Annotated in this window: 55 protein-coding genes, 3 tRNA genes and 1 pseudogene (2 of these 59 cut by a window edge); 20 read left to right on the top strand and 39 right to left on the bottom strand. The window is 63.2% G+C overall.

All coding sequences use genetic code 11. The features are described from left to right. The 4 genes in view from purC to dapA are tightly spaced (at most 30 nt apart) and all read right to left on the bottom strand, a layout consistent with a single transcriptional unit that may run on beyond the window. Window positions 1-100, bottom strand: partial view of a phosphoribosylaminoimidazolesuccinocarboxamide synthase gene (gene purC, locus CAG00_RS21175; RefSeq protein ID WP_004375217.1) — the 5' portion only. The gene continues 611 nt to the left of window position 1, outside the view; 100 of the gene's 711 nt are visible here — the first part of the coding sequence; its start codon is at window positions 98-100; its stop codon lies beyond the left edge, outside the window. Window positions 101-130: 30 nt separating this feature from the next. Then, a complete protein-coding gene (locus tag CAG00_RS21170) occupies window positions 131-889 on the bottom strand; it encodes an MBL fold metallo-hydrolase (RefSeq protein ID WP_012273748.1) in 759 nt (252 codons plus the stop codon). Beyond that, window positions 890-2,011, bottom strand: coding sequence for an outer membrane protein assembly factor BamC (bamC, locus tag CAG00_RS21165; protein ID WP_004375223.1), 1,122 nt, complete (start codon window positions 2,009-2,011; stop codon window positions 890-892). 15 nt (window positions 2,012-2,026) lie between these two features. Then, a complete protein-coding gene (gene dapA, locus CAG00_RS21160; protein ID WP_025340253.1) occupies window positions 2,027-2,914 on the bottom strand; it encodes a 4-hydroxy-tetrahydrodipicolinate synthase in 888 nt (295 codons plus the stop codon). A 259-nt stretch (window positions 2,915-3,173) separates the two neighbouring features. Here dapA and CAG00_RS21155 point away from each other — a divergent pair, with 259 nt between their 5' ends. Both CAG00_RS21155 and CAG00_RS21150 read left to right on the top strand, forming a co-directional pair. After that, entirely contained in the window at window positions 3,174-3,734 is a 561-nt protein-coding gene (locus CAG00_RS21155; protein ID WP_013973793.1) for a glycine cleavage system protein R, read from the top strand. A gap of 11 nt (window positions 3,735-3,745) precedes the next feature. Next, on the top strand, window positions 3,746-4,219 hold the full coding sequence (locus CAG00_RS21150) for a peroxiredoxin (protein WP_013973794.1): 474 nt from the start codon (window positions 3,746-3,748) through the stop codon (window positions 4,217-4,219). A gap of 114 nt (window positions 4,220-4,333) precedes the next feature. On the opposite strand, the gene CAG00_RS21145 is transcribed toward CAG00_RS21150, so the two are convergent. Both CAG00_RS21145 and CAG00_RS21140 read right to left on the bottom strand, forming a co-directional pair. After that, a complete protein-coding gene (locus CAG00_RS21145; RefSeq protein ID WP_015271461.1) occupies window positions 4,334-5,404 on the bottom strand; it encodes an AI-2E family transporter in 1,071 nt (356 codons plus the stop codon). A gap of 19 nt (window positions 5,405-5,423) precedes the next feature. Further along, entirely contained in the window at window positions 5,424-5,663 is a 240-nt protein-coding gene (locus CAG00_RS21140) for a sulfurtransferase TusA family protein (protein WP_004375233.1), read from the bottom strand. 122 nt (window positions 5,664-5,785) lie between these two features. Here CAG00_RS21140 and CAG00_RS21135 point away from each other — a divergent pair, with 122 nt between their 5' ends. Then, window positions 5,786-7,222 carry a M48 family metalloprotease gene (locus CAG00_RS21135; protein WP_025340255.1) on the top strand — a complete coding sequence of 479 codons (1,437 nt, stop codon included), beginning with the start codon at window positions 5,786-5,788 and terminating at the stop codon, window positions 7,220-7,222. A 109-nt stretch (window positions 7,223-7,331) separates the two neighbouring features. On the opposite strand, the gene nadA is transcribed toward CAG00_RS21135, so the two are convergent. Next, window positions 7,332-8,390, bottom strand: coding sequence for a quinolinate synthase NadA (gene nadA, locus CAG00_RS21130; RefSeq protein ID WP_003254747.1), 1,059 nt, complete (start codon window positions 8,388-8,390; stop codon window positions 7,332-7,334). Between the two features lie 296 nt (window positions 8,391-8,686). Next, window positions 8,687-10,195: a YdgA family protein gene (locus CAG00_RS21125; RefSeq protein ID WP_085665257.1), complete on the bottom strand. Its 1,509-nt coding sequence runs from the start codon at window positions 10,193-10,195 to the stop codon at window positions 8,687-8,689. Window positions 10,196-10,639: 444 nt separating this feature from the next. Between CAG00_RS21125 and CAG00_RS21120 the strand changes: the two genes are divergently transcribed. The 4 genes and pseudogenes from CAG00_RS21120 to CAG00_RS21110 all read left to right on the top strand — a co-directional run bounded on the left by CAG00_RS21120 (window position 10,640) and on the right by CAG00_RS21110 (window position 15,229). Continuing rightward, on the top strand, window positions 10,640-11,992 hold the full coding sequence (locus CAG00_RS21120) for an APC family permease (RefSeq protein WP_075046057.1): 1,353 nt from the start codon (window positions 10,640-10,642) through the stop codon (window positions 11,990-11,992). 66 nt (window positions 11,993-12,058) lie between these two features. Further along, window positions 12,059-13,264, top strand: a pseudogene (locus tag CAG00_RS29340) (HAMP domain-containing protein); the annotation flags it as partial. A 102-nt stretch (window positions 13,265-13,366) separates the two neighbouring features. Continuing rightward, window positions 13,367-14,122 (top strand): methyl-accepting chemotaxis protein, encoded by a 756-nt coding sequence (locus CAG00_RS29335; RefSeq protein ID WP_371858046.1) that lies wholly within the window; start codon window positions 13,367-13,369, stop codon window positions 14,120-14,122. A 147-nt stretch (window positions 14,123-14,269) separates the two neighbouring features. Beyond that, window positions 14,270-15,229: a cation diffusion facilitator family transporter gene (locus CAG00_RS21110; RefSeq protein WP_085665255.1), complete on the top strand. Its 960-nt coding sequence runs from the start codon at window positions 14,270-14,272 to the stop codon at window positions 15,227-15,229. Between the two features lie 233 nt (window positions 15,230-15,462). Here CAG00_RS21110 and CAG00_RS21105 read toward each other — a convergent pair. The 18 genes from CAG00_RS21105 to CAG00_RS21020 form a co-directional block, all read right to left on the bottom strand. Beyond that, window positions 15,463-15,538: transfer RNA gene (locus tag CAG00_RS21105), tRNA-Lys, on the bottom strand. Window positions 15,539-15,598: 60 nt separating this feature from the next. Next, complete coding sequence (gene queC / locus CAG00_RS21100) at window positions 15,599-16,273, bottom strand: 7-cyano-7-deazaguanine synthase QueC (RefSeq protein WP_013973801.1); 675 nt, start codon at window positions 16,271-16,273, stop codon at window positions 15,599-15,601. 17 nt (window positions 16,274-16,290) lie between these two features. Beyond that, window positions 16,291-16,938: a 7-carboxy-7-deazaguanine synthase QueE gene (queE, locus tag CAG00_RS21095; RefSeq protein WP_015271468.1), complete on the bottom strand. Its 648-nt coding sequence runs from the start codon at window positions 16,936-16,938 to the stop codon at window positions 16,291-16,293. Between the two features lie 160 nt (window positions 16,939-17,098). Continuing rightward, complete coding sequence (ybgF, locus tag CAG00_RS21090) at window positions 17,099-17,905, bottom strand: tol-pal system protein YbgF (protein ID WP_004375252.1); 807 nt, start codon at window positions 17,903-17,905, stop codon at window positions 17,099-17,101. A 6-nt stretch (window positions 17,906-17,911) separates the two neighbouring features. Beyond that, window positions 17,912-18,412, bottom strand: a complete 501-nt coding sequence (pal, locus tag CAG00_RS21085) for a peptidoglycan-associated lipoprotein Pal (RefSeq protein WP_003254755.1) — start codon at window positions 18,410-18,412, stop codon at window positions 17,912-17,914. 53 nt (window positions 18,413-18,465) lie between these two features. Next, window positions 18,466-19,737, bottom strand: a complete 1,272-nt coding sequence (gene tolB / locus CAG00_RS21080) for a Tol-Pal system beta propeller repeat protein TolB (protein WP_038408273.1) — start codon at window positions 19,735-19,737, stop codon at window positions 18,466-18,468. A gap of 26 nt (window positions 19,738-19,763) precedes the next feature. Further along, window positions 19,764-20,861, bottom strand: coding sequence for a cell envelope integrity protein TolA (gene tolA / locus CAG00_RS21075; protein ID WP_038408274.1), 1,098 nt, complete (start codon window positions 20,859-20,861; stop codon window positions 19,764-19,766). Continuing rightward, window positions 20,861-21,313, bottom strand: a complete 453-nt coding sequence (gene tolR, locus CAG00_RS21070) for a protein TolR (RefSeq protein WP_003254760.1) — start codon at window positions 21,311-21,313, stop codon at window positions 20,861-20,863. The genes tolA and tolR overlap by 1 nt, the downstream gene beginning before the upstream one ends. A 14-nt stretch (window positions 21,314-21,327) precedes the next feature. Then, on the bottom strand, window positions 21,328-22,023 hold the full coding sequence (gene tolQ / locus CAG00_RS21065; RefSeq protein WP_015271471.1) for a protein TolQ: 696 nt from the start codon (window positions 22,021-22,023) through the stop codon (window positions 21,328-21,330). Between the two features lie 2 nt (window positions 22,024-22,025). Beyond that, a complete protein-coding gene (gene ybgC / locus CAG00_RS21060; protein ID WP_085665254.1) occupies window positions 22,026-22,478 on the bottom strand; it encodes a tol-pal system-associated acyl-CoA thioesterase in 453 nt (150 codons plus the stop codon). A gap of 125 nt (window positions 22,479-22,603) precedes the next feature. Further along, window positions 22,604-23,650 carry a Holliday junction branch migration DNA helicase RuvB gene (gene ruvB / locus CAG00_RS21055; protein WP_085618006.1) on the bottom strand — a complete coding sequence of 349 codons (1,047 nt, stop codon included), beginning with the start codon at window positions 23,648-23,650 and terminating at the stop codon, window positions 22,604-22,606. Continuing rightward, a complete protein-coding gene (ruvA, locus tag CAG00_RS21050; protein ID WP_015271473.1) occupies window positions 23,647-24,264 on the bottom strand; it encodes a Holliday junction branch migration protein RuvA in 618 nt (205 codons plus the stop codon). Before ruvA ends, ruvB begins: the two co-directional genes overlap by 4 nt. 109 nt (window positions 24,265-24,373) lie before the next feature. Further along, the gene (gene ruvC / locus CAG00_RS21045) at window positions 24,374-24,898 is read right to left on the bottom strand and encodes a crossover junction endodeoxyribonuclease RuvC (protein WP_004375291.1); all 525 of its coding nucleotides are present in this window, start codon (window positions 24,896-24,898) and stop codon (window positions 24,374-24,376) included. A gap of 185 nt (window positions 24,899-25,083) precedes the next feature. Then, window positions 25,084-25,830 (bottom strand): YebC/PmpR family DNA-binding transcriptional regulator, encoded by a 747-nt coding sequence (locus CAG00_RS21040; protein ID WP_013973810.1) that lies wholly within the window; start codon window positions 25,828-25,830, stop codon window positions 25,084-25,086. A gap of 114 nt (window positions 25,831-25,944) precedes the next feature. After that, complete coding sequence (gene aspS, locus CAG00_RS21035; RefSeq protein ID WP_025340263.1) at window positions 25,945-27,720, bottom strand: aspartate--tRNA ligase; 1,776 nt, start codon at window positions 27,718-27,720, stop codon at window positions 25,945-25,947. 95 nt (window positions 27,721-27,815) lie between these two features. Beyond that, the gene (locus CAG00_RS21030; protein ID WP_003254776.1) at window positions 27,816-28,037 is read right to left on the bottom strand and encodes an FmdB family zinc ribbon protein; all 222 of its coding nucleotides are present in this window, start codon (window positions 28,035-28,037) and stop codon (window positions 27,816-27,818) included. Between the two features lie 92 nt (window positions 28,038-28,129). Further along, window positions 28,130-28,459 carry a ribbon-helix-helix domain-containing protein gene (locus tag CAG00_RS21025; RefSeq protein WP_024087590.1) on the bottom strand — a complete coding sequence of 110 codons (330 nt, stop codon included), beginning with the start codon at window positions 28,457-28,459 and terminating at the stop codon, window positions 28,130-28,132. A 239-nt stretch (window positions 28,460-28,698) separates the two neighbouring features. Continuing rightward, complete coding sequence (locus CAG00_RS21020; RefSeq protein ID WP_025340264.1) at window positions 28,699-29,172, bottom strand: Dps family protein; 474 nt, start codon at window positions 29,170-29,172, stop codon at window positions 28,699-28,701. Between the two features lie 279 nt (window positions 29,173-29,451). Here CAG00_RS21020 and CAG00_RS29210 point away from each other — a divergent pair, with 279 nt between their 5' ends. Continuing rightward, entirely contained in the window at window positions 29,452-30,045 is a 594-nt protein-coding gene (locus tag CAG00_RS29210) for a cold shock domain-containing protein (protein WP_025340265.1), read from the top strand. Window positions 30,046-30,108: 63 nt separating this feature from the next. On the opposite strand, the gene CAG00_RS21010 is transcribed toward CAG00_RS29210, so the two are convergent. Next, window positions 30,109-30,315 carry a SlyX family protein gene (locus tag CAG00_RS21010; protein WP_025340266.1) on the bottom strand — a complete coding sequence of 69 codons (207 nt, stop codon included), beginning with the start codon at window positions 30,313-30,315 and terminating at the stop codon, window positions 30,109-30,111. A gap of 1 nt (window position 30,316) precedes the next feature. After that, window positions 30,317-30,736, bottom strand: coding sequence for an HIT domain-containing protein (locus CAG00_RS21005; protein WP_025340267.1), 420 nt, complete (start codon window positions 30,734-30,736; stop codon window positions 30,317-30,319). 692 nt (window positions 30,737-31,428) lie between these two features. Here CAG00_RS21005 and CAG00_RS21000 point away from each other — a divergent pair. From CAG00_RS21000 to CAG00_RS20990, 3 genes are all read left to right on the top strand, one after another. Then, a complete protein-coding gene (locus CAG00_RS21000; RefSeq protein ID WP_025340268.1) occupies window positions 31,429-32,694 on the top strand; it encodes an OprD family porin in 1,266 nt (421 codons plus the stop codon). A 160-nt stretch (window positions 32,695-32,854) separates the two neighbouring features. Then, complete coding sequence (locus CAG00_RS20995) at window positions 32,855-34,570, top strand: proline--tRNA ligase (protein ID WP_003257369.1); 1,716 nt, start codon at window positions 32,855-32,857, stop codon at window positions 34,568-34,570. A 20-nt stretch (window positions 34,571-34,590) separates the two neighbouring features. Then, window positions 34,591-35,544 (top strand): hypothetical protein, encoded by a 954-nt coding sequence (locus tag CAG00_RS20990; RefSeq protein ID WP_023661807.1) that lies wholly within the window; start codon window positions 34,591-34,593, stop codon window positions 35,542-35,544. Between the two features lie 160 nt (window positions 35,545-35,704). On the opposite strand, the gene dinB is transcribed toward CAG00_RS20990, so the two are convergent. After that, complete coding sequence (gene dinB, locus CAG00_RS20985; protein WP_170978906.1) at window positions 35,705-36,763, bottom strand: DNA polymerase IV; 1,059 nt, start codon at window positions 36,761-36,763, stop codon at window positions 35,705-35,707. 220 nt (window positions 36,764-36,983) lie between these two features. Here dinB and CAG00_RS20975 point away from each other — a divergent pair. The 4 genes from CAG00_RS20975 (at window position 36,984) to CAG00_RS20960 (ending at window position 41,466) form a co-directional block, all read left to right on the top strand. After that, a tRNA-Met gene (locus CAG00_RS20975) sits at window positions 36,984-37,060 on the top strand. Window positions 37,061-37,194: 134 nt separating this feature from the next. Further along, a tRNA-Met gene (locus CAG00_RS20970) sits at window positions 37,195-37,271 on the top strand. Window positions 37,272-37,531: 260 nt separating this feature from the next. Then, window positions 37,532-40,174 (top strand): bifunctional lysylphosphatidylglycerol flippase/synthetase MprF, encoded by a 2,643-nt coding sequence (gene mprF, locus CAG00_RS20965; protein ID WP_085665253.1) that lies wholly within the window; start codon window positions 37,532-37,534, stop codon window positions 40,172-40,174. Then, window positions 40,174-41,466 (top strand): virulence factor family protein, encoded by a 1,293-nt coding sequence (locus CAG00_RS20960; RefSeq protein WP_085665252.1) that lies wholly within the window; start codon window positions 40,174-40,176, stop codon window positions 41,464-41,466. The genes mprF and CAG00_RS20960 overlap by 1 nt, the downstream gene beginning before the upstream one ends. Window positions 41,467-41,579: 113 nt before the next feature. Here CAG00_RS20960 and CAG00_RS20955 read toward each other — a convergent pair whose 3' ends face one another. The 3 genes from CAG00_RS20955 to CAG00_RS20945 form a co-directional block, all read right to left on the bottom strand. Continuing rightward, window positions 41,580-43,490 (bottom strand): potassium transporter Kup, encoded by a 1,911-nt coding sequence (locus CAG00_RS20955; RefSeq protein WP_085665251.1) that lies wholly within the window; start codon window positions 43,488-43,490, stop codon window positions 41,580-41,582. A gap of 150 nt (window positions 43,491-43,640) precedes the next feature. Then, complete coding sequence (locus CAG00_RS20950; RefSeq protein ID WP_085590701.1) at window positions 43,641-43,967, bottom strand: helix-turn-helix transcriptional regulator; 327 nt, start codon at window positions 43,965-43,967, stop codon at window positions 43,641-43,643. Beyond that, window positions 43,951-44,205 carry a type II toxin-antitoxin system RelE/ParE family toxin gene (locus CAG00_RS20945; protein WP_075046069.1) on the bottom strand — a complete coding sequence of 85 codons (255 nt, stop codon included), beginning with the start codon at window positions 44,203-44,205 and terminating at the stop codon, window positions 43,951-43,953. The genes CAG00_RS20950 and CAG00_RS20945 overlap by 17 nt, the downstream gene beginning before the upstream one ends. 310 nt (window positions 44,206-44,515) lie before the next feature. Between CAG00_RS20945 and rimO the strand changes: the two genes are divergently transcribed. Then, window positions 44,516-45,847 (top strand): 30S ribosomal protein S12 methylthiotransferase RimO, encoded by a 1,332-nt coding sequence (gene rimO, locus CAG00_RS20940; RefSeq protein ID WP_013973825.1) that lies wholly within the window; start codon window positions 44,516-44,518, stop codon window positions 45,845-45,847. Window positions 45,848-45,946: 99 nt separating this feature from the next. Here rimO and CAG00_RS20935 read toward each other — a convergent pair whose 3' ends face one another. From CAG00_RS20935 to CAG00_RS29145, 4 genes are all read right to left on the bottom strand, one after another. Beyond that, the gene (locus tag CAG00_RS20935) at window positions 45,947-46,696 is read right to left on the bottom strand and encodes a hypothetical protein (protein WP_039613960.1); all 750 of its coding nucleotides are present in this window, start codon (window positions 46,694-46,696) and stop codon (window positions 45,947-45,949) included. Window positions 46,697-46,751: 55 nt separating this feature from the next. Beyond that, window positions 46,752-48,416 (bottom strand): DUF5666 domain-containing protein, encoded by a 1,665-nt coding sequence (locus tag CAG00_RS20930; RefSeq protein WP_085665250.1) that lies wholly within the window; start codon window positions 48,414-48,416, stop codon window positions 46,752-46,754. Further along, a complete protein-coding gene (locus CAG00_RS20925) occupies window positions 48,413-49,258 on the bottom strand; it encodes a DUF6502 family protein (RefSeq protein ID WP_025340275.1) in 846 nt (281 codons plus the stop codon). The genes CAG00_RS20930 and CAG00_RS20925 overlap by 4 nt, the downstream gene beginning before the upstream one ends. A 196-nt stretch (window positions 49,259-49,454) precedes the next feature. Beyond that, entirely contained in the window at window positions 49,455-50,114 is a 660-nt protein-coding gene (locus tag CAG00_RS29145) for a hypothetical protein (protein ID WP_256579071.1), read from the bottom strand. A gap of 200 nt (window positions 50,115-50,314) precedes the next feature. Between CAG00_RS29145 and CAG00_RS20910 the strand changes: the two genes are divergently transcribed. From CAG00_RS20910 to tsaA, 4 genes are all read left to right on the top strand, one after another. Next, a complete protein-coding gene (locus tag CAG00_RS20910) occupies window positions 50,315-50,767 on the top strand; it encodes a GNAT family N-acetyltransferase (protein ID WP_025340277.1) in 453 nt (150 codons plus the stop codon). A gap of 77 nt (window positions 50,768-50,844) precedes the next feature. Then, window positions 50,845-51,555: an rRNA pseudouridine synthase gene (locus CAG00_RS20905; protein ID WP_085665248.1), complete on the top strand. Its 711-nt coding sequence runs from the start codon at window positions 50,845-50,847 to the stop codon at window positions 51,553-51,555. 48 nt (window positions 51,556-51,603) lie between these two features. Beyond that, entirely contained in the window at window positions 51,604-52,065 is a 462-nt protein-coding gene (locus CAG00_RS20900) for a DUF1456 family protein (protein WP_013973832.1), read from the top strand. A 6-nt stretch (window positions 52,066-52,071) separates the two neighbouring features. Beyond that, a complete protein-coding gene (gene tsaA, locus CAG00_RS20895) occupies window positions 52,072-52,764 on the top strand; it encodes a tRNA (N6-threonylcarbamoyladenosine(37)-N6)-methyltransferase TrmO (protein WP_085665247.1) in 693 nt (230 codons plus the stop codon). A gap of 234 nt (window positions 52,765-52,998) precedes the next feature. On the opposite strand, the gene CAG00_RS20890 is transcribed toward tsaA, so the two are convergent. The 3 genes from CAG00_RS20890 to CAG00_RS20875 all read right to left on the bottom strand — a co-directional run. After that, window positions 52,999-54,321 (bottom strand): dicarboxylate/amino acid:cation symporter, encoded by a 1,323-nt coding sequence (locus CAG00_RS20890; RefSeq protein WP_025340279.1) that lies wholly within the window; start codon window positions 54,319-54,321, stop codon window positions 52,999-53,001. A 409-nt stretch (window positions 54,322-54,730) separates the two neighbouring features. Then, entirely contained in the window at window positions 54,731-56,077 is a 1,347-nt protein-coding gene (locus CAG00_RS20880) for an ATP-binding protein (protein WP_085665245.1), read from the bottom strand. Beyond that, a protein-coding gene (locus CAG00_RS20875) for a response regulator (protein WP_025340281.1) crosses the window boundary here: on the bottom strand, window positions 56,074-56,090 show its 3' end. Its footprint extends 661 nt past the window's final position; the window shows 17 of its 678 coding nt (coding positions 662-678); its start codon lies off the right edge, out of view; it ends in the stop codon at window positions 56,074-56,076. Before CAG00_RS20875 ends, CAG00_RS20880 begins: the two co-directional genes overlap by 4 nt.

Below are 56,090 nucleotides of genomic sequence, written 5' to 3'. Positions count from 1 at the left end.
CCGAAGTGTCGTTACGGAACAGCAGGATCAAGCGGTCGGCGTCGTCGGTCTTGTAAACCGATTTGGCCTTGCCGCGGTAGAGTTCGTCGCGTTTTTCCATGATTGGGCTCCGCTTGCTTGAGGTGTTGGGCTAGGCGATTTCGCGCCAGTCGAGCCCGTGTTCCTGATTCGCCACCTGGAGCCAGTCCGGGTCGCACCCAAGGGTGTCGACGAAGCACTGGCGAGCCAAGTGTGGCAGGTTGTTCTTGCTGCTGAGGTGGGCCAGCACCAGGTGTTGCAGGTTGCTCCAGCCCAACTCGTGCACCAGGCGCGCGGCCTGGTGATTGTTCAAATGCCCTTGCATGCCACCCACCCGCTGCTTCAGGAAGGCCGGGTAGTGACCGCGTGCCAGCAGGTCGCGGCAGTGGTTGGCCTCGATCAGCAGTGCATCCAGGCCCTGGTAACGCTCCAGCAGCAGCGCGTCGTACGAGCCCAGGTCGGTCAGCATGCCGAAGCGCCGCTGGCCGTCGCTGACCACGTACTGCAGCGGCTCGTAGGCGTCGTGCTCGACCCGCGCCGCGGTCACTTCCAGGCTGCCGATACGCAGGCTTTCGCCACAAGCGAGAAAACCGGCCACCTCCACCGGCTTGCGCATGCCGCGCAAGGTCCCCTGGCTGAGGTAGACCGGTACATTGTAGCGCCGTGACAGCAAGCCGACCCCATGCACGTGGTCGGCATGTTCGTGGGTGACCAGTACCGCACTGAGCTGGGCGGCCGACACGCCGAGCAGCGCCAGGCGCCGCTCGGTCTCGCGCAGGGAAAACCCGCAATCGACCAGGATGAACGTGTCACCACTGGCGATCAGCGTGCCGTTTCCCTGGCTGCCGCTTCCGAGTACCGCGAAGCGCACTTAGCCCAGGTGGTCCTGAATGGCGCTCAGCACGCGGCGGGCGACATCGGCCGGGGCCACGGTGTTGATGTTCTTCTCGACCGTGACCTGCACGCTCTCACCCACCTTGCTCAGGCGAACCTGGTAGCGCTCGGCACGGGCTTCACGCTCTTCCTTGGTCGGCTCGCTGCCGAACATGCGGCCGAAGAAGCCAGGCTGGTTCTGCTTGTCTTCAGGCTTTTCAGACAGGTTGATGTAGTACAGGCCCAGGCTGCGGTTGATGTCCTCGACACGCCACTCGCCACCCTGCTCCAGGGCACGGCCCACGCTGGACCAGGCGCGGTCCAGGTCGGCGCCCAGGTACAGCACCGGGTTGCCGCTGCCGTCTTCGCTCAGGCTGACGCGGCTTGGCGCGTCGAAATCGCGCGCGGCCAGCAGCGATACCGAACCGCCCTTCTCGGCGCTGCGGTTCATGCTGGCAAGCATTTCGTCGACCAGCAGGGCATCGGCACCGGTGTTGCTGGAGGTGGACGGGAAATCGGGCTCGGCAGTGCTGCCGGCCGGGCGCTCGACGCTGACCACATACACCTCGGAGGTGTTGCGCTGCACGCCAGGCTCCATGCGCACACGCACGCGCACTTCGCTGTCAGCGCTGCTGGCAGTGCTGGCCAGGCGCTGGCCGAGCGAAGCCGACAGTTCGTCGAAACGCTGCCAGGTGGTGTTGAATTCACCAGTCTGCGGGCGCTCTTCGGCGATGCGGAAGCCGTTGTCCTCGAAGAACTGGCGAGCCACCGGCCATACTTCGGCCGGCGAATGCTGGGCCAGCACCCAACGGCTGCTGCCGCTGCGCTGCAGGCTGTAGTCGGTAACCTGGGCGGCGCCACCGGTCATCGGTTGCGGGCGCGGCACCTCGAACTCGCCGGTAGCGCTGTCGTCGGCGACGTTGCGCGGGATCGGCAGCAGCGGGTCAAGGCGCTTGACGTTGCTGGCGTCCGGCGGCAGCTGCATCGGCGCAGTCGGGCGCGCCTGCAGGTAATCGCTGCCGCGGTCGCGGAAATAGCCATCCTCGCCCCACAGCCAGCCACACCCACTGGTGCTGGAGATGATCAGGGCAAGGGCGGAAAGACCAGCCAGTCGCTTCATGCGGTGTACTTCCTCTTAAACCAGTACGCCGGACTGGCGCAAGGCAGTACGGACTTTTTCGTGGCAGCCTTCGCTCAGCCAGGTCAGCGGCAGGCGAATGCCTTTGTGCATCAGGCCCATTTCGACGAGTGCCCATTTCACCGGGATCGGGTTGGACTCGCAGAACAGGTCTTTGTGCAGCGGCATGAGTTTTTCGTTGATTGCGCGGGCCTTCTCGGCATTGCCCTCAAGGGCGGCCTCGCACAGGTCGGCCATTTCGCGCGGGGCGACGTTGGCAGTGACGGAAATGTTGCCCTTGCCGCCCATCAGGATCAGCTCGACGGCGGTCGGGTCGTCGCCGGACATGACGATGAAGTCTTTGTCGACGCCATCGAGGATGGCCTTGGCGCGTACCAGGTCGCCGGTGGCTTCCTTGATACCGATGATGTTCTTGACCTTCGACAGGCGGATCACGGTATCGGCCTGCATGTCGCAGGAGGTGCGGCCGGGTACGTTGTAGAGGATCTGCGGGATGTCGACGGCTTCGGCGATGTGCTTGAAGTGCTGGTACAGGCCTTCTTGCGTCGGCTTGTTGTAGTACGGCACTACCAGCAGGCAGGCGTCGGCGCCGGCGCTCTTGGCGTTCTGGGTCAGGTGCACGGCTTCGGCAGTGGAGTTGGCACCGGTACCGGCGATGACCGGGATGCGGCGGGTGCTGCGCTTGACGCGCTCGACCACGTGCTTGATGACCAGGATGTGTTCTTCGACATCCAGCGTGGCGGACTCACCGGTGGTGCCGACAGCGACGATCGCATGGGTGCCGTTTTCCAGGTGGAAGTCTACAAGTTTGTCGAGGCTTTCCCAGTCGAGACGCCCTTGTGCATCCATGGGAGTGACCAATGCCACCATACTGCCCGCAATCATGTAACTGCTCCTGCCGGAAAAAGAGAGCGGTAATGGTACTGGGGGCATCGGCCTTGCACAAGCGAAGCAGGCGGGCGGAGCATTCCCCTCGGCGCCTTATTTCGCTACCCTTGATGCTTTGATCGGTGCAGCGCGGCCCGCCGGGCCGTCGACCTTGCTCCCCGCCAGCGTCCACGACCTCGCATGCGAGCCCCGGGCCCTGCCGACAGGAGGCTTTCGCCCGTCCTGTGCCGACCGCTCATCGCTTTAGGAATGCTGCATGTCCACCCCCACCGTCCGCGAACAATTCCTTGTCATCAGTGCCCTGGGCCCCAACCCCATGGAGCTGGCCAACGTCCTCAGCCGCGCTGCCTTCGAAAACCGCTGCGCGGTGGTCACCTCGCGCCTGAGCCGCCACGGCGAGACCAGCGCCCTGGTACTGCAGGTAGGTGGCAGCTGGGACGCCCTGGCGCGCCTCGAAGCCATGCTGCCGGGCCTGGGCAAGAAGCACGGCCTGACCCTGGACGTGGTGCGCAGCGCCGACCAGGAAGTGCGCCCGCAGGCCCTGCCCTACGTGGCCTACGTCAGCGCCGCCTACCGGCCGGACATCATCAACGAGCTGTGCCAGTTCTTCCTCGACCACCGCGTCGAGCTGGAAGCCATGACCTGCGATACCTACCTGGCACCGCAGACCGGCAGCAGCATGCTCAATGCCCAGTTCACCGTGATTCTGCCGGCCGGCACCCAGATCAGCTGGCTGCGTGACCAGTTCCTGGACTTTGCCGATGCCCTGAACCTCGATGCGCTGATCGAGCCATGGCGTCCACAGAACCCAATGTAAGGAAACCGACCATGGCCGTAGCACTCGACCAACCCGTTGCCGACTTCCAGGCCCAGGCCACCAGCGGGCAAACCGTCAGCCTGGCCGAACTCAAGGGCCGGCAAGTGGTGGTGTACTTCTACCCGAAGGACAGCACCCCGGGCTGCACCACCGAAGGCCAGGGTTTCCGTGACCAGCACGATGCCTTTGCCGCAGCCAACACCGTGGTGTTCGGCGTATCGCGCGATGGCATCAAGTCGCACGAGAACTTCAAGGCCAAGCAAGGCTTCCCGTTCGAGCTGATCAGCGACAAGGACGAAGCCCTGTGCCAGCTGTTCGACGTGATCAAGCTGAAGAAGCTGTATGGCAAGGAATACATGGGCGTTGACCGCAGCACCTTCCTGATCGACAAGGACGGTGTGCTGCGCCAGGAATGGCGCGGGGTGAAGGTGCCCGGGCATGTGGATGCAGTACTGGCTGCTGCCCAGGCCCTGAACAAGGCTTGAGATCGTTGGGGGCGCTTTGCGCCCCTTTCGCGACACGAGGCCGCTCCTACAGGAAATCGCGTATCCCTGTAGGAGCGGCCTTGTGTCGCGATGGGCTGCAAAGCAGCCCCAAAATTACAGCATTGGTGACACGCTAGGCTCCTGCCGCGGCCAGGCATCCAGCACGGCCTTGATCAAGGTCGCCAGCGGGATGGCAAAGAAGATCCCCCAGAACCCCCACAACCCGCCAAACAGCAACACCGCGCAGATGATCGCCACCGGGTGCAGGCTCACCGCCTCGGAGAACAGCAGCGGCACCAGCACGTTGCCGTCCAGCGCCTGGATGATCGCGTACACCGTCATCAGGTAGATGAACTGGTCACCCCAGCCCCACTGGAACAGTGCGATCAACGTCACCGGCACGGTCACCACCACCGCGCCCACGTAAGGCACCACCACCGACAGCCCCACCAACAGCGCCAGCAACGCGGCGTAGTTGAGCCCCAGACTGATGAAGGCGATGTAGGTGGCAATGCCGCAGATCAGGATCTCGATGCCCTTGCCGCGGATGTAGTTGGCGATCTGCCGGTTCATCTCGCTGCCCACCCGGTTCAGCAGGCTGCGTTGGCGTGGCAGGTAGCCGCTTACCCAACGGCCGATCAGTTCGCGGTCCTTGAGAAAGAAAAACACCAGGATCGGCACCAGTACCAGGTAGATCATGGCGTTGACCAGCAGCGGCAGGCTCGATAGCGAGAAGGTCAGCGCCCACTGGCCGAACTTGCCGATTTCCCCGCGCACCGACTCGATGGCATGCAGCACCTGCTCGTCCGACACCAGGTGCGGGTAGCGCTCGGGCAACAGCAACAGCAGCGACTGCCACTTGCCGAGCATGCCCGGCAGTTCGTTGAACAGGGTGATCAACTGGTGCCACAGCAGCGGCACCAGCACCAGCATGAACACCGCCAGCGCGCCCATGAACAGGGCGAACACCAGCATCACCGCCAACCGGGTGGGTACCCGCAAGCGCTCCAGGGCATTGACCAGCCCCTGCATCAGAAACGCCAGCACCATGCCCGCCAGCACCGGCGCAAGCATGCCACCCAGGGTTAGTACCGCAGTAAAAGCCAGGAACAACAGGACCGCCAGCACCACCGCTTCCTCATCGGAGAAGTAGCGCTGCATCCAGTCGCGAAGCACTTTGAACATTGACGATCCTTGGAAAGACTCAGGCCTTGCGCAGCCAGTAAGTGTAGGTACCGGCCTCGGCCGTTTCCCGCAGCAGGGTATGACCGGCCAACTGGGCGAAAGTGCGGAAGTCGCGCTGGGAGCCGGCGTCGGTGGCGATTACCTTGAGCACCGCGCCGCTGGCCAGGCGGTTGAGCTCCATCTTGGCCTTCAGCAGCGGCAAAGGGCAATTCAGCCCGCTGGCGTCCAGTTCGGCGTCACAGGTCAGGGTTTCACTCATTGCGGGGCTCTCCAAAGGCATTGCCAGGCTGTATCTGGATTTGGCCGGCTAGGATAGCGCCACTGGTCGCCAACGTGTGAGCCCGCTACAGTAGGTATCTTTGACCGACGCGAGCTTCATGCATGAATCTACTGCGCCCTACCCTGCTGACGCTGGCCTGCCTGTTGGCCCTTCCCGGCCATGCTGACGACCTGCCATCACTGGGCGACGCCAGTTCCGCGATCGTCTCGCCACAACAGGAGCACCAGCTTGGCCGTGCCTGGCTGAGCCTGCTGCGCGGCCAGGTCAACCAGCTCAACGACCCGCAGCTGAAGGATTACGTCGAAACCAGCGTGTACCGCCTGGCCGAAACCAGCCAGCTGCAGGACCGCCGCCTGGAATTCATCCTCATCGATAGCCGCGAGCTCAACGCCTTTGCCGCCCCCGGCGGCATCGTCGGGGTCAACGGCGGGCTGTTCCTCAACGCCCAGACCGAAGGCGAGTACGCCTCGGTACTGGCCCACGAACTGGCGCACTTGTCGCAGCGCCACTTCGCCCGCGGCGTCGAGGCCCAGCAGCGCATGCAACTGCCGATGATGGCAGCGCTGCTGGCCGGCATCGTGCTGGCGGCCGGTGGCGGCGGTGATGCCGGTATCGGTGTGATCGCCGGCACCCAGGCAGCGGCGATCCAGGAACAGCGGCGCTTCTCGCGGCAGAACGAACAGGAAGCCGACCGCATCGGCATCCAGAACCTGGAAAAGGCCGGCTACGACCCGCGCAACATGCCGACCATGTTCGAGCGCCTGGCCCGGCAGTACCGCTACGACGCCAAGCCGCCGGAATTCCTGCTGACCCACCCGGTAACCGAGTCGCGTATCGCCGACACCCGCAACCGTGCCGAGCAGGCCCCCAAGGGCGGCGTCGAGGACAGCATGCGCTACCAGCTGATCCGTGCCCGGGTGGCGCTGACCTACGAAGGCACCCCGGGGCTGGCGGCCAAACGCTTCCGCGCCCAGCTGGACGAAGACCCCAAGCTGGACGCCGCGCGTTACGGCCTGGCCCTGGCGCAGATCAAGGGCGGCCAGCTGAACGAGGCGCGTGAACTGCTCAAGCCGCTGCTGGCCAAGGCACCCAACGACATTACCTACAACCTGGCGCAGATCGACCTGGACATCACCAACAACCGCCTGGCCGACGCACAGCAGCGCGCCGAACGCATGCAGGGGTTGTATCCGGGCAACTACCCGCTGAAACAGGTGCGTGCCGATCTGCTGGTGAAGCTGAACAAGCCCGCCGAGGCGGAAAAGGTGCTGAACGAACTGGTGAAGAGCCGGCCGGATGACCCGGACGTGTGGTACGACATGGCCGAAGTGCGGGGCCTTTCAGGCAATACCATTGGCTTGCACCGGGCGCGGGCCGAGTACTTCACCCTGGTGGGCGATTTCGACCAGGCCATCCAGCAGCTGGATTACGCCAAGCGCAGGTCGGGTGGGAACTTCCCGCTGGCGGCACAGATTGACCAGCGCCAGCGCGAGATCATGGAGCAGCAGCGCATGGTTCAGGAAATGATGGGGCGTTGAGGGCCCTTTCGCGGGTAAACCCGCTCCCACAGGGACCGCACCGCCCGTGAGCGCTGCGCTGTACCTGTGGGAGCGGGTTTACCCGCGATGAAAGCGACGCGGTCTGGCGTCAGGCGTTCCCGGACAACTTCAGGCGCGCTGCCTGGGTAAAGTCCAGCATCCGGTTCAGCGGCTTGATCGCCTTCGGCACCAGCGCCGGGTCGACAAAGATCTCGTTCGTGCCATTACGCAGGCAATCCAGCACACGCTCCAGGGTGTTCATCGCCATCCACGGGCAGTGCGCGCAGCTGCGGCATGCCGCGCCGTTACCGGCGGTGGGTGCTTCGACGAACTCCTTGTCCGGGCACAGCTGCTGCATCTTGTAGAAGATGCCGCGGTCGGTGGCGACGATGAAGGTCTTGTTCGGCAGGGTCTGGGCAGCCTTGATCAGCTGGCTGGTGGAGCCCACCGCATCGGCCAGCTCGATCACCGCTTCCGGCGACTCGGGGTGGACCAGAATCGCCGCATCCGGGTACAGCGCCTTCATGTCGGCCAACTGGCGCGACTTGAACTCTTCGTGAACGATGCAGGCACCGTCCCACAGCAGCATGTCGGCACCGGTTTGCTTCTGGATGTAACGCCCCAGGTGCTGGTCCGGGCCCCAGATGATGGTTTCGCCGTTGTCCATCAGGCTTTCGACGATTTCCAGTGCGCAGCTCGAGGTCACCACCCAGTCGGCGCGGGCCTTCACGGCAGCGGAAGTGTTGGCGTAGACCACCACGGTACGCTCGGGGTGCTGGTCGCAGAAGGCCGAGAACTCTTCTACCGGGCAGCCCAGGTCGAGCGAGCAGGTGGCCTCCAGGGTCGGCATCAGCACGCGCTTTTCCGGGGTTAGGATTTTCGCCGTCTCGCCCATGAAGCGCACACCGGCAACGATCACGGTTTCGGCCGGGTGGTTCTTGCCGAAGCGGGCCATTTCCAGCGAGTCGGACACGCAGCCGCCGGTTTCTTCGGCCAGCGCCTGGATGACCGGGTCGCAGTAATAGTGGGCGACCAGCACGGCGTTCTGGGCCTTGAGCTCGGCAGCGATGGCCGCACGGTATTCGGCCTCCTGCTCGGCTGTCAGCGGGTTTGGCTGCTTGGCGTCGAGGTGGGCCTGAACCAACAGGCGTTCGGAAATCTGGGTCATGATCGCTGGACCTGCAGGCGCGTGCGCGCGTCAAATCGAGTGTATCACCCGGCCCTGACAGATCGGCTAAGGGTGCCGGACGGCACGAAGGCCGCCACGGCCCTCTGCGGGCGCGGATTATTATCGGAGGCCGAAGGCTACAGACAATCCAGCGATTTCTAAAGTGGTTTTTGTGTTGCCTGTGCTGGCCTCTTCGCGGGCACGCCCGCTCCCACAGGTACAGCGCTGCCCTCGGGGGCAAAGAGTAACCTGTGGGAGCGGGCGCGCCCGCGAAGAGGCCGGAACAGGAGAAACGATCAGCCCTGCGGCGACAGGGCCGCCAGCTGCGCCGCCATGAGCATGGCGAACTCTTCCACGGTCATCTTCTTGCCGTTGAAGTCGACCATGCCGTCGGCATAGTGCAGGCTGCTCACCACATCATTGCCCTGCACGGTGGCCATGCCACTCTGCAGCGCCATCATGCCGACCATTTCCCCGGCCTGGCTCGATTGCATGGCAATTGCCTGGGCGTCGGTCTGGCCATCCAGCAGTGCCTGCAAGGTTGCCAGGTCACCGATCATCGGCTTGGACAACGACAGCTTGCTCTTCACCTCGGTGATCAGTTGCTTGCTCAACTGGTCTGGCGGCAGGTCGAAGCTGGCCGGGGCGGCGAAGCCCATCGACAGGTCAAAGCGGCTTTCGCCATTGGCGGTCCTGAACGACAGGTTTTCCACCGCCACCCGGGGCTTGGCAGCCAGCAGTCTCTGCAGCTCGCCCTGGAACCTGGCCTTCTCCTCATCGTCCATCTGGATTTCCGGCGCCGGCTGGCCAGCGGCAGCTGCGGCCTCGAATTCCGGCAGATGCGCCTGGTACCACGTCGACAACGCCTGTAGCGCCGGCGCGTTGACCGACGTGATGCTCACCGCCATCTGCGCCTTGCCCACCGCACGGCCATCCCAGGTGATATCCCCGACCTTGTACTCCACGCGGCCACCCACGGTATCCGGGCCGTCAAGGGTTTGCAGGGCGTTCTGCTCCAGCCCCTTGACCACCAGCACCTGCTGTTTGGGCCCCAGGGTGACCTTGGTTTCGGCCAGCGCCAAGTCGACGTTGCCTACGTAGATGGCCTGGTGCGCGGTGGCCGCCAGTTGGCCGCCGACCTTCAGGCCATTGAGCTCGAAGGTGGCAGGCGGCTGGTCATCGCGTACCAGTTTCATCACGAACCGATCGGCCTGGCCGTGGAAGCTCGAGGCCTTGCCTTCCTGGTCACCACTGACTTGCAGTTGCATGCCCGAGAAATCGAGGCTGTTGCCATCCGCTTCGTCGAGCTTGACCGGTGCCAGCTGCACCTGGCTGACCACATTGCCGTCGTAGCCCAGGCTGGTCTGTGCGCTCACCGGGGCCTGCTCGCCCGCTGCGGCGAACCACGGCGCGGTGGCGTCGTCCTTCTGCAGCGTGCTGTTGCTGACTGCCAGCACCGGCATCAGCTTCAGTGCCTTTACCCGCGACCAGGGGAACGGGCCGTGCTCGATCTGGTCGGTCACGCCAACGTCGAAATTCACCACTTCGCCTTCGCCCAGGTTGATATCGCGGGCCTTGAGCCGGTACTGGGCGGTACTGCTGAAGAAATGCTGCTCCAGCGACACGCGTTCGATGCTCATGCTGCCACCGGTGCTCACCAGGGCCTTCTTGAGTTCCGCGTTGCTGCGGACCAGGGCGTTGTCCAGCTCCGCAGGCAGCTGCTTGCCGGTGTACCAGGCGCCAGCGGTGGTTGCGACGGCGATGGCGATAGCCAGGCCGGAAAGGATGCCAACTGATTTCTTCATGAATAGAACCGATTGCTGTCCATATGGGCTTCGTAGGCGGCCAAGGGCCACACAGGACGCCAAGAGTACCACTGCAACCCAGCCCTGGCGCTGGCCAGGCTCGAGAAATCCGGTTTTTGGGAAACGCCTGACAGACCTTCCAAGGGAGACGGCATTCGTTAATTTTTGCGAACACCAGAATTGATCATAACCGCAAAAAAACGCGCAAAAACCGAACAAAACCCCACTTTAATCGATAAATATTTCAAAACAGCAACATCTTGTCATGTTTAACTTGACACTAAGCTACCCATCGTTTTTTATTTTCACCACTTTGCGCGCTCCCCCGCGCCCCCGCTGCTCCAACAATAAAGGTGAACAACATGGAGCCCACCCGCTCGCCCTTGCCGCATGCGCAGTACACCGTGCCCGCCGTTTACGCCCAGCCGCAGGAGCCATGCCAGCATGCAGCCTGACCACAGCGCTTCCGGCAACGGCCAACTCCGTAAAACCCTGCGCCTCTGGCACGTGATCATCATCGGCCTGGCCTACCTGACCCCGATGACCGTGTTCGACACCTTCGGTATCGTTTCCGGGATTACTGCCGGCCACGTACCCAGCGCCTACATCCTGGCACTGGCCGGGATCCTGTTCACCGCCGTGAGCTACGGCACCCTGGTAAGGCGCTTCCCGCAATCGGGCTCGGCCTACACCTACACCCAACGTGCGATCAACCCGCACGTCGGCTTCCTGGTCGGCTGGTCGTCGTTGCTGGACTACCTGCTGCTGCCAATGGTCAACGCCTTGCTGGCCAAGCTGTACCTTTCGGCCATGTTCCCGGAAGTACCGGAGTGGATGTGGGTGGCTGGCTTCGTCACCCTGATCAGCCTGATCAACATGCGCAGCGTGAACCTGGTGGCGCACTTCAACCTGCTGTTCGTGGCCGTGCAGGTGGCGATCATCGCCGTGTTCATCTACCTGTGCGTGCGCGGCCTGGACCAGGGTGAAGGGTTGGGTACCGCCTGGAGCCTGCTGCCGTTCGCCGACGACCAGACCCAGCTCAGCGCCCTGGCCGCCGGTGCGACCATCCTGTGCTTCTCGTTCCTCGGCTTCGACGCGGTCACCTGCCTGTCCGAAGAAACCCGCGACCCGGGCAAGACCATCCCTCGCGCGATCTTCCTCACCGCCCTGATTGGCGGCCTGGTGTTCATCACCGTGTCGTACTTCATCCAGGCCTACTTCCCGACCATGTCCCGCTTCCACGACCAGGAAGCGGCACTGCCGGAAATCGCCCTGTACGTCGGCGGCAAGTTGTTCCAATCGATCTTCATCGCCTGCACCGTGATCAACACCATCGCCTCGGGCCTGGCCTCGCAGACCAGCGTGTCGCGCCTGCTGTACGTGATGGGCCGCGACAACGTGATCCCGGCCAGCCTGTTCGCCCGCCTGCACTCACGCTACAAGACGCCGGTGCTGAACATCGCGGTGGTGGGGCTGATTTCGCTATCGGCGATCTTCTTCGACCTGGTCACCGCCACCTCGATCATCAACTTCGGTGCGCTGGTCGCGTTCAGCTTCGTCAACCTGTCGGTGATCAACCACTGCTACCTGCGCGAAGGCAAGCGCCAGGGCCTGGCCAACCAGCTGACATACCTGGTGGCACCCACCATCGGCTTCTGCATCATCGTCTCGCTGTGGCTGGACCTGAACGCACACTCGCTGCTGTTCGGTGGCGTCTGGGCACTGCTCGGCCTGCTGTACCTGGCCTGGCTGACCAAAGCCTTCAGGGACTCCCCGCCCAACTACATCGCTGAATGACCCATGCTGCCGACAACGCCCGCGCCTGATCGCGGGCGTTGCATTTGATCGAAAAGGAAAGCCCTCATGCCGCTGCGTCGCCTCTCCATCCAGTGGAAGATCACCCTGCTCGCCGGCCTGTGCCTGCTGGCCATTGTCGCCCTGCTGGTAACCACATCGCTGGCCCAGGCGCGGCGCAGCGCGGCATTGGTCAACCAGGCCAACACCGAAATGCTCGACAGCAGCGCACGCCTGCGCCTGCAGGCCCATGCCGAAACCCAGGCCCTGCGCATCCAGCGCTATTTCATGGACGCCTACCAGTACGGCAATGGCTTTGCCCGCCTGGTGCAGGTGCTCAAGGCCCGTGGCGGCAACGACCTGCGCGCCGAACTGACGCGCCAGGCCCGCGCCAGCCTGGCCGGCAACCCGGATGTGATCGGCCTGTACCTGGTGTTCCAGCCCAACGCCCTGGACCCGGACAGCCAGTACCTCGGCCAGGATGCAATGGGCAGCAATGAGAGCGGGCGCTTCTCGCTTTACTGGTCACAACCCCGCCCCGGCACCCTGGAGCTTGAAGCCATGCCGGAATCGATGCTTGGTGACGCCAGCATCGGCAGCAACGGTGTGGCGAAGAACCGCTGGCTGACCTGCCCGCAGGACACTGCCAGAACCTGCATGCTCGAGCCATACCTCGACGAAGTGAATGGCCGCCAGGTGCTGATGACCAGCATCGCCCTGCCGCTGCTGGAGCACGGCAAGGTGGTCGGCGTGGTCGGCCTGGACATCGGCCTGGCCAACCTGCAACAGCTGAGCCTGGAAGGCCGCCAGGAGCTGTTCGACGGCCAGGGCCAGGTCAGTATCGCCAGCGCGGCCGGCCTGCTGGCCGGCAACAGCCGCGACGACAGCAAGCTCGGCGAGCCCATGGACAAGGCGGTAGCCGACGGCCTGCTGCGTGTTGCCCACCCGTTCACGCCAATCCCTGATGCCGCCCCTTGGCAGGTATTGCTGGAACTGCCGGAAAGCGTGCTGCAGGCGCCTTCCGTCACCCTCAACCAGCGCCTGGATGCGCACAACCACAGCGCCAACCTCACCAGCCTGCTGGTTGGCCTGGGCGCTGCGGTAGTCGGTTTGCTGCTGGTGTGGCTGACCGCGCGCGGGGTGACCCGGCCAATCCTGGCCGTGGCCGCGCGCCTGGAAGACATCGCCAGCGGCGAAGGCGACCTTACCCGCCGCCTGGACTACGCCCGCCAGGACGAACTGGGCCAGCTTACCGGTTGGTTCAACCGTTTTCTCGACAAACTGCAGCCGGTCATAGCCCAGGTCAAAGGCTCACTGCAGGAAGCCCGCGGCACCGCCGACCAGTCCGCAGCCATCGCCAGCCAGACCAGCAACGGCATGCAGCAACAGCACCGCGAAATCGAACAGGTGGCCACCGCCGCCAATGAAATGAGCGCCACCGCTCTGGATGTCGCCCATAACGCTTCGCAGGCGGCCCAGGCCGCACGCGCTGCCGACCAAGCCAGCCGCGAGGGCCTGCAACTGATCGACAGCACCCGCCAGGGCATCGACCGCCTGGCCGCCGGCATGAACACCGCCATGGGCGAGGCACGCGCACTGGAAGGCCGCAGCGGGCAAATCGGTTCGGTGCTGGAAGTGATCCGCACCATTGCCGAGCAGACCAACCTGCTGGCACTCAACGCCGCCATCGAAGCCGCCCGCGCAGGCGAAGCCGGGCGTGGTTTTGCCGTGGTGGCCGATGAAGTGCGTGGCCTGGCCCAGCGCACCCAGGTGTCAGTGGAGGAAATTCGCCAGGTCATCGAAGGCTTGCAGCAAGGCACCCAGGATGTGGTGGGCGCCATGCACGAAGGCCAGCGCCAGGCCCAGGACAGCGCCGCGCGGATGGAACAGGCGCTGCCGGCGCTACAACGTATTGGCGAGGCAGTGGCGGTGATCAGCGACATGAACCTGCAGATTGCCTCGGCGGCTGAAGAGCAGAGCGCCGTAGCCGAAGAGGTGAACCGCAATGTGGCCGGCATTCGCGATGTGACCGAATCGCTGGCAGGCCAGGCCGATGAGTCGGCTCGGATCAGCCAGGCCCTGAACCGGCTGGCCAACCAGCAGCAGGCGCTGATGGAGCAGTTCCGCGTCTAACCTGTCAGGGCCTCTTCGCGGGTGAACCCGCTCCCACAAGGTCCGGCGCTGCCTTCAAGGTCAGAGCATAACCCTGTGGGAGCGGGTTTACCCGCGAAGGGGCCAGCACATACAACATAGCAGCAGGGCTATTTACCGAGCACAATCATGCAAACCCCAACCAGATTTTCCTTCTTCGACATCACCAGCGAACAGGGCCTGTTACGCACCTCGATCGCCGTCACCCTCTTCATCGCCATCATCGGCATCGCCTTCGGTCTGGCCTCCGGCTCGTTCTCCATCGTGTTCGACGGCGTCTATTCGCTGGTCGATGCCAGCATGAGCGGGCTGTCGCTGGTGGTGGTCAGGCTGATTACCGCGCACACCACCAGCGTGCAGATGTCACGCAAGTTGCGCGAGCGCTTCACCATGGGCTTCTGGCACCTGGAGCCGATGGTGCTGGCGCTCAACGGCATCCTGCTCAGCGGCGTGGCCATCTATGCGCTGATCAACGCCGTCAGCAGCCTGCTGCAAGGCGGGCGCCACCTGGAGTTCGGCATCGCCATGGTCTACGCGGTGCTGACCGTGATCGCCTGCGTGACCATCGCCATTGTCGAGGCCCGCGCCAACCGCAAGCTGGGCTCGGATTTCGTGCGCATGGACGTCAAGGGCTGGGTGATGTCGGCCAGCATCACCGCCGCGCTGCTGATCGCCTTCTGCTTTGGCTATGCGGTGCAGGGCACATCGCTGGAGTGGGTGTCGCCGTATATCGACCCGGCGGTGCTGGCGCTGGTCTGCCTGGTGATCGTGCCGTTGCCGATGTCGGTGGTGCGCCAGGCCCTTTCGGAAATTTTCCTGGTGACCCCTGGCGACCTCAAGCTGCACGTGGATGAAGTCGCCAAGGCCTTCGTCGCACGCCATGGGTTGCAGTCGTACCGCGCCTATGTGGCCAAGGTCGGGCGCTCGCGGGAGATCGAACTGTATTTCATCGTGCCGAAGGCCATGGCCGCGAAAACCATCGATGAATGGGATGCGTGGCGTAACGAGATCGGTGATGCCGTGGGTGGTGAAGGGCCGGACCGTTGGCTGACGGTGGTGTTTACCGGGGATCCGGAGTGGGCTGAGTAAGCCATCTGGAGTCTGCGCAGCCCCTGTAGGAGCGGCCTTGCGTCGCGATCGGGCTGCGCAGCAGCCCCAGCAATTTGTGCATTTTTGCTGAAACCCTGGGGCTGCTGCGCAGCCCGATCGCGACGCAAGGCCGCTCCTACAGTCGATCGCGCAAACCGAGCAATAAAACTCGGCCAACGGAAAACGAAAAAGCCCGCCACCGTTGCCGGTAGCGGGCTTTGACGTACTGCGTATGGTGGGTCGTGTAGGATTCGAACCTACGACCAATTGGTTAAAAGCCAACTGCTCTACCAACTGAGCTAACGACCCGTTGGATGGCGCGTATAATACTGATTTCTAACGGGAAATCAACACCCCATCAAACTTTTTTCAAAAATACCGCGTCGGATCTTCGACTCCGGCGGCCTTGAAGCCGTCGGCACGCAGGCGGCAACTGTCGCATTTGCCGCAAGCACGGCCGTCATCGTCGGCCTGGTAGCAGGAAACGGTCAGGCTGTAGTCCACGCCGCGAGCCATACCGGCCTGCACGATCTGCGCCTTGCTCATGTTCTGCAGCGGCGCCTGGATGCGGAAGCCCTGCCCTTCGACGCCAGCCTTGGTCGCCAGGTTGGCCATGCGCTCGAAGGCTTCGACGAACTCGGGGCGGCAATCGGGGTAGCCGGAGTAATCCACGGCATTCACACCAATGAAGATGTCACGGGCTTCCAGCACCTCTGCCCAGCCCAGGGCCAGGGACAGGAACACGGTGTTGCGCGCTGGCACATAGGTGACCGGGATGCCTTCACCCGGGGTTTCCGGCACGTCGATGCTGCTGTCGGTCAATGCCGAGCCGCCGATGCCATCCAGGTTCAGGCCAATAACCTTGTGCTCGACCACGCCCAGGTCGCGGGCAACGCGGGCGGCGGCGTTCAGTTCGGCGCGGTGGCGCTGGCCGTAGTCGAAACTCATGGTGTAGCAGCTGTAGCCTTCGGCCTTGGCCATGGCAACCACGGTGGCCGAGTCCAGGCCGCCGGACAGCAGGATTACTGCGCGTTTGTCGGTCATGTGTGCTTGCTCCTCAATCAACGTCCGGGTTCGTCGTTCCACAGCAGCTTGTGCAGCTGCAGCTGGAAGCGTACGGGCAGGTTGTCGGCAACGATCCAGTCCGCCAGCTCGCTGGCGTTCACCTGGTGGTGGCTGGGCGAGAACAGCACTTCGCCGGCACGCTCGGCCAGGTTGTACTGGATCAGCTTGGAGACCGCCCAGTCGTAGTCCTCGCGGGAACAGATGACGAACTTGACCTGGTCGTTGCGGGTCAGCTGCTCGATGTTCTCGTAGCGGTTACGGTGCGACTCTTCGGAGCCAGGGGTCTTCAGGTCGACCACGCGGCTGACGCGGGTGTCGGTGCCGGCAATATCCAGCGCGCCGCTGGTTTCCAGCGACACCTCGTAACCGGCGTCACACAGGCGCTGCAACAGCGGCAAGGCGTTGGGCTGGGCCAATGGCTCGCCACCGGTGACGCAGACGTAGCGCGGCTTGAAGCCGGCGACCTGCTCAAGGATCGAATCGAGGGTGCGTACGGTACCGCCACTGAAGGCATAGGCACTGTCACAGTACTGGCAGCGCAGGGGGCAACCGGTGAGGCGCACGAATACCGTGGGCAACCCAGCCGTTCGCGTTTCACCCTGCAAGGAGTAAAAGACTTCGGTGATGCGTAATGTGTCTTGCATGCTCGCCACGGGCGTGACAGCTAAACAGGCTGCCCGCCTCCGTCAGGCACTGTCGCGGACTCGACATAGCGTTATCCGCAGCAGCGTGTTTACGAAAAAAGGGCAGTGATTCTAACGAAAAAACCCGCGACAGGCGCGGGTTTCTTTCAAGCGGTACTACTTAGAGCTTCTGCAGGTCACGCTGGGCCAGTTGCGCGGCCGAGGTGCCGGGGTACTGGGTGATGACCTGCTGCAGGATACCCTTGACCTTGTCGGTGTGGCCCATGCGGCGCTCGACGTCGGCCAGCTTGTACAGCGAATCCGGCACCTTGCTGTGCTTCGGATACTTCTGGCTGACCTGGGCGAAGGCCTGGCTGGCAGCCGGCAGGTCGCCCTTGGCCAGGTTCACTTCACCCAGCCAGTACTGGGCATTGCCGGCGTACTGGCTGTTGGGGTACTTGCGCAGGAAGGCGTTGAACGCCTGGCTGGCCTTGTCGAAGTCTTTCTGCTTGATCAGGTCGAAAGCGGCATCGTAGTAGAGCTTTTCTTTCGCCGGATCACCGGGCTCGCTACTGGCGGCCGGTTGTTGCGCAGCAGCACCTGCTGCTGCATCGGGGGCGGCATTGGATGCACCACCACCGGAGGAATTGTCAGGGGTCGCGGCAGGCGCGGCGCCACTGTTGATGCGACGGTCCAGGTCCTGGTAACGCTCCAGGTTTTCCTGCTTCATGCGCGACACATCGTTCTGCAGCTCTTCGATGATGCCTTGCTGGCGGGAAAGCTGATCCTGCATCTGTTGCAGCTGCATGAACAGCTGGCCCTGTGCAGAGGCAGGGGCCGAAGCCCCTGACCCGGCATAGGCGCCGCTCGTGCCATAACCCGCAGGCGGATAGCTGCCTGCGTTGTCATCAACTACAGGGACCTCAGCCCAGGCCGCGAGCGGCAGGCTGAGTGCGAGGACGGTTACTACACGGCGGCACATACGCATAAGAACTTACTTACGCAGTTCTACGCGACGGTTCTGAGCCCAGGACTGCTCGTCGTTGCCAGTGGCAACCGGACGCTCTTCACCGTAGGAGACCAGTTCCAGCTGAGCAGGGGAAACGCCCTGCAGAACCAGGTAGCGCTGAACGGCCTTGGCACGACGCTCACCCAGAGCCATGTTGTACTCGCGGGTGCCGCGCTCGTCGGTGTTGCCTTCCAGGACAACGCGGTTGCCGTTGGCTTTCAGGTCCTTGGCGTGAACGTCCAGAGCGCGCATGGCTTCTGGCTTCAGGTCCGAGCTGTCGTATTCGAAGTAGAAGGTGGTGATTGCGCGCAGGGCAGCTTCTTCGCTCAGGGAGCCGTCAACAGCGCCAGTGTTGGCACCGTAGCCAGCGTTCGGATCTACAGCAGCGCCTTCGCCTGCGTTGTCACCGCCCTTCGAGGAGCAACCTACAGCTACGGCCATGGCCAGAGCCAGCGCAGCAAATTTACCAAACTTCAGCATTTCCATCGTGAAACTCCTAATGAAACCCCAGTGTGTTAAGCAAAAGTATTACGCCGCAATCAGTTCAGGTAAGGGGACCAGGACGGTTCTCTGACTTCGCCTTGAGCGGTAGGAAGTGGGAGCCTCACGCGGCCATTAAGCGACACGAGCATCAAGACTCCCCGGCCCTGCTGGCGGGTGGCGTAGATTAGCATGGTGCCGTTTGGCGCAACAGTGGGAGACTCATCAAGACTCGTTTCCGAGAGAATCTTTACACTTCCGCGTTGCAAATCCTGGGCCGCAACTTTGAAGTTGGTGAAGCCCTGCTGGCGATGGATCATCACCAAGGTCTTTTCGTCCGCCGACAGTTTCGGGTTGGCGTTGTAGTTACCCACGAAAGTTACACGCTCGGCACCACCGCCACCGACCGACTGCTTGTAGATCTGCGGCTTGCCGCCACGGTCGGAGGTGAAATACAGGGTGTTGCCATCCTTGCCCCAGAACGGCTCGGTGTTGATGCCCGGGCCGGCGGTGACACGGCTGATCTGGCGCGAAGCCACGTTCATCACGTAGATGTCCGGGTTGCCGTCCTTCGACAGCACGAACGCCAGGCGCGTGCCGTCCGGCGACCAGGCTGGCGCACCGTTCAGGCCTTCGAAGTTGGTGACCTGCTCGCGGCGACCGGTATCGATGTGCTGGACGAAGATGCGCGGGCGCTTCTGCTCGAACGAAACATAGGCGATGCGCTTGCCATCCGGAGCAAAGCGTGGCGACAGGATCGGTTCACGCGATTGCAGCAGGGTAACCGCACGTGCGCCGTCGTAGTCCGAACGCTGCAGGGTATAGCGGGTGTTGTTGGTGGAGAAGCGCTCGGCCGTCACGTACAGCATGCGGGTGGAGAACGCACCCTTGATGCCGGTGAGCTTCTCGAACGACTGGTCGGCAATGTAGTGCGCCATGTCACGCAGCTGGTCGACGCTGCCCGCCACGCTACCGGTCAGCACTTGCTGCTCGGTGGCGACGTTGAACAGCGCGTACTGCACCTGCAGGCGACCGCCCGACGGCACGATGCTGCCGACCATCACGTACTGCGCGCCCAGCGCTTTCCAGTCACGGAAGATCACTTCGCTGGCCTGCGACGGCTGGCTGATCATGTTCTGCCGCGGAATCGGCGAGTAGTAGCCGGAGTTGCGCAGGTCGTTGCCGATGATGTCGGCCATGTCTTCCGGCAGCACGCTGCCGCCCTGCAGACCGAACGGCACTACCGCGATGGGCGTGGCCCGGTCGCTGCCGCTGGTGACCAGGATGTTCTTTTCCTCTGCCACGGCCATGCCTGCCACGCAGCACAGCATGACCAGCAGTCCTCTCAGACGTTTAATCACAACGCTAGATCCTCAGGTGTAAATGTCATCTTGAACGAACGATATTGGTTGAAATCGCTCGGCTTCATACCCTGCATCTCGGTCAAACGACCGATGTTCTTCACTGCTGCCACCGCCGAGCTGTCGTACGGGCCGTCACCACTGGACCGGGCCACGCTGACGCTGGTGATGGTACCGTCCGGCAACATGTTGATCTGCAGGACCACCGTCATGCCCTTGCGCGCGGAAGGCGGACGTGCCCAGCCCTCGGCCGCGCGCATGCGGATCAGGTCGTCGAAGTCGCCGGCCACCTGGTCACCCTGCTCGTCGGCCAGCGCCTGCTGCCGTTCGGTGGTGTCGGACAACAGCTCGGCCAGGGCCTGGGCTTTCTTGTCTTCCGCCGCCTTGCGGGCCGCTTCCTGTGCCTTTTTCTTCTGGGCATCTGCAGCGGCCTTTTTCTTGGCCTCTTCAGCTGCCTTCTTCTTCGCTTCCTCGGCTACCGCTTTCTTCTTGGCGTCCTCGGCTGCTTTCTTCTTGGCCTCTTCGGCCGCCTTTTTCTTGGCGTCCTCGGCGGCTTGTTTCTTCGCCTCTTCAGCGGCCTCTTTCTTGGCCTCTTCTTCGGCTTTTTTCTTTTCTTCCTCGGCCTTCTTCTTGGCGATGTCGGCCTGCTGCTTCTCGGCAGCCTTCTTCGCCTCTTCGGCCTTCTTGGCTTCGGCGGCTTTCTTGGCCTCGGCGGCTTCGGCAGCTGCCTCGGCTTTCTTGGCTTCGGCGGCCTCGCGAGCCTCTTCGGCCTTTTGAGCGGCGTCGGCTTTCTTTTGTTCCGCGGCCTTCACGGCCTCCTGCTCGACCTTCTTCTGTTCCAGCTGCTCGACCTCGGTCTGGCGCGAAGCGGTTTTCTTCGCTTCCCCGGCAATCTTCTGATTGGTCTGGGTGGTCGCCTGGCTCTTGGACTTGAGCTGGTACAGGGTAGCCTGGACGATCGGCTTGGATGGCGGCAGCTCAGGCGTCATGGCAAAACTGACGAACAGCAGGGCGAACACCAGCACATGCAGGCCGATGGCCCAGATACTGGGCCAGAAGTAGCTTTCCGAGGCGGATGGCTCTCGCTGTTGCATCAGGGCGCCTCGGTAATCAGGCCAACGTTACCGACACCGGCCTTCTGCAACCCGCCCATGGCACCCATGACCGCGCCATAGTCGACAGCCTTGTCGCCACGAATGAACACCTGGGTCTGCTTGCCCTGGTCACGGCCGGCGGCAATGATCTTGGTCACCGCGTCGGTCATGGCAGGCAAGGTCATGGCCTTGTCCATCTGCTTGTCGGTATCGACTTCGCTGCCGAGGTTCCAGTAGTAGGTCTTGTCGGCCTTGATGGAGATGGTGAGGATCTGGACGTTGTTGTCCTGCGGCAAGGCTTCACTGGAAACCTTGGGCAGGTCTACCTTCACGCCCTGGTTGAGCATGGGCGCCGTCACCATGAAGATGACCAGCAGTACCAGCATCACGTCGATGTAGGGCACCACGTTCATCTCGGCGACGGGCTTGCGTTTGTGGCGAACTCGGGCCATGGGCTTCTACCTGATTACTCTTCGCTGGTGTGCACTTTGCGGTGCAGGATCGCCTGGAACTCGTCGGCGAAGGTGTAGTAACGGCCGATCAGCACTTCGCTGCGGGCCGAGAAGCGGTTGTAGGCGATGACCGCCGGGATTGCCGCGAACAGGCCGATGGCGGTGGCGATCAGCGCTTCGGCGATACCCGGGGCAACCGTGGCCAGGGTGGCCTGCTGGGCGCTGGCCAGGCCGCGGAAGGAGTTCATGATGCCCCATACGGTACCGAACAGGCCGATGTACGGGCTGGTCGAACCGACGGTGGCCAGGAACGGCAGGCTCTGCTCGAGTTTTTCTTCCTCGCGCGAGATGGCTACGCGCATGGCACGGGCAACACCCTCCATGACCGCGTCCGGGTCAACGCCCGGCTGCTGGCGCAGGCGCGAGAATTCCTTGAAGCCGGCACGGAAGACCTGCTCGACACCGGAATCCGGGTCTGGGTTGCTGCCTGCCTGACGGTACAGCTTGGACAGGTCGATGCCCGACCAGAAGCGCTCCTCGAAGGCATCCAGCGCACGACGACCGGCGCGCAGCATGGTGCTGCGCTGGAAGATCATGACCCATGAGGTGACCGAGGCGGCCACCAGGGTCAGCATTACCAGCTGTACCAGCACACTGGCATTGCTGACCAGACTCCACATGGAGGTATGGTCGACGACGTTAGCTTCCACGCTTATTCTCCTGCATTCGATTGAGTACCCGAGCCGTCCGCCGCAAAGGCGTCACGCAACTCCGGGGGTATGGCTCGGGGTTTGAAAGTGTCGGCGCGCACGGCGGCCACCAGGAACTGCCCTTCGCAGAGCAGCGTTTCATCCTTTTCCCGCCAGACCTGCTGCACGAAGCGCAGGCTGGCGCGATTGAGTTCAAGTACTTGCGCGGTAACCCGCAGCTCGTCGTCCAGCCGCGCCGGCGCGTGATAGCGCGCTTCGCTGGAGTGGACCACGAACAGCAGGTTGTCTTCGGCCAGCTGCGCCTGGGAAAAGCCCAGGTGCCGCAGCCGCTCGGTACGCGCGCGCTCCATGAATTTCAGGTAATTGACGTAATACACCACGCCACCGGCATCGGTATCTTCGTAATAGACGCGACAACGGTGTTCGAACGGTTCCAGGCCATTTTGCGCGCGCATACTCTAGTGCTTACTCCTCAGCTTGCCAATCCGCTGTGGCAACTGTTTTTTCTTCATTAATGTCTTATTGCCAGCGCACCCTCGGCATGCCAGCGGTAGGCCCACGAAAAGCCGTTTTCGATCTGTCACTCATCGCCCGTTTCGGAAAAATCCCCACCCTCCCCCAGGCGCCCGGGCACGTTCAAGCCAAAGTGCAGGTAGGCATGCCGGGTGACCACGCGGCCGCGCGGCGTGCGCATGATGTAGCCTTGCTGGATCAGGTACGGCTCGAGCACGTCCTCGATGGTGTGGCGCTCTTCACTGATGGCCGCGGCCAGGTTGTCCACGCCGACCGGGCCACCGTCGAACTTCTCGATCATGGTCAGCAGCAGGCGGCGGTCGGAGTGGTCGAAACCGCGCTCGTCGACGTCCAGCAGGTTGAGCGCCATGTCGGCCACGGCCTTGGTGATCTGGCCCTTGCCGCGCACTTCGGCGTAGTCGCGCACGCGGCGCAGCAGGCGGTTGGCGATACGTGGCGTGCCGCGGGCGCGGCGGGCGATCTCGTAGGCACCCAGGTCTTCGATGGCCAGGCCGAGGATGCCGGCCGAACGGCTGACGATGGTGGCCAGGTCCTTGTCGCTGTAGAACTCCAGGCGCTGGACGATACCGAAACGGTCGCGCAGCGGGTTGGTGAGCATGCCGGCACGGGTGGTGGCACCGACCAGGGTGAACGGCGGCAGGTCGAGCTTGATCGAACGGGCCGCTGGCCCTTCGCCGATCATGATGTCGAGCTGGAAGTCCTCCATCGCCGGGTACAGCACCTCTTCGACGACCGGTGACAACCGGTGGATCTCGTCGATGAACAGCACATCGTGCGGTTCGAGGTTGGTCAGCATGGCCGCGAGGTCGCCCGGGCGCTCGAGGATGGGCCCCGAGGTGCTCTTGACCGACACGCCCATTTCCTGGGCGATGATGTTGGCCAAGGTGGTCTTGCCCAGGCCGGGCGGACCGAAGATCAGCGTATGGTCGAGCGACTCGCTGCGGCCACGGGCGGCCTGGATGAACAGCGCCATCTGCTCGCGCACCACCGGCTGGCCGATGTACTCATCCAGCCGCAGCGGGCGGATCGCACGGTCCTGGACTTCTTCACGGTCGCGGCCACTGGCGGCGATCAGGCGGTCGGCTTCGATCACTTGGTAATCATCCCTTTCAGGCTGCGGCGGATCAGTTCCTCACTGCTCAGGCCGGCCTTGTCCTTGATCGCGGCGATCGCCTTGCTTGCTTCCTGCGGCTTGTAGCCCAGCGAAACCAGGGCGCTGACGGCATCGGCTTCGGCCGTGGATGCGCTGGCGACCGGCAGCGGCCCGTCGGAGACCAGGGTGAACATGGCCGGGGACGTTTCCCAAGCCTTGAAGCGGTCCTTGAGCTCGACCAGCAGGCGTTCGGCAGTCTTCTTGCCAACACCGGGCACGCGCACCAGGGCCGAGGTGTCCTGAGCCTGCACGCAGCGCACCAGCTCGTCCACTTCCAGCCCGGACATCAGCGCCAGGGCCAGCTTCGGCCCTACGCCATTCAGGCGGATGAGTTCGCGGAACAGCTCGCGCTCACGCTTTTCGGCAAAACCGTAGAGCAGGTGAGCATCCTCGCGCACCACCAGGTGGGTGTGCACGGTTACGGGCTCGCCCACCTTGGGCAGACGGTACAGCGTGGTCATGGGAACTTCCAGTTCGTAACCTACGCCATTGACGTCGATAATCAGGTGCGGCGGCTGTTTTTCCGCCAGGGTTCCGCGCAAACGTCCAATCACGTTCCGATCCTTCCTCTCGGGGAGCCGGTCAAAGACCGCTCAACCCTATCAGCAAATGCAGCGGGTGAACGCATCACCCGAACAAAATGTGTATCAGCGCATGAAGCGCCTACAGACGCAAGCGCCCGCCGCGTCGCCGTGCCGTGGCCAGGCCATGCGGCACCAGGCTGGAACGGGTATGGGCGTGGCACAGGGCGATGGCCAGGGCGTCGGAGGCGTCGATCTGCGGCTTTTGCGTCAGTTTCAGCAGGTGCATGACCATCATCATCACCTGCTCCTTGTTGGCCCCACCGGTACCGGCTACCGCCTGCTTGACCTGGGTGGCGCTGTATTCGGCGATTTCCAGGCCGGCTTCGGCGGCGGCGACGATGGCCGCGCCACGGGCCTGGCCGAGCTTGAGCGCCGAGTCGGCGTTACGAGCCATGAACACCCGTTCGATGCCCATGGTTACCGGGCCGTGCTGGGCGATGATTTCACCCACGCCACGAAAAACGATCTGCAACCGCTCGTGCAGCTCGCCGCTGCCGGTGCGGATGCAGCCCGACGCCACGTACTCGCAACCACGGGCGGTCTGGCGTACCACGCCATAGCCGGTGATGCGCGAGCCGGGGTCGATACCAAGAATCAGAGTCATAGTGCCTGTCGAAAAATTGATGCATCTCTGCAAACTGTACCGGCCCTTTCGCGGGTAAACCCGCTCCCACAGGTACTGCACCGACTCTGAATGTGGTGCAGTACCTGTGGGAGCGGGTTTACCCGCGAAAGGGCCGGTACAGGCGCTGACAAACTTGAAGAACTGGCATGGATCGCCAGGACACCTTAGCCGAGGTTTTCCATGATCTCATCGGAAATCTGGGCATTGGAGTAGACGTTCTGCACGTCATCCAGGTCTTCGAGCATGTCGATCAGCTTGAGTACTTTCTCGGCACCGTCCTGGTCGAGTTCGGCGCTGGTGGTCGGCTGCATGACGATTTCCGCGTCAGCGGCCTTGAAGCCCGCCTCTTCCAGGGCATTGCGCACGGCGTAGAAGCTGTTGAACGAGGTGAACACGTCGAACGAGCCGTCGTCGTTGGCCACCACGTCATCGGCATCGGCTTCCATCGCCGCTTCCATCAGCGCGTCTTCTTCCACGCCCGGGGCAAAGCTGATCTGCCCCTTGCGCTCGAACAGGTAGGCCACCGAACCGTCGGTGCCCAGGTTGCCACCACACTTGGTGAAGGCATGACGCACGGCAGCGGCGGTACGGTTGCGGTTGTCGGTCATGGCCTCGACCATGATCGCCACGCCACCCGGGCCGTAACCTTCGTAGCTGAGCTCTTCGACGTTGTCGCTTTCGTTGGTGCCGGCGCCACGGGCCACGGCACGATCGATGATGTCGCGGCTCATGTTGGCGCCCAGGGCCTTGTCCAGCGCCAAACGCAGGCGCGGGTTGGATGCCGGGTCAGCACCACCCTGCTTGGCAGCGACCGTCAGTTCGCGGATCCACTTGGTGAAGATCTTGCCTCTCTTGGCATCCTGGCGCTCTTTGCGGTGCTTGATGTTCGCCCACTTGGAATGACCAGCCATAACGACTCCGAATCCTTTGAATCACAAACAGCCCCGCCCCTGTACGGGGCGGGACGGGAAATTGCCTGCGCCGAAACGCAAAGGCGCATCCATGTGGATGCGCCCGGGGACTGCTTACTCGACCTTGGTCTGTTCGCGCAGTCGGATGTGCAGCTCGCGCAGGGCCTTGGCGTCGACCATGCCAGGGGCCTGGGTCATGACGCACGCGGCGCTCTGGGTTTTCGGGAAGGCGATCACTTCACGGATCGACTGGGCGCCGGTCATCAGCATGACCAGGCGGTCCAGACCGAAGGCCAGACCACCGTGAGGCGGTGCACCGAACTTCAGGGCGTCGAGCAGGAAGCCGAACTTCTCTTCCTGTTCTGCCGCCTCGATGCCCAGCAGGCGGAACACGGCCTGCTGCATCTCTTTACGGTGGATACGGATCGAACCACCACCCAGCTCGGTACCGTTCAGGACCATGTCGTAGGCACGGGACAGGGCCACGGCCGGGTTGGCCTCGAGCTCTTCCGGGGTGCACTTCGGCGCGGTGAACGGGTGGTGCAGCGCGGTGAAGCTGCCGTCTTCGTTCTCTTCGAACATCGGGAAGTCGACCACCCACATCGGTGCCCACTCGCAGGTCAGCAGCTCGAAGTCGTGGCCCAGGCGGATACGCAGCGCGCCCAGGGCTTCGCTGACCACCTTGAACTTGTCGGCACCGAAGAACACGATGTCGCCGTCAACGGCGCCAACGCGGTCGAGGATGGTGTTGAGGTTGGCCTCGGGGATGTTCTTGACGATCGGCGACTGCAGGCCTTCGACGCCCTTGGCGCGCTCGTTGACCTTGATGTAGGCCAGGCCCTTGGCACCGTAGATGCCGACGAACTTGGTGTACTCGTCGATCTTGCTGCGCGGCATGCTGGCGCCGCCTGGCAGGCGCAGGGCGGTAACGCGGCACTTCGGATCGTTGGCCGGGCCGGCGAACACCTTGAAGTCGACGTCCTTGAGCTGGTCGGCGACGTCGACCAGTTCCAGCGGAATACGCAGGTCCGGCTTGTCGGAGCCGTAGCGGCGCATGGCCTCTTCGAAGGTCATGTGGGGGAATTCGCCGAATTCCAGGTCCAGCACTTCCTTGAACAGCTTGCGGATCATGCTTTCGGTCAGGCCCATGATCTCGCTTTCATCGAGGAAGCTGGTTTCGATGTCGATCTGGGTGAATTCCGGCTGGCGGTCGGCACGCAGGTCTTCGTCACGGAAGCACTTGGCGATCTGGTAGTAGCGGTCGAAGCCGGCGACCATCAACAGCTGCTTGAACAACTGCGGCGACTGCGGCAGGGCGAAGAAGCTACCGGCGTGGGTACGGCTAGGCACCAGGTAGTCACGGGCGCCTTCCGGGGTGGCACGGGTCAGGATCGGCGTCTCGACGTCGAGGAAGCCGTTCTCGTCGAGGAAGCGACGGATGCTGCTGGTGATGCGCGAACGCAGGCGCAGCTTGTCGGCCATTTCCGGGCGACGCAGATCGATGAAACGGTAGCGCAGGCGGGTTTCCTCGCCGACGTCGGAGTACTCGTTCAGCGGGAACGGCGGGGTTTCCGCTTCGTTGAGCACGTTCAGCTGGTAGCCGAGGATCTCGATGGCGCCGGAAGCCATGTTGGCATTCACCGCACCTTCAGGGCGCTTGCGGACCTTGCCGGTGATCTGCACGACGTATTCGCTGCGCACGCGGTCGGCAGCGGCGAAGGTTTCGGCGCGATCCGGGTCGAACACGACCTGGGCCATGCCTTCGCGGTCACGGATGTCGAGGAAGATCACCCCGCCGTGGTCGCGGCGACGATGGACCCAGCCGCAAAGGGTGACTTCCTGGCCGTCCAGGCTCTCGTTCAGTTGGCCGCAATAATGGCTGCGCATCATGATGGTGGTTTCGCTTCTCGTGATTCGTGTATTCGGTGGAGGCCTTGGCCGCCCGCAGAGGGCTAATACTGCAAGACCCGGTCACAGCATTCAACTCAGTCGGCCTTGTCGCCGCCTGCCAGATTCTTTTTCGCCCCGGTCTTGAAGTCGGTTTCGTACCAACCGTTACCGCTCAGGCGGAAGCCTGGCACCGACAGCAGCTTCTTCAGCGCCGGCGCCTGGCAGGCCGGGCAATCGGTCAGCGGCGCGGCGCTGATCTTCTGCAGCACTTCCATGCGGTGCTCGCAGGATGCACATTGATAGTCATAAAGGGGCATGGGTGTCTCTCGTCAACCACAACGCTGGCTGCCGGGGCAGCAAAAAGCGGGATTATATATGGTTAGCAAGCACTGCGCAGCCCGCCAGGCGATCAGCGCACACTTGGCGGGTCCAGCAGCCAGGCGACGCAGATCACCCTGATCAGCCCGCTGAAGTTGCGCACCCCACCCTGGCGCAGGTGTACCTCGCGGTCGACGTAGGACAGCACCGCGCTGACCGAGCAGCGGTTGGCCGCGGCGATGCGCTCCAGGATGCCCCAGTAGACGGCCTCCAGCCGCAGGCAGGTGGAAAAGCCGTTGAGCCGCACCGAGCGTGACACCGGCTGGGTCTGCAACATGTCGAAATCCGCCTTGAACGGGTCGATGCACTGTTTACCCGGCCAACGCCCCTGGCCAGCCACACGTTTGCTTGCTTGCATCATGCGCCACACTTCCTCGTCACAGGTACCAGGTGGCCTATGAAGCGCTGATGGGCGAGCTTAAAGCAGCGGCAAAATCTTCCCGCACAAAATTGCGCAGGACCTGTAGGAGCGGCCTTGTGTCGCGATGGGCTGCGAAGCAGCCCCAGGGTTTGAGTGCAATTGCACAAATTGCCGGGGCTGCTGCGCAGCCCATCGCGACACAAGGCCGCTCCTACAAGGGCCGGTACAGCGCTGGGTATCTACTTGCCGTCGAGCAGCACCCGCAGCATCCAGGCGGTTTTCTCGTGCACCTGCATGCGCTGGGTCAGCAGGTCGGCGGTCGGCTCGTCACTGACCTTGTCCACCACCGGGAAGATGCTGCGCGCGGTACGCACCACGGCTTCCTGGCCCTGGACCAGCTGGCGGATCATCTCGTCGGCAGGCGGCACCCCTTCTTCCTCCTTGATCGAGGAGTGCCGCGCATAGAATGCATAAGCCCCCGGCGCCGGAAAGCCCAGAGCGCGAATGCGCTCGGCGATCGAGTCGACCGCCAGCGCCAGTTCGTTGTACTGCTCTTCGAACATCAGGTGCAGGGTGCGGAACGACGGACCGGTGACGTTCCAGTGGAAGTTATGGGTTTTCAGATACAGCACGTAGGTATCCGACAACAGGCGGGACAATCCATCGACGATGGACTTGCGATCTTCTTCACTGATACCGATATCGATTGCCATGAAGTTCCCCTTTCCATAAGGCTTGAGACCCAAGCAGGTGCCGACCACTGTAGCAACACTTGGTACACGCCGCATGTGACATGGCGCAACACATCGCCCGTCGCGGCCTGCGGTTTGAGTAGCCTGCGGCTTTACTGTTAAATAGGCATGGTGCCACCCGTGCGGATTGTCATTGCCGGGTGCATAGGCTGGCCTGCCACGTGTTCGCGCTCTACACCTCATGCGCACCGTGCTGCCAGCTCTTCCTGTGATCGGCCTTATCAACTGTGAGCCAACCCCATGTTCAAGATCGTCCATCTGGTGACGGGCGTGGCAGCCTTGCTGCTATCGCTCATACCCAGCCTGAAAACCGATGCGACACCCTTCCTGCAACAACCCGACGCGGTCTACCTTGCCCTGCTCGGCCTGCTCAACCTGGTGCTGGCCCCGGTCGTGCCACTGTACTACCGCGGCGCGCGGCAGCAGTTGCAGCACCTGGCCTGTGCCCTGCTGGTGGTGGCCGTGGTGCTGCAGACCCTGACACTGCTGGCCCGCCCGGAAATGGGCAACCTGGCCGCACTGGTCTGCGCGGCGCTGGCCGTGGCCGTGCACCTGGCCGTGGGCTTTGCCCGCATCCCGCGCAAGGCACGCGCCAGCCAGCACGCGGCGCAGGATGCCGGCAATCGTGATACCGGTACCGTGAAGTGGTTCAACACGTCCAAAGGCTTCGGCTTCATCTCCCGCGACTCGGGCGATGATATCTTCGTGCACTTTCGCGCCATTCGCGGCGAAGGCCACCGCATCCTGGTGGAAGGCCAGCGCGTGGAGTTTTCCGTGATGCACCGCGACAAGGGCCTGCAGGCCGAGGATGTGGTTGCGGTAACCCGCCGCTGATCCAACTTGTCGAAACCACTCCCTGCAGGAGCGGGCATGCCCGCTCCTGCAGGGGTCCAGGTATCAATAATGAGGCGGTGGCGCCTCGTCCCCTTCGCTGCCGTACTGGCCAACCATCTCTTCGTAACGCTTGATCAGCTCGGCCATCTGCAACTGCAGCCGCTCGATCACCCGCCCCTGCTCGACCACCACGTCATTCAGCGCCTGGATGGTGTCATCCTGGAACGCCTGGCGTGTTTCCAGTTCGACCACTCGCGATTCAAGCGACATGTCAGGCCTCCTGGTAGCCGGCGAGCTGCAGCCCGCGCAGGCGCTGACGAATGGCTTGCACCTGGTCGTCGGTGTAGGCCACCGCCGGGCACTTGCCCCACACCGGTGCCGGCCAGGCGGCGTCGTCGCGCTGGCGCACGATCACGTGCATGTGCAACTGGCTGACCACATTGCCCAGGGTGGCCACGTTCATCTTGTCGGCGCTGTAGCTGGCTTTCAGCGCTTCGGCCAGGCTGGTGGTTTCCTGCCACAACTGCTGCTGCTCCGCAGCATCGAGCTCGAACAGTTCGCTGATACCGGCGCGCTTGGGCACCAGGATGAACCATGGATAGTTGGCATCCTTGCTCAGCAGCAACTGGCACAGCGCAAACTCCCCCAGCACCAGCGAATCCTGCTGCAAACGCGAATCGAGGACGAACACGGCAAATCTCCTTCAGGCAGAACCAACCCGCGTCACGCGGAAAACAGGCCTGCAAGGATACCCTGCACGTTCCCGGTAACACAGCGCTACTTTTCGCACCAAAATGAGGCCACCCGTACGCCTCGCACCACACTTGCCACCCCAAAGGTGACGCTGCATGAACAAGTTGCGGTAACACATTGACTTTCATGACAGCTTTTCAAATTTTAATGATTCTTGACCGTGACACCCCGTCAGGCGGCTCCCGCCCCGTGTTTACGGTACTTTCCGACCCCCGGTAGCAGGTTTTGTGAAAATTTCATGAAGCGTTGCGAATTTTGAGCACGCTTGTTGCATTCCTTTCACGCCAAGTCGGCACGACATCTGCATCGACAGGTGTACGCGACAAATAACAACAGCGGCATTGGTTACCAGGGAGTTTCCCCAACCGGAATCGGTAGTTACAGGTTCGTTACGGTGAAAGAAACAGCGCTGGTGTTGTACGGCCCTTAAACCGGGGCGTGATTTGCGACATGGAAATACTTAAAAGCGACATGGTGAAAAAGTTCCGAAAAGGATGTTTATACCCATATCGCCAACAACAGTCAGCGTGCTATACATTTTCGCCGACATAACAAGAAAGAGCTGCCCCATATAACTAAAACACTTGGACGCAGCGGTACTCTTCCTAAAAACCAAAGGAGCAAATCACGATGCGCGTGATGAAGTGGAGCATGATCGCCCTGGCCGTTGCGGCAGGGACCTCGCAGTTGGCATTGGCCTCTTCCCAGGACGAGTCCAAAGGTTTCATCGAAGACAGCAAGCTGAACGTCAAGACCCGCATGCTGTACTTCAGCCGTGACTTCCGTAACAACGAAGGCGGCCAGAGCCGTCGCGAAGAAACCGGCCTGGGCTTCCTCGGCACCTTCGAGTCCGGCTTCACCCAGGGCACCGTTGGTGTGGGTGTGGATGCCATCGGCATGCTCGGCCTGAAACTGGACAGCGGCAAGGGCCGCGCCGGTACCGGCCTGTTCCCGACCGGCTCCGACGGCCGTTCGCAGGATGACTACTCCAAGGCCGGCGGCGCGGTTAAATTCCGCATCTCCGACACCGTACTGAAAGTGGGTGACCAGTTCACCGCTCTGCCGGTCTTCGCCACTGACGACAGCCGCCTGCTGCCGGAAATCGCCCAGGGCACCCTGATCACCAGCAACGAGATCGAGGGCTTGACCCTGCACGCTGGTCATTTCACCAGCCTGACCGCACAGGAGCAGACCAACCGCGACAGCTTCCGCCTGAAGGAAGCCAACGTGGTAGGTGGTACCTACGCGTTCACCGACAACCTCAGCACCAGCCTGTACTACTCGAAGGTTGAAGACTACTGGCGCAAATACTACGCCAACGTCAACTGGGCTCTGCCGATCTCGGACAAACAAGGCCTGGTGTTCGACTTCAACATCTATGACACCAAGAGCGAAGGCTCGGCCGAGTACCGCGCATTCGATGGCGACAAGCTGGACAACCGCGCATTCAGCCTGTCGGGCGCCTACAACATCGGCGCTCACACCTTCACCCTGGCCTACCAGAAAGTCACCGGCGACGGCGACTATGGCTATGGCATCGACGGTGGCGGCACCATCTTCCTGGCCAACTCCGTGGCCCGTTCCGACTTCAACGCCGAAGACGAGAAATCCTGGCAGGCTCGCTACGACCTGAACTTTGCTGAATACGGCATCCCGGGCCTGACCTTCATGACCCGTTATGTACGCGGTACCGATGCCAACGTCACCGGCACCAGCAACGGCAAGGAATGGGAACGCGACGTAGATATCAAGTACGTGCTGCAGAGCGGCCCGGCGAAAGACCTGAGCTTCCGCGTGCGTCAAGCCACCTACCGTTCTTCCGATGGCACCTACTACGATTCCCCATCGATCGACGAACTGCGCCTGATCGTGGAGTACCCGCTGAGCATCCTGTAAGCCTGGCTTGCAGTGCCCCGCACCTGAAAAAGCCCGGCGATCACGCCGGGCTTTTTCTTGGCTGACAAGCGTCACGCCCTGGGGCATCCTGTACGCCTTCGTTTCGCCCCCGTACAATGCGGGGTCATTTCAATGTCTTAGGCAATCGACACGGCTCACCATGCGCACCAGTCAATATTTGCTCGCCACCCAGAAAGAAACCCCTGCCGACGCAGTGGTCATCAGCCATCAGCTCATGCTGCGTGCCGGCATGATCCGCAAACTGGCCTCCGGCCTGTACACCTGGCTGCCGATGGGCTTGCGGGTGATGCGCAAGGTCGAGGCCGTGGTGCGTGAGGAAATGAACGCCGCCGGCGCCCTGGAAGTGCTGATGCCCAGCATCCAGCCCGCCGAACTGTGGCAGGAATCCGGCCGCTGGGAACAGTACGGCCCCGAGCTGCTGCGCCTGAAGGACCGCCACCAGCGCGACTTCTGCGTCGGCCCGACCCACGAAGAAGTGATCACCGACCTGGCCCGCAACGAGCTGTCCAGCTATAAACAGCTGCCGCTCAACATGTACCAGATCCAGACCAAGTTCCGTGACGAGATCCGCCCGCGCTTCGGCCTGATGCGCGGCCGCGAGTTCATCATGAAGGACGCCTACTCGTTCCATGCCGACCAGGCTTCCCTGCAGGAAACCTACGACCGCATGCACCAGGCGTACAGCAACGTGTTCACCCGCCTGGGCCTGGACTTCCGCCCAGTGCAGGCCGACACCGGCTCCATCGGTGGCAGCTACTCGCACGAATTCCACGTACTGGCCGAGTCCGGCGAAGACGACGTGATCTTCAGCGACAGCTCCGACTACGCCGCCAACATCGAGAAGGCCGAGGCCATCCCGCGTGAAACCGTGCGCCCGGCCCCTACCGAGGAGCTGCGCCTGGTCGATACGCCGAACGCCAAGACCATCGCCCAGCTGGTGGAAAACTTCGGCCTGCCGATCGAGAAGACCGTCAAGACCCTGATCGTGCGCGGCGCCGAAGAAGGCAAGCTGGTAGCACTGATCGTGCGTGGCGACCATGAGCTCAACGAAATCAAGGCGGCCAAGCTGGAACAGGTTGCCGACCCGCTGGTCATGGCCACCGACGCTGAACTGCGCGAGGCCATCGGTGCCGGCGCCGGCTCGCTCGGCCCGCTGAACCTGCCGCTGGAAATCGTCATTGACCGTTCGGTTGCCCTGATGAGCGACTTCGGCATTGGCGCCAACATCGACGACAAGCACTACTTCGGCGTGAACTGGGAGCGCGACCTGCCGGTTCCACAGGTCGCCGACCTGCGTAACGTGGTCGAAGGCGACCCGAGCCCGGACGGCCAGGGTACCCTGGTAATCAAGCGCGGCATCGAAGTGGGCCACATCTTCCAGCTCGGCACCAAGTACAGCGAGGCGCTGAAGTGCCAGGTACTGGGCGAGAACGGCAAGCCGGTAACCCTGTCCATGGGCTGCTACGGCATCGGTGTGTCCCGCGTGGTGGCAGCTGCCATCGAGCAGAGCTACGACGACAAGGGCATCATCTGGAACGACGCCCTGGCCCCGTTCCAAATCGCCCTGGTACCGCTGCGCTACGAAACCGAGGTAGTTCGCGAGGCGACCGACAAGCTGTACGCCGAGCTGACTGCTGCCGGCTACGAAGTGCTGCTGGACGACCGTGACAAGAAGACCAGCCCAGGCATCAAGTTTGCCGACATGGAGCTGATCGGCATCCCGCACCGCATCGTCGTCAGCGATCGCGGCCTGGCCGAAGGCAACCTGGAGTACAAGCACCGCACCGAGCAGGACGCCCAGTCGTTGCCGCTCGATGAAGTGCTGACCTTCCTGCAGGCCCGCGTTCGCCGCTGATAACCAATGCACGAGTGATCATGTTCAAGCGAAGTACCTTTCCCCTGGGGGGCGCCGCACTGTGCGGCGCCCTGCTCGTCAGCGGCTGCGCCAACCAGATGTCCCAGCGCAGCGACCATGAGGAGCGCGTCGAGCGCAAACTGCTCGAGCACACCCTGCAGATCGATGTCGGCGAGCCGAAGGTGATGGAGCTTCCGCAACGACGTGTGCGCGTGCATGAGCAGAAGCGCTTCGAAGTCACCGAATTCGAAGTCACGCGCAGCTATGACCGCTACACGCCTTACCAACCCTGGCGGGAGATCTACGAAATCCCGCTGGGTGCGGTGGCCGTGGTGGCAGGCGTGGGGGCCAACGTGGTCAATGTCTTCGCCCTGGGCAACCTGCCGGAGAGCATCACCCACGACTGGCTCAGCTATGGCGTGGACGGGCTCAATCCGTTCATGAACGTGCCGTCCAACGGCCGTGCCCAGCAGAACCTGGCCGGGATCAGCGAAGTGCAGAAAGGCAAGCGCGAGGAATCTACCAGCGTGCCCTGGAGCGAGCGCCTGGTCGAGGTCAAGGCCGGCAAGATGACCCACGAGCTGACCACCGACAGGAACGGCGTGCTGCGCCTGAACCTGCTCGACAGCCCGTTCTCCGAGCAGAACCTCAACCACATCGGCACCCTGCACCTGCAGGTGCTGGACGAGGACAACGCGGTACGAGGCGATGCCAGCCTGCTGGTCAGCGCCACCCTGCGCAACAAGCTGCTCGAAGCCCATGAACTGATCTTCGATGACCTCGAAGATGACGATGTCGGCCAATGGGTACACCGGGTCAAGCGCTTGTCCGAACTGGGCCTGGAAGAGGAAGCCAGTGAAATGGAACAGAGCCTGATCGAACTGACCCGCAACGATCCGGAGTTGCAGCAGGAGTTTCTGCAGTCGCTGACCAAGGCCACTGGCCGGTTGGTGGCCGACCCGGGCGCGCAGTAACCCGCATCACGCAATACCTTGTAGGAGCGGCCTTGTGTCGCGATGGGCTGCGAAGCAGCCCCATGATTTCAGCCTTGATGCGTGAATTGCCGGGGCTGCTTCGCAGCCCATCGCGACACAAGGCCGCTCCTACAGGGACCGCGTTAAATTGGCGGGCCATTTATTGAGGCGGGAACAGCTCCAGCTGCTCATGCGCCCCGCGCAAGTCGCGCAACCTCACGCCTACCCCCAGCAAGCGCACCGGTTTGCCACCACGGGCAAACGCCTGCCCCAGCAATTGTCGATAACTCTCCAGGTCCCTGCCCGCCCCCGCCTGTTCCATGGTGGTCTGGCTGAAGTCATGGAACTTGACCTTGACGAAGGGCTTTTCCGGTCGGTAACTGCTGTCCATTCGGGCGATACGCTCGTTCAGGCTTTCCAGCAGCTCGGGCAGCCGTGCCAGGCAACTGGCCAGGTCCGGCAGATCGGTGTCGTAGGTGTTTTCCACGCTGACCGACTGCCGGCGGCTGTCATTGTGCACCGCACGTTCATCGATACCCCGCGCCAGCCCCCACAAACGCTCGCCAAAGCTGCCGAACTCGCGCACCAGCGCCAGGCGCGACCAGTCGCGCAATTCCAGGCAGGTTTCGATACCCAACCGCGCCAGCTTGTCTGCCGTTACCTTGCCTACCCCGTGCAGCCTGGCCACCGGCAGGGCGGCGACGAACGCCTCCACTTCGCCCGGAGTAATCACGAACAGGCCATTGGGCTTGCGCCAGTCACTGGCGATCTTGGCCAGGAACTTGTTCGGCGCCACACCGGCTGAGACAGTGATATGCAGGGTGCGGGCGACGCGCCGGCGGATATCCTCGGCAATGCGCGTGGCGCTGCCCGAATACCACTGGCTGTCGCTCACATCCAGGTAGGCCTCGTCCAGCGACAGTGGCTCGATCAATTCGGTGTAGTCGCGGAAGATTGTGTGGATTTCCCGCGAGGCCTCACGGTAGGCCTCGAAGCGCGGCTTGACGATCAGCAGGTCCGGGCACAGCTTCAGGGCGTGCCGCGACGACATGGCCGAACGCACGCCGTAGGCACGCGCTTCATAGTTGCAGGTGGCGATCACCCCACGGTGGTCGGCCGAGCCCCCCACCGCCATGGGCCGACCGGCCAGGCGCGGGTCGTCACGCATTTCGATCGCGGCATAAAAGCAATCGCAGTCGACGTGGATGATCTTGCGCAAGGACATGGATGACCGTCAGCACTGTAAATTCATACAGATAGTATCGCATGTGCCTTCGAGGCATGCAGCCTGTGCCCGGCATTGGTCGATAATCGGCCTGAAAGCCCCGTCGCGCCTGAGCTGCGCGCTATATTCAAACGCTAAGAGTTTGAACAGGAAAGGTTTTTTCAGAAAAAAGCTTGACACCCACGGGTAAATCCGTAGAATTCGATCTCACAGGCGCGGGATGGAGCAGCCTGGTAGCTCGTCGGGCTCATAACCCGAAGGTCGTCGGTTCAAATCCGGCTCCCGCAACCAGATTCGAGAAAAGGCCACTGTTCACACAGTGGCCTTTTTCTTTTGCGTCAAATAATGCGTTGAAAGAAATTTCAAAAAAATCAATGACTAGCGCTTGACACCCATTCTGAAAGCTGTAGAATTCGCCCCACTGACGCGGGATGGAGCAGCCTGGTAGCTCGTCGGGCTCATAACCCGAAGGTCGTCGGTTCAAATCCGGCTCCCGCAACCATATTCGTCAGAACAAACCCCGCCTGTGTAACAGCAGCGCGGGGTTTGTTGCTTTTCCCCTCCTGCTTTTCGTCGCCCCCAATTCCCCCGCCTTCCAGCCAACCCGCAGGCTTGAGAGGTCGTGCCCAGGATGAACTATCTTTAACCCTGCCAGGCCGCTGAAAGCGCTTGAGGCCGGAGTAACATTGGATACGTTTTCCTAAGGGACTCTCACTTGGCCACACCTTTCCCTCACCTCGCGCTGCAAGCCCGGGGCAATCCATGACTTCGCACAACCCCGAACCCCCGGTGCCGCTTGCCTCGGCGCTACCCGGCGCGGTGCAACGCCTGCCCTTGCTCGAACGCTTGAGCCGCTACCGCCAGCCCATCGGCCTGGTAGTGACCCTGGTGTTGTTCACCATGGCCTTGATCGCCTGCCGCCACCTGTTGAGCGAATTGGACATCTATGCCTTGCACGATGCCATGCTCAGCGTCCCGCCCCAGTCGTTACTTGGCGCCTTGCTGGCTACCGTGCTCGGTTTCGTTGTCCTGCTGGGCTACGAGTGGTCTGCCAGCCGCTATGCCGGCGTGAAGCTGCCGGCGAGCAGCCTGGCGCTGGGCGGTTTCAGCGCCTTTGCCATCGGCAACGCCATCGGCCTGTCGATGCTTTCGGGCGGTTCGGTGCGCTACCGCCTGTATGCACGCCAGGGGGTTGGCGCAGGTGAAGTTGCACGGATGACCGTTTTTGCCAGCCTGTCACTGGGCTGCGCGCTGCCGCCCCTGGCCGCCTTGGCGACCTTGAGCGACCTGCCGGCGGCGTCTGCCGCACTGGGTTTGGCGCCTGGCTTGCTGGCGGGTGTCGCAATAGCCGTGCTGCTGGTATGCAGCGTGCTGGTGTTCGGCTTGTACCGCCGTCGCCTGGCTGAGCAACCACTGGCCAACAGCCTGCTGGTACAACTGGGCCGCCGCACACTGCGCCTGCCTGGCGCACGCCTGGCAGCCCTGCAATTGCTGATCACCGCACTGGATGTCGCCGCTGCCGCCACCGTGCTGTACCTGCTGCTGCCCGAAGCACCGCCGTTCGGTGCCTTTGTGCTGGTTTACCTGCTGGCCTTGGCCGCAGGTGTGCTCAGCCACGTACCGGGCGGCGTCGGGGTATTCGAAGCGATCCTGCTGGCAGCTTTTGCCGACCAACTCGGCGCCGCGCCGCTGGCAGCGGCCCTGCTGCTGTATCGGCTGATCTACGTGGTGCTGCCGCTACTGCTGGCCTGCGTGCTGCTGCTGGCCAACGAGGCCCGGCGCCTGCTGTTCGCGCAACAGGCTATCAAGGCCGCTTCCGGGCTGGCCGCGCCGATCCTGTCGATCCTGGTGTTCCTGTCCGGGGTGGTGCTGCTGTTCTCCGGGGCCACGCCCGAGATCGACACCCGCCTGGAGCACATGGGTTTCCTGGTTCCGCACCGCCTGATCGACGCCTCGCACTTCGGCGCCAGCCTGATCGGCGTGCTGTGCCTGCTGCTGGCCCAGGGCCTGCGCCGGCGCCTGTCCGCCGCCTGGCTGCTGACCACCGTGCTGTTGCTGGTCGGCGCCCTGCTGTCGTTGCTCAAGGGCTTCGATTGGGAAGAGGCCTGCCTGCTGACCCTCACTGCCGCCCTGCTCGCCTTGTTCCGCCGTTCCTTCTACCGTCCAAGCCGTTTGCTCGAGTTGCCGTTCTCGCCGGTGTTTCTGGTGGCCAGCGCCTGTGTGGTCGGCGCATCGGTGTGGTTGTTGCTGTTCGCCTACCAGGATGTGCCCTACAGCCATCAGCTGTGGTGGCAGTTCACCCTCGATGCCGATGCCCCGCGTGGCCTGCGCGCCGCCATGGGCAGCGCAGTGCTGCTGGCGGCCGTGGCCCTGACCTGGCTGCTGCGCACCGCACCACCGGTGATCCACCTGCCTGACGAAGAAGAGCTGCTGCGTGCCAACCGCATTCTGCTGGCCTCCGACCAGCCCGATGGCGGCCTGGCCCTGACCGGCGACAAGGCGCTGCTGTTCCACCCTCGCGACAACGCCTTCCTCATGTACGCCCGTCGCGGCCGCAGCCTGGTGGCCCTGTACGACCCGATCGGCCCGGCCCAGGAGCGCGCCGAAATGATCTGGCAATTCCGCGATCTGTGCGACCTGCACCATGCCCGCCCGGTGTTCTATCAGGTGCGCGCCGAGAACCTGCCGTTCTACATGGACATCGGCCTGACCGCGCTGAAGCTGGGCGAAGAAGCCCGGGTCGACTTGCGCCGCTTCGACCTCGAAGCCAAGGGCAAGGAGATGAAGGACCTGCGCTACACCTGGAACCGTGGCGGCCGTGACGGCCTGAGCCTGGAAATCCACGAACCCGGGCATGCCCCGCTGGCAGAGCTGAAGGAAATTTCCGACGCCTGGCTTGGCAGCAAGAACGTGCGCGAGAAAGGCTTCTCGCTGGGGCGCTTCAGCCCTGAATACCTGCAGCATTTTCGCATTGCCCTGATCCGCTTCCAGGGCCGCCCGGTGGCTTTCGCCAACCTGCTGGAAACCCATGGCAACGAACTGGCCAGCCTCGACCTTATGCGTGCGCACCCCGAGGCCCCGAAGCTGACCATGGAATTCATGATGATCGGCCTGATCCTGCACTACAAAAGCCATGACTACGCCCGCTTCAGCCTGGGCATGGTGCCGCTTTCCGGCCTGCAGCCGCGGCGTGGCGCGCCCTTGACCCAGCGCCTGGGCTCGATGGTGTTCCGCCGTGGCGAGCAGCTGTACAACTTCCAGGGGCTTCGACGCTTCAAGGACAAGTTCCAACCGGACTGGGAACCCCGCTACATGGCCGTGCCGGCCGGGCTCGACCCGCTGGTGGCACTGGCCGACACCGCCGCCCTGATCGCAGGCGGCCTGACTGGATTGGTGAAACGTTGATGACCCGACGCTTTTGGCTGTACCTGCTGGTTCCCCTGCTGTTGGCCGCCCTGGGAGGCGCGCTGGCGTTCTGGCTATGGACCCGCCCGGCCCCCGAGGCACGCCTGGAACAACTGAGCATCAATGACACCCGCATCACCCGTGTGACCCCAGGCGTGCACCCCAAGGCCCGAGTGGCCATCGGTGTACCCCAGGACCAGGCGCTGACCGACAGGCAGCTGCTGGACCTGGCCCAGGCTGGCGAAGCGCAACTGGTGCAGGTGATCCTGCCGCCCAACGACTGCAACAAGCAGCAACAGGCCTTGGACCAGGCCATGGGCCAGCTGCCGGAGAAACCGACCCTGGTCGCCGGTATCGGCCCTGGCGCCTCTCAGGCGTGGCGCTGGCTGGCCAGCCAGAACAACGACAAGGCGCGGGCGATTTCCGTGGACTTCAGCCTGGAACAGCCCGGCTGCCAGGCAGCGCTGCCGAAGTCGGCCGCCCACGGCCACTGGAATGTCGCCTGGAACGACAACCCGGATGACGCCAGCGCCGCCTTCGTGCGCGACCAGGCCAATGCCGAAACCAGCATCAGCGACTACGACATTCACCTGCCACAAGTGCTCAAGGCCCAGCTGACCCAGGCCCTGGTCGGCCACGACGGCAACGCCCTGGCCATCCCGGTGGTCGAGGTGCCAGCCGGGCAGACCACCGACACGGTCACCCTGTTCCTTTCCGGTGATGGCGGCTGGCGGGACCTGGACCGCGACGTGGCCGGGGAAATGGCCAAGCTTGGCTACCCGGTGGTCGGCATCGACACGCTGCGCTACTACTGGCAGCACAAGACCCCGGAACAAAGCGCCGCCGACCTGTCCGAGCTGATGCAGCACTACCGGCAGAAATGGGGCACCAAGCGCTTCGTGCTGACCGGTTATTCGTTCGGTGCCGACGTGCTGCCGGCGATCTACAACCGCCTGCCGGCCGAGGATCAGCAGCGAATCGACGCGGTGATGCTGCTGGCCTTTGCCCGCAGCGGCAGCTTCGAGATCGAAGTCGAGGGCTGGCTGGGCAAGGAAGGCCAGGAAGCGCCAACCGGGCCGGAAATGGCCAGGCTGCCGGCCTCCAAGGTGGTGTGCGTGTATGGTGTGGAAGAAACCGACGAGAGCGGTTGCACCGACAAGACTGCGGTGGGTGAACGCCTGAAGCTGCCGGGGGGGCACCACTTCGACGAAAACTACCCGGCACTGGCCAAGCGCTTGATCGGCGAGATCGAGACGCGCCAGGGCAAGTCCAGCGTGGCTGAGCAGAACTGATAAGACCTTGCGGCCCATTCGCGGGTAAACCCGCTCCCACAGGTACAGCGCAAGCTTTGAAAGCTATGCGGTCCATGTGGGAGCGGGTACTGCCTTGAAATCTGTGTTGCACCTCAGATCTCGACCTGGGTCCCCAGCTCGATTACCCGGTTCAGCGGCAGGTTGAAGAAGCGCAAGTTGCCGTTGGCATTCTTCAGCAGGAACGCGAACAGGTTGCCCCGCCAGCGCGACATTCCCTCCAGCCGTGAGGCGATCACGGTCTCGCGGCTGAGGAAGAAGGTGGTGCGCATCGGGCTGAAATCCAGGTCTTCCAGGTGGCACAGCTTCAACGCCGCCGGCACGTCCGGTTCGTCCATGAAGCCGAAGTGCAGCAACACGCGGAAGAACCCGTCGCCATAGGCCTCCACCTCAAAGCGCTCCTGCTCCGGCACCCGTGGCCGATCCTCGCTGACCACCGTCAGCAGCACCACCTGGCTGTGCAGCACCTGGTTATGCAGCATGTTGTGCAACAGCGCATGGGGTACCGCATCGGAGCGTGCCGTGAGAAACACCGCCGTGCCTTCGACCCGGTGCGGCGGCTGAATGCGGATACTGCTGATGAACAGCTGCAGCGGCAGCGCGCCTTCGTCGATACGCTCCATCAGGATCTGCTTGCCGCGCTTCCAGGTGCTCATCAACAGGAACAGCACAGCGCCGGCCAGGACCGGGAATGCCCCGCCCTGGATGATCTTCGGCACGTTGGCGGCAAAGAACAGCCCATCCACAAACAGGAAACCCAGCAGGATCGGCACCGCCACCACCGGTGGCCACTTCCACAGCAGCAACATCACCGCCGAGACCAGGAGGGTGGTCATCAGCATGGTACCGGTCACCGCCACGCCGTAGGCCGCCGCCAGGGCGCCGGACGACCCGAAGCCGATCACCAGCAGCACCACGCCAACCATCAGCGCCCAGTTCACCGCACCGATGTAGATCTGCCCCTGCTCGTCGCTGGAGGTGTGCTGGATCTGCATGCGTGGAATGTAGCCCAGCTGGATGGCCTGGCGGGTCAGGGAGAAGGCCCCCGAGATCACCGCCTGCGAGGCGATCACCGTGGCCATGGTGGCCAACCCGACCAGCGGCAGCAGTGCCCAGCCCGGCGCCAGCAGGTAGAAGGGGTTACGTGCCGCCTCAGGGTTCTGCAGCAGCATCGCGCCCTGGCCAAAGTAGTTGAGCACCAGCGCCGGCAGCACCAGGACGAACCAGGCGCGGGCGATCGGCTTGCGCCCAAAGTGGCCCATGTCGGCGTACAGCGCCTCGGCACCGGTCAGCGCCAGCACCACCGCGCCGAGGATGGCCACGCCCATGCCGGGGTGAACCACGAAGAAGTTCACCGCCCAGGCCGGGTTGAATGCCTTGAGCACTTCGGGGCTCTGCGAGATGCCATGCACTCCCAGCGCGCCCAGCGCCACGAACCAGGTGACCATGATCGGGCCGAACAGCTTGCCGATCTTCTCGGTGCCGTGCTTCTGCACCAGGAACAGCGCCACCAGCACCACCAGCGAAATCGGCACCACCCAGTGATCGATGCCTTCGAAGGCCAGCCCCATGCCCTCCACCGCCGACAGTACCGATACCGCCGGGGTGATCATGCTGTCGCCATAGAACAGCGAAGCGCCGATCAACCCGCACACCACCATCAGCGTACGCAACCTCGGGTAGGCCGCCGTGGCCCGCCGCGCCAGTGCAGTCAGTGCCATGGTGCCACCCTCGCCCTGGTTGTCGGCGCGCAGGATGAACATCACGTACTTGAACGACACCACCCACAGCAGCGACCACAGGATCAGCGACAGGATCCCCAGCACGCCGTCATGGTTGACCGGCACTCCGTACCCTCCGCTGAAGACTTCCTTGAGGGTATACAACGGGCTGGTACCAATATCTCCATAAACCACCCCGACCGCCGCCACGAGCAGGCTCAACGACCGCGTCGCGCCCTGCTTCCCCTCGTGCCCGCCCTCGGCGTGACTGCTTGCCTGAACCATCGACCACTCCCGCAGACGGCCTTGCAAGGCCAGTAGAATTCCCACCTGCGCCCGGAAGCTTGGTACCCCTGACGCAATGGCCCGAAGCATAGCGCAGCGTTCGTGGATTTTCTGCTGGTGCGCCTCTGGCGGGTCACCTGGCGGTTACAACTAAAGGTCCAGAGACTGCATGGGTATGCCCAACGCTGCAGCAATCTTTTCGCGAGTGGCCTTGCGTGGGCGCTCGGCAGCTTCCTGCTGGGCATACGCCGACTGCGAGACGCCCAGGCGCTGGGCAACTTCAGCCTGAGTCAGGTCCAGATGCCTGCGCCAGGCAGCAATGGCGGTCATACCGTCCTTCACCATATAGCCAACGACTTCATTGGGTACCAGGTCCGGTTGCGGATGGCTGGCGATATAATCGGCATACGGCAGCACGACGAAGGCAGGACGCCCGTCAGCATCATTGATGATCTGTACGTTAGTAGGTGTGTTCATCGCGCTTCTTGACCTCCTCGATGCTGACAATTTTGACGCTACCGTCCCAGTCGAAAAGTATCCGGTAGTTACCCACCCTGAGACGGTAACCATAATGGTGATTGACCAGCGCCCTGATGTTTTGAACGTGCGGCATGTGCATCAATGCCTGAACAGCATCGTAGACCTTTGACTGATCAATCCTGTCGATTTTCCTGAGTTGCTTCACAGCTTTGCGTGACCAGTTGATCGTATTCATTTCCACGCCAGTCTTATAAGAAAACTATAAGAATCGAATAAGTTCAAGAAAAGGTTTCACCGGCGCAGACGAGGGTGACGGGCGGGGTCTATTGATTCAAGGGGAACCATTGCCAGGCTGTGTTTCGAGGTTTTGCCGAGCAAGCAACTTATGGTTGGCTGGCATAGCGCAGCGTTCGTCGCATTTCTGCTGGTCAAGCGACCCTGCGCTCGCTAGAATTGCGCACTTTTTGATCAGAGGCGCCAAAAGCGCCCGTCAAGATCGCCCCCGATTCCGGTCGGGCGACCTGCATTCAATACCGAGGTTAGTCATGTCCACCACGCCCGCCACCCCCAAGGTAGGTTTCGTAAGCCTGGGTTGCCCAAAAGCCCTGGTCGATTCCGAGCGCATCCTGACCCAGCTGCGCATGGAGGGCTATGAAGTCGTGCCCACCTACGAGGACGCCGACGTGGTGGTGGTCAACACCTGCGGCTTCATCGACAGCGCCAAGGCCGAGTCGCTGGAAGTGATCGGCGAAGCGATCAAGGAAAACGGCAAGGTCATCGTCACTGGCTGCATGGGTGTCGAGGAAGGCAGCATCCGTGACGTGCACCCGAGCGTGCTGTCGGTCACCGGCCCGCAGCAGTACGAGCAGGTGGTCAACGCCGTGCACGAAGTAGTGCCGCCACGCCAGGACCACAACCCGCTGATCGACCTGGTACCGCCGCAGGGCGTCAAGCTGACCCCGCGCCACTATGCGTACCTGAAGATTTCCGAAGGCTGCAACCACAGCTGCAGCTTCTGCATCATCCCGTCGATGCGCGGCAAGCTGGTCAGCCGCCCGGTCGGCGAAGTGCTGAGCGAGGCCGAGCGCCTGGTCAAGGCCGGGGTCAAGGAGATCCTGGTGATTTCCCAGGACACCAGCGCCTACGGCGTCGACGTCAAGTACAAGACCGACTTCTGGAACGGCCGCCCGGTCAAGACCCGCATGCTCGAGCTGTGCGAAGCCCTGAGCAGCCTGGGTGCCTGGGTACGCCTGCACTACGTGTACCCTTACCCGAACGTCGACGACGTGATCCCGCTGATGGCCGCCGGCAAGATCCTGCCGTACCTGGACATCCCGTTCCAGCACGCCAGCCCGAAAGTGCTCAAGGCCATGAAGCGCCCGGCCTTCGAAGACCGCACCCTGGCACGTATCAAGAACTGGCGCGAGCAGTGCCCGGAGCTGGTGATTCGCTCCACCTTCATCGTCGGCTTCCCGGGCGAGACCGAGGAAGACTTCCAGTACCTGCTGGACTGGCTGACCGAAGCCCAGCTGGACCGCGTGGGCTGCTTCCAGTACTCGCCGGTGGAAGGCGCCCCGGCCAACGACCTGGGCCTGGAAGAAGTGCCGGACGACGTCAAGCAGGACCGCTGGGACCGCTTCATGGCCCATCAGCAGGCCATCAGCGCCGCCCGCCTGCAACTGCGCATCGGCAAGGAAATCGACGTGCTGATCGATGAAGTGGAAGAGCAAGGTTCGGTTGGCCGCAGCTTCTTCGATGCCCCGGAAATCGACGGCAGCGTGTTCATCGATGGCGACCACGGCTTCAAGCCGGGTGACAAGGTGCGTTGCCGCGTGGTGGATGCCGACGAATACGACATGTGGGCTGAACCCATTTAATCGCGCTGGAACATAATGCCTGGCAGTTATGTAATTTGGGGCCGCTTCGCGGCCCATTGACGCTATCTGACAGGCATTACCGGGTCTGGGGCTTTTTCGTCAGAACGCGTGAAAAAGCATCAGGCCGCCCTCTGCATCCGGGCTGGCATCCGAGAAGCCTTTGACTGCATAGAGTTGCACTTTCCACTGCTGGTTGAGCTTGTGTGTCAGGAACAGGGTAAGTTCCTTGATCTGCGCGCCCGTCGAGACGACCTTCTGCCGCCAGTCGTAGGAGGCGCCCGCGGAAGTGCCTGCAGCCACGGGCATGGCGAAGCCGAGACTGGCAAATATCGGGTCGTCGAAATCGCTGTCGGGCGGGTCGCCGAACTTCTTCCAGCCCAGGGTCGCGAAGCCGGTCACCGGGCCAAAGGCCTTGGCGATGTCGACCTGGCCGGTGTAGTCGTATTCACCGGTGCCCAGGCACTGGTCTTCATCGGCAGTGGGGAATTTGACCTTGCCGATCAGGTCCAGCATCAGGCCGCCGTCACTGCCATCGAGCAGGGCGTAACCGGCGCTGGCAACCGTGTCCCCCAGCCCGCTTTCCACATCCCGGCAGCCACCGGGCAAGGGGTCACCATTCGGGCCCACTTCAGGGTTGGTGATGCGCAGCCAGGGCACGGTGACCTTGTAGGTCATTGGGCCGGTTTCATACTTGCCGACCACGGGGATGTACCAGATTTCCGAGGTTGTACCCGTGCCATAGTCGCCACTTGAATAGTCCATTCCTATGGCGGCGCTGAAGGTATCGCCCAGCACCGACGCACTGGCGCATGACAGCAAGCAGGCGAAAAGAGGGAGCGTGGGTCTCATCTGCACCTCGGTATCCCGGACGGGAAGGGTGATCGCACTTACCCAGCCTAGTTGCCTAATGCCCGGATCGCTCTGGATGCTCCACTTTTTCGACTTTCTCTACTGTCTCGGGCCTTTCGACCTTTTCAACCTTCTCTACTTTCTCGACCTTCTCTACTTTTTCTACCTTCTCGACTTTCTCAGGCTTTTCGATCTTCTCGACCTTTTCGGGCTTCTCGGCTTTCTCGATCTTCTCGACTTTTTCTACTTTCTCTACCTTTTCAACCTTCTCTGCTTTTTCAATCTTTTCCACCTTTTCAAGCTCGACCTTCTCTACCCGGTCAGAGCTGCCACTATTGCTGCTCTCGGGTTGCTCCACGGTGTCGACATGTTCCGACTTTCCGGACTTGTCCACGCTTTCAGTACTGTCCCGCCCACTGGAATCGTCAACACCGCCGCGCCCGCTGTGGTCATCGCTGCTTTCAATGCGATCACTGGTCGCATCGCGTCCGCCATGCCCGCTATTGCTGGAACCTTCAGCGTCACGGGTGCCGTGCTCGCTGCCACGCCCCGAATGCCCTCTGTCCGGGTTGTCAGCACGGTCGTCATCGAACTCCACGCGGGTTGCCCGCAGCTCGTGCCTGCCATTGAACACCCCGCTCACCCGCACACGTTGATCGAGCGCCAACGCCGCGGGCTGCTTGCCGACGATCACGGTGCCCTGCCCCAGCGTCACCTTGATGCCTGCCACCACCAGTTGTTGAGCGTGGCTGCGCTGTACCAGCCCCTCGATCACCGCCGTCTGCACACGGCCAGCAAAAGGCAGGCTCGGGTCTGGGCGGGTTTGCGCCACTTCCAGCTGCCGTCCGGTCCACTGCCCACGTACCAGCACTTCCCGCGCAGGTGCCACACGGGTTCCCAGCTTCAGCCCCTGGAGGCTGCCGGCACGGTCAACCGCACCGATGGCACTGGCTTCCCTGAGCCCCGGCGCACGCTCGATACGGCTGGCTACCACTTCGCCCCTTGCATCGCGCAGGCCACTGACCCTGACCGGCTCGCCCGGGCGCAGCCCTTCAGCCACCCGCGCCCCTGCAGCAAGCCGCACAGGTTGGCCCATGACCCGCAGGGGGGCCGAAGCATTGGGCAGTGCCGTCAGCGGCCCTTCGTAAACGTTGAGGATCGAGATGCGCCCTGCTTGCAGGCCGCGTTTGCCGGCAAATGCCTCCACCGCGACAACCTGGCCGATTGCCAGGTGAGCGCTACTGGCAGGCGCACCGTTTTCACTCACCGGCACGTCCTTGCCAAAGTGCACTTCCAGGCCATTGACGCAGATCGAGGCAAACCCGGTGATGGTGCCGACGATGCCCGTGCCACCGGTACCGCCCGGGCGCAGGATCGGTGCGCCGGTACCGCCTACCCCGCCGTGATCGATGAAGGTGCCGTCCACACCGTCGGCCACCGCACCGGTCCCGCCCGTACCGCCGGGACGCTGCGGCAGCGGTGCACCGGTGCCACCCACTCCGCCGTTTTCGCTGCGTACACCGGTACCACCGACCCCGCCCGTCCTGGCCCCGGTACCACCAATACCGCCCGGAAACTGCAAGCCCGCCGCCCCCGCCATACCCACTTCGTCACGGCTGACACATACCGGTGCTGCGGCCACCTCGGCAGGCGCCACCAGGTTCAGCCCGAAACCCAGGACCAGTGTGACGACACTGAGGCAGCGCGCGAGGGAAGTCATGGGTCTGGTGTCTTCGACAAATCGGGGTCGGTAGTTTCAGTGTAGAAATAAAGCCCTACCGTGATGCGCTGACGTTGCTCGGCGCTGGGCACATCGGCATCTTCCAGGTCTGATGCGAGCCGACTGAAGGCAAGCAGCATCTGCATGCCGTCCTTGTCCACCGCCGCACGCAGATGGTCGACGCTGGCCGGGCTCAAGGCGTCGTAGTGCACGCTGCGTTCAAAGAACGGCTGGCCGTCCCCACTCAGGTTGTGCACTGCTGCGCAGGCATGGTCATGCAGGTTGTGGCCAAAGTACGCGGCCTTTTCGTCGAAACCCTTCTGCGGCACGAATGCCTGGGCCTCCAGGTGAACACAGTCCTGGTCGTCGAGCCGGACGATACCCAGGCGCAACCACTCATCCAGCACCACCCGCCCGCGGATGTCGGTGCTGATCTTCGCCACCAGCGCATCGAAGGAACAATCGCCGCCAACGCTCGCCAGGCGCGGCAACGGCAGCGCCTGGCCAGGCGCCGAGCAGAACGGCTTGCCAGTGGTCCACATATTGACCAACTGTGCACCTAACGTGATGTTTCCCGGCAGCGCGGCGAGCGATACGCCCCCCTCGCTGCGCAAACGCCGGACATCTTTGCGATGCACGCCCGTGAGCAAGCTGATGCGGCTGTCGGTCGGCGCTGTACCGTCCAGGCGAAACTCGCGATGGGCCACGTCGACGAACACTTCCTTGAGCAGGTCGGCGAACATCGTGTAGGTGACCCCTTTGCGCAGCATCAGGCGCACCAGAGGACGCATGACACGCCGCAGTGCGCTTAACATCGAAGGGGGGATGGTAGGCGATTGCATTGAGCGCATTCCTTGACAGATGAACCCAGTATACGACGCGGGAAAAGATCCCACACCAACTGTGACCATATCCCTGACGAGATGAGGGATAGTCGTCGGCGCTCATTGCATTCGCGTTGAGTGGGCTGCCGTGTATCCGAACCCGGCCTCATGCAGGCCCGCCCCGTGGGCACTGCATGAGACCGTTCAGAGCCAGTCAGCTCCTGCTGTTGTCATCACCCGGTTCGCCTGCGGCATGCTCACCGCGGTCATCACCCGGTTCGCCACCCAGATGGTCGCCACGATCATCACCAGGTTCACCACCAACGTGATTGCCATGGTCATCGCCAGGCTCACCGCCAACATGATTGCCATGATCGTCCCCGGGCTCACCGCCAACGTGATTGCCATGATCGTCACCGGGCTCACCGCCAACGTGATTGCCGTGATCGTCCCCAGGCTCACCGCCAACGTGATTGCCATGATCATCACCCGCTTCAGCGTGGTTGCCGCTGCGCCCAGAGTTCGAGGAGCCGTCATGGCCGCGCCCACTGTTGCCGGCATGGCCATCTCCATCCCCGCCAGCGCCGTGGCCGCCGCCTTCACCGCCATGGCCGCCACCGCCGCCACCGTGACCACCGCCGCCACCACCATGGCCACCGCCGCCACCACCGTGGCCGCCACCGCCGCCACCGTGACCACCTCCACCACCACCGTGGCCGCCACCACCTCCGTGACCACCACCGCCACCACCATCCTTGGCGTAGGCGCTGGAGCCATTGGATATCGAGTCCGGGATCAGAACGATGGAAGTCGACAGCACGCCAGCAACGGCAACCGCCAATAGCGCCTTTTTGAACAGCACATGTATTTGCATATTTCGTCTCCAGGTCGTCGCCATGAGAAACGCCAAATCAAGCCGGGAATCCTGTGTTCGGTTCTTGCTTTTCATTGCGTGGGAATTTTTCCCACGGGAAAGTAATAGACCGCCAAACCCCGAGGTTCAAGCAGCGCACGGAGAAGCCGACCGGTGGTTGGCCTGCTATGTTTGCCTTATCGTCATGGAGGAACACCGGCATGCATTCGGTACTGACGCTGCAAACCCCGCGCTTGAGTGACTACGGCGAACTGGTACAGGTGTGGGAGGACTCGGTACGCGCCACCCACGACTTCCTGCCGGATTGCTACATCGTCTTGCTGCGCGACCAGGTGCTGCGTCGCTACCTCGATGCAGTGATGCTGATCTGCTGCAAGGACCGCCAGCGCATCTGCGGCTTCGCCGGGGTCGCCAACGGGCGCGTGGACATGCTGTTCGTCGCACCGAAGTACCGTGGCAAAGGGGTTGGCAAGCGCCTGCTGCACTATGCGATCGACGAACTGAATGCCGAGCGCCTGGACGTCAACGAACAGAACCCGCAAGCCTTGGGCTTCTACCTGCATGAGGGCTTCGAGGTGATCGGCCGTTCGGAAACCGACGGCCTGGGGCAACCCTACCCGCTGCTGCACATGCGCCTGCGCAAAACGGCGTAAATGACACAGATTCCCAGCCCCTCTGCCGCGCGGGCAGGTACAATGCAGGTCTTTCCCTGCCTTTGCGAATTGCCGTCATGTCCGAACCCGTCCGCCTGTCCAAACGCCTTATCGAGCAGCTTGGCTGCTCCCGCCGCGAGGCCGAGCTGTATATCGAGGGCGGCTGGGTCACGGTCGATGGCGTGGTGGTCGAGCAACCGCAGTTCAAGGTCGAGCAGCAGCGCGTCGAACTGCTGCCGGGTGCCCGTGCCGAAACGCTGGAACCGGTAACCCTGCTGCTGAACCAGCCGGCCAGCGTGGACAGCGAAACCGCCCGCGCCAGCATGAACATGAGCAGCCTCAGCGAAGCCCACCGCGAAGGCGTGCGCGCACTGCACGGGCATTTTGCCCGGCAGGCCTGCGTGGCGCCGCTGGAGCGCGGTGCCAGCGGCCTGCAGGTATTCACCCAGGACTGGCGGGTAACCCGCAAGATCGACGCCGACCTGCGCCGCCTGGAACAGGAATTCATCGTTGAAGTGCGCGGCGAGACCACGCCCCAGGCGCTGGAACGCCTGGCGCGTGGTGCCACCCGCAATGACCGCGAGCTGCCTAAAGCCAAGGCCAGCTGGCAGAACGAAACCCACCTGCGCATGGCCCTGAAAAACCCGCAGCCAGGGCAGATCGCCGAGCTGTGCGCCTACCTGCGCCTGGAGCTGGTAGGCATGCGCCGCATTCGCCTGGGTGGCGTGTCGATGGGCAAGCTGCCCCTGGGCCAGTGGCGCTACCTGGCCACTACCGAACGTTTCTAAGCAATACGCCGCGCCACAGGTGCGGCACCTGAACAGGATTCTGCAACAATGAACCACAACGACGTCCTGCGCAGCCTGCGCTACATGCTCAAGGTGAATGACGCCAAGATGGCCGAAATCATCGGGCTATCCGGCCTCGACGTGCATCCCCTGGTGCTGGCCACCTACCTGAAGAAGGAAGACGAGGAAGGCTTCGTGCGGTGCCCGGAACGGGTCATGGCGCACTTTCTCGACGGCCTGGTGATCCACCGCCGCGGCAAGGATGACAGCCGCCCGCCGCAGCCGATCGAGCTGCCGGTAACCAACAACCTCATCCTCAAGAAGCTGCGGGTGGCCTTCGAGCTCAAGGAAGATGACCTGCATGCGATCCTCAAGTCGGTCAACTTCCCGGTCAGCAAACCCGAGCTCAGCGCGCTGTTCCGCAAGGCCGGCCATGACAACTACCGCCCTTGCGGCGACCAGCTGCTGCGCAACTTCCTCAAGGGCCTGACCCTGCGCGTGCGCGGCTGATTGGCCATGCAGCATACGGTTACCCCGGTCGGCATCATCCGCTCCTGTTTCAAGGAGAAGTTCGCCATCCCGCGCCAGCCGCAACTGGCGCCCGCCGCACGCGGCGTGCTCGAGCTGCTGCCACCGTTCGACCAGGGCGATGCGGTCGAGGGGCTGGAGCAGGTCAGCCATGTCTGGCTGCTGTTCCTGTTCCACCAGGCACTGGAAGACAAACCCCGCCTGAAAGTGCGGCCACCGCGCCTGGGTGGCAACAAGAGCATGGGTGTGTTCGCTACCCGCGCCACTCACCGGCCCAATGGCATCGGCCAGTCGGTGGTACGCCTGGAAGGCGTGGAGCCAGGGCGCCTGCTGTTGTCTGGCATCGACCTGCTCGACGGTACGCCGGTGCTGGACATCAAGCCGTATGTGCCATACGCCGATAGCATCGCTGGCGCCAGCAACCAGATGGCCAGCCAAGCGCCCGCCGCGATCGCCGTGCAGTGGGGCGACAATGCCCTGCCCCAGGCTCGCGAACATGCACTGCGCCTGGGTGAACCGCTGGTGGAGCTGATCGAGCAGTGCCTGGCGCAGGACCCACGGCCGGCCTACCAGGTGCCGCCGGCCGAGCGGGTGTATGGGGTGAAGTTCTGGGATGTCCAGGTGCGCTGGCACTACCCGCAACCGGACGTGATCCGGGTGCTGGAGGTGGTGCTGGCCTGACCTCTGGACTGTACGCGGTCTTCGCGCCTGTACGCGGTCCCTTGTAGGAGCGGCCTTGTGTCGCGGAAGGGGCGCGTAGGGGCCCCAGGATCTCGGCCATCCTGCAAGGTTGCCGGGGCTGCTACGCAGCCCTTTCGCGACACAAGGCCGCTCCTACAGAGGACCGCGCACAGGTATGAAGGCACATGAAAAAGGCGACCCTGAGGTCGCCTTTTTCTTTTCACCATCCCGCGATCAGCGAGCCGGGCCTTCAGCCACGCCCAGGTCGTCGGTCGGACGGGTATCGACCAGCGGCGCACCACCGGAGGCCAGCTCCGATGCCAGCTTGTCGTTGTCCATTTCCTTCACCCACTTGGCCACAACCACGGTGGCAACGGCGTTGCCAACCAGGTTGGTCAGGGCGCGGGCTTCGGACATGAAGCGGTCGATGCCGAGGATCAGCGCCAGGCCGGCAACCGGCAGGTGGCCAACGGCCGACAGGGTGGCGGCCAGTACGATGAAGCCCGAACCGGTAACACCGGCAGCACCCTTGGAGGCCACCAGCAGCACCAGCAGCAAGGTGATCTGGTGAGTGATGTCCATGGTGGTGTCGGTGGCCTGGGCAATGAACACCGCAGCCATGGTCAGGTAGATCGAGGTGCCATCGAGGTTGAACGAGTAACCGGTCGGGATCACCAGACCAACCACCGACTTCTTCGCACCCAGGCGCTCCATCTTGGCCAGCATGCGTGGCAGGGCCGACTCCGAGGAGGAAGTACCCAGCACGATCAGCAGTTCTTCACGGATGTAGCGGATCAGCTTGAGGACACTGAAACCGTGGGCGCGGCAGATACCGCCCAGCACCACCAGCACGAACAGCAGGCAGGTGATGTAGAAGCAGGCCATCAGGTAGCCCAGTTGCACCAGCGAGCCAACGCCGTACTGGCCGATGGTGAAGGCCATTGCACCGAAGGCACCGACCGGGGCCAGTTTCATGATCATGTTGATGATGTTGAACATGACATGGGCGAAGCGGTCGATCATGTCCAGCACCGGCTTGCCGTAGCTGCCCAGGCGGTGCAGGGCGAAGCCGAACAGCACGGAGAACATCAGCACTTGCAGGATGTCGCCGTTGGCGAAGGCGCCGACCACGGTGTTGGGGATGACGTTGAGCAGGAAGCCGACAGTGGTCTGCTGCGCGCCGGCGGCCGCGTAGGCAGCCACGCTGCTGGCGTTCAGGGTGCTGACGTCGATGTGCATGCCAGCGCCCGGCTTGACCACGTTGACGACGACGAGGCCGATGATCAGGGCGATGGTGGAGACGATTTCAAAGTACAGCAGCGCGTAGCCGCCGGTCTTGCCGACCGACTTCATGCTCTGCATGCCGGCGATGCCGCTGACCACGGTACAGAAGATGATCGGGGCGATGACCATCTTGATCAGTTTGACGAAGCCGTCACCCAAGGGTTTGAGGGCGACGCCGGTCTCTGGGTAGTAGTGGCCGAGCAGGATGCCGATGGTGATGGCGACCAACACCTGGACATACAGGGATTTGTACAGCGGCTGACGTGTCGTCATGGCTAATTTTCCTCAAGTGTGCCGGTTCACCCTTCCCAGGGCGATGGGGCACCTGAATCGCTAACCCTCCTGCACCTGGAGGGATTTGTCGTTGTGTTCGAGCTGCCTGGGCAGGCCTCTGCGAGGATCAATAGCAAGGGTGGTGCCAAAATGCCCACCAAGGGTGCAAAGGCCGTATTTGCGAGGGATAAACGCCCAACGACGGGGCGGTTTGCCTGAGGAAGGCTGGCGGATTTCCGCCCGATGGCGGGATTTGTACAGGGGCATTGGCGGGAATCCGCCCATTGTAGTTGCCTGTGCCGGCCTCTTCGCGGGTAAACCCGCTCCCACAGGAACCGCACAGGGTCGAGTGCAGTGCGCCCCCTGTGGGAGCGGGTTTACCCGCGAAGAGGCCGGCCAAGCCAGCAAATCACTCGAGGTTGAAGGTGATCCTGAACGCAGCGCCCCCCAGAGGAGAATCCCCCAGGCTCAGCTCGGCGTCATAGCTGTCGACGATATCCTTGACCACCGCCAGCCCGATCCCCTGCCCCGGGTGCTGGCTGTCCAGCCGCTCCCCACGCTCCAGAATCCGCTCACGCTGGTCCGCCGGCACCCCCGGCCCGTCGTCCTCGATGCACAAGGTCAACTGCCCAGGCGCCTGCTCCAGGCTTACGCGCACCTGGCCCAGGCTCAGGCGGTAGGCGTTCTCCAGCAGGTTGCCCAGCAGCTCCAGCAACGCGCCCTGCTCCATCGGCACCTGCGCCGCATCGGGCAGTTGCAGCGTCACATCCACCCGCTTGTCCCGGTACACCTTGGCCAAGGTGCTGCACAGGCTTTCGAGCAACGGCCGCAGCAACACGCTGTGGCGTACCAGGCCGCTCTTGCGCAGGCTGGCGCGTTGCAGCTGGTAGTCGATCTGCTGGCTCATGCGCTCGATCTGGCTCTGCAGCACGCGCGCCTGCTCGCGCTCGCCGCTACGCTGCTGCAGGCTTTCGCCCACCCCCTGCAACACCGCCAGCGGCGTCTTCAGGCTGTGCGCCAGGTCATCGAGCGAATCACGGTAGCGCTGACGCTGCTCGCGCTCGCTGCGCAACAGGCGGTTCAGCGAGCCGGTCAGGCGCAGCAGCTCCCGTGGGTGTTCGCCACTCAGGCCATCCCGCACGCCCGACTCCACGTCGTCCAGCTCGCGGCTGAGCCGGCGCAACGAACGCAGGCCCCAGGTCAGGCCGGCCCACAGCAGCACCAGCAGCGCCAGCAAGGCCGCGCCAAAACCCAGGTAGAGCTTTTCGCGCAGGCCATCGAGGGTGTGCTGGTATTCGCGCACCGGTTGCAGGGCAACGATGCTGTAGGCGGCGCTCTGGCCACCCAGCAGCTTGATCTCGACGTCATAGACGAAGAACTCTTCGCCATCGGCCTGGTGAATGCGGGCGAATTCGTTGCCTCGGCCGTCGTAGCGCGGGCGGTAGTTGACGTTCTGCGCGGCGGTTGCCCGCGACTGCCAGACCAGCTTGCCGTCGCGGTCGAAGATATAGCCGAGCAGGCCGGTGTACGGCAGGTTGTAACGCTCGTCCGGCAGCAGCGTAGGCATCTGCAGTTGGCCGTGCTCGATGCGCGCAGCGGAAATCAGCGTGGTCACATCCGAGGCCAGGCGTTGTTCGATCGACTCCTGCAGGGCCAGGCTGAAGGCCTTCTGCAAGGCCGGCAGCAGCGCCAGCATGAACAGCAGCGCCAGCACCGCGGCCGCCAGCATCAGGCGCACCCGCAGCGAACGGATCATCGGCAGCGCTCGG

This window comes from Pseudomonas sp. B5(2017) (genome assembly GCF_002112825.1).
Classification (GTDB): Bacteria; Pseudomonadota; Gammaproteobacteria; order Pseudomonadales; family Pseudomonadaceae; genus Aquipseudomonas; species Aquipseudomonas putida_Z.
This window is presented reverse-complemented; position numbering and strand designations above follow the sequence as displayed.

Coding starts and splice junctions, on each gene's coding strand:
- bamC (WP_004375223.1), bottom strand. CDS start 2,011: ATGAAGCGACTGGCTGGTCTTTCCGCCCTTGCCCTGATCATCTCCAGC.
- dapA (WP_025340253.1), bottom strand. CDS start 2,914: ATGATTGCGGGCAGTATGGTGGCATTGGTCACTCCCATGGATGCACAA.
- CAG00_RS21155 (WP_013973793.1), top strand. CDS start 3,174: ATGTCCACCCCCACCGTCCGCGAACAATTCCTTGTCATCAGTGCCCTG.
- CAG00_RS21150 (WP_013973794.1), top strand. CDS start 3,746: ATGGCCGTAGCACTCGACCAACCCGTTGCCGACTTCCAGGCCCAGGCC.
- CAG00_RS21145 (WP_015271461.1), bottom strand. CDS start 5,404: ATGTTCAAAGTGCTTCGCGACTGGATGCAGCGCTACTTCTCCGATGAG.
- CAG00_RS21140 (WP_004375233.1), bottom strand. CDS start 5,663: ATGAGTGAAACCCTGACCTGTGACGCCGAACTGGACGCCAGCGGGCTG.
- CAG00_RS21135 (WP_025340255.1), top strand. CDS start 5,786: ATGAATCTACTGCGCCCTACCCTGCTGACGCTGGCCTGCCTGTTGGCC.
- nadA (WP_003254747.1), bottom strand. CDS start 8,390: ATGACCCAGATTTCCGAACGCCTGTTGGTTCAGGCCCACCTCGACGCC.
- CAG00_RS21125 (WP_085665257.1), bottom strand. CDS start 10,195: ATGAAGAAATCAGTTGGCATCCTTTCCGGCCTGGCTATCGCCATCGCC.
- CAG00_RS21120 (WP_075046057.1), top strand. CDS start 10,640: ATGCAGCCTGACCACAGCGCTTCCGGCAACGGCCAACTCCGTAAAACC.
- CAG00_RS29335 (WP_371858046.1), top strand. CDS start 13,367: ATGCAGCAACAGCACCGCGAAATCGAACAGGTGGCCACCGCCGCCAAT.
- CAG00_RS21110 (WP_085665255.1), top strand. CDS start 14,270: ATGCAAACCCCAACCAGATTTTCCTTCTTCGACATCACCAGCGAACAG.
- queC (WP_013973801.1), bottom strand. CDS start 16,273: ATGACCGACAAACGCGCAGTAATCCTGCTGTCCGGCGGCCTGGACTCG.
- queE (WP_015271468.1), bottom strand. CDS start 16,938: ATGCAAGACACATTACGCATCACCGAAGTCTTTTACTCCTTGCAGGGT.
- ybgF (WP_004375252.1), bottom strand. CDS start 17,905: ATGCGTATGTGCCGCCGTGTAGTAACCGTCCTCGCACTCAGCCTGCCG.
- pal (WP_003254755.1), bottom strand. CDS start 18,412: ATGGAAATGCTGAAGTTTGGTAAATTTGCTGCGCTGGCTCTGGCCATG.
- tolB (WP_038408273.1), bottom strand. CDS start 19,737: ATGCTGTGCTGCGTGGCAGGCATGGCCGTGGCAGAGGAAAAGAACATC.
- tolA (WP_038408274.1), bottom strand. CDS start 20,861: ATGCAACAGCGAGAGCCATCCGCCTCGGAAAGCTACTTCTGGCCCAGT.
- tolR (WP_003254760.1), bottom strand. CDS start 21,313: ATGGCCCGAGTTCGCCACAAACGCAAGCCCGTCGCCGAGATGAACGTG.
- ybgC (WP_085665254.1), bottom strand. CDS start 22,478: ATGCGCGCGCAAAATGGCCTGGAACCGTTCGAACACCGTTGTCGCGTC.
- ruvC (WP_004375291.1), bottom strand. CDS start 24,898: ATGACTCTGATTCTTGGTATCGACCCCGGCTCGCGCATCACCGGCTAT.
- CAG00_RS21040 (WP_013973810.1), bottom strand. CDS start 25,830: ATGGCTGGTCATTCCAAGTGGGCGAACATCAAGCACCGCAAAGAGCGC.
- aspS (WP_025340263.1), bottom strand. CDS start 27,720: ATGATGCGCAGCCATTATTGCGGCCAACTGAACGAGAGCCTGGACGGC.
- CAG00_RS21030 (WP_003254776.1), bottom strand. CDS start 28,037: ATGCCCCTTTATGACTATCAATGTGCATCCTGCGAGCACCGCATGGAA.
- CAG00_RS21025 (WP_024087590.1), bottom strand. CDS start 28,459: ATGATGCAAGCAAGCAAACGTGTGGCTGGCCAGGGGCGTTGGCCGGGT.
- CAG00_RS21020 (WP_025340264.1), bottom strand. CDS start 29,172: ATGGCAATCGATATCGGTATCAGTGAAGAAGATCGCAAGTCCATCGTC.
- CAG00_RS29210 (WP_025340265.1), top strand. CDS start 29,452: ATGTTCAAGATCGTCCATCTGGTGACGGGCGTGGCAGCCTTGCTGCTA.
- CAG00_RS21010 (WP_025340266.1), bottom strand. CDS start 30,315: ATGTCGCTTGAATCGCGAGTGGTCGAACTGGAAACACGCCAGGCGTTC.
- CAG00_RS21000 (WP_025340268.1), top strand. CDS start 31,429: ATGCGCGTGATGAAGTGGAGCATGATCGCCCTGGCCGTTGCGGCAGGG.
- CAG00_RS20995 (WP_003257369.1), top strand. CDS start 32,855: ATGCGCACCAGTCAATATTTGCTCGCCACCCAGAAAGAAACCCCTGCC.
- CAG00_RS20990 (WP_023661807.1), top strand. CDS start 34,591: ATGTTCAAGCGAAGTACCTTTCCCCTGGGGGGCGCCGCACTGTGCGGC.
- mprF (WP_085665253.1), top strand. CDS start 37,532: ATGACTTCGCACAACCCCGAACCCCCGGTGCCGCTTGCCTCGGCGCTA.
- CAG00_RS20960 (WP_085665252.1), top strand. CDS start 40,174: ATGACCCGACGCTTTTGGCTGTACCTGCTGGTTCCCCTGCTGTTGGCC.
- CAG00_RS20955 (WP_085665251.1), bottom strand. CDS start 43,490: ATGGTTCAGGCAAGCAGTCACGCCGAGGGCGGGCACGAGGGGAAGCAG.
- CAG00_RS20950 (WP_085590701.1), bottom strand. CDS start 43,967: ATGAACACACCTACTAACGTACAGATCATCAATGATGCTGACGGGCGT.
- CAG00_RS20945 (WP_075046069.1), bottom strand. CDS start 44,205: ATGAATACGATCAACTGGTCACGCAAAGCTGTGAAGCAACTCAGGAAA.
- rimO (WP_013973825.1), top strand. CDS start 44,516: ATGTCCACCACGCCCGCCACCCCCAAGGTAGGTTTCGTAAGCCTGGGT.
- CAG00_RS20935 (WP_039613960.1), bottom strand. CDS start 46,696: ATGAGACCCACGCTCCCTCTTTTCGCCTGCTTGCTGTCATGCGCCAGT.
- CAG00_RS20930 (WP_085665250.1), bottom strand. CDS start 48,416: ATGACTTCCCTCGCGCGCTGCCTCAGTGTCGTCACACTGGTCCTGGGT.
- CAG00_RS20925 (WP_025340275.1), bottom strand. CDS start 49,258: ATGCAATCGCCTACCATCCCCCCTTCGATGTTAAGCGCACTGCGGCGT.
- CAG00_RS29145 (WP_256579071.1), bottom strand. CDS start 50,114: ATGCAAATACATGTGCTGTTCAAAAAGGCGCTATTGGCGGTTGCCGTT.
- CAG00_RS20910 (WP_025340277.1), top strand. CDS start 50,315: ATGCATTCGGTACTGACGCTGCAAACCCCGCGCTTGAGTGACTACGGC.
- CAG00_RS20905 (WP_085665248.1), top strand. CDS start 50,845: ATGTCCGAACCCGTCCGCCTGTCCAAACGCCTTATCGAGCAGCTTGGC.
- CAG00_RS20900 (WP_013973832.1), top strand. CDS start 51,604: ATGAACCACAACGACGTCCTGCGCAGCCTGCGCTACATGCTCAAGGTG.
- tsaA (WP_085665247.1), top strand. CDS start 52,072: ATGCAGCATACGGTTACCCCGGTCGGCATCATCCGCTCCTGTTTCAAG.
- CAG00_RS20890 (WP_025340279.1), bottom strand. CDS start 54,321: ATGACGACACGTCAGCCGCTGTACAAATCCCTGTATGTCCAGGTGTTG.
- CAG00_RS20880 (WP_085665245.1), bottom strand. CDS start 56,077: ATGATCCGTTCGCTGCGGGTGCGCCTGATGCTGGCGGCCGCGGTGCTG.